General features: G+C 47.2%; 61 protein-coding genes, 1 riboswitch and 1 other annotated feature (1 of these 63 running past the window's edge). Of the genes, 29 read left to right on the top strand and 32 right to left on the bottom strand.

Annotated features, from left to right (window positions below; translation table 11 throughout):
- The 7 genes from ldtA to pduF form a co-directional block, all read right to left on the bottom strand.
- Nucleotides 1–375, bottom strand: the 5' end (the start) of a protein-coding gene (ldtA, locus tag A9587_RS17400; RefSeq protein ID WP_000986354.1) for a L,D-transpeptidase. Its footprint begins 561 nt before the window's first position; only the first 375 of its 936 coding nucleotides appear in the window; its start codon is at nucleotides 373–375; its stop codon lies beyond the left edge, outside the window.
- A 61-nt stretch (nucleotides 376–436) separates the two neighbouring features.
- A complete protein-coding gene (cobT, locus tag A9587_RS17395) occupies nucleotides 437–1,516 on the bottom strand; it encodes a nicotinate-nucleotide--dimethylbenzimidazole phosphoribosyltransferase (RefSeq protein WP_001194240.1) in 1,080 nt (359 codons plus the stop codon).
- A 24-nt stretch (nucleotides 1,517–1,540) separates the two neighbouring features.
- Nucleotides 1,541–2,284, bottom strand: coding sequence for an adenosylcobinamide-GDP ribazoletransferase (gene cobS, locus A9587_RS17390; protein WP_001516588.1), 744 nt, complete (start codon nucleotides 2,282–2,284; stop codon nucleotides 1,541–1,543).
- Entirely contained in the window at nucleotides 2,281–2,826 is a 546-nt protein-coding gene (gene cobU / locus A9587_RS17385) for a bifunctional adenosylcobinamide kinase/adenosylcobinamide-phosphate guanylyltransferase (protein ID WP_000973182.1), read from the bottom strand. The genes cobS and cobU overlap by 4 nt, the downstream gene beginning before the upstream one ends.
- A gap of 133 nt (nucleotides 2,827–2,959) precedes the next feature.
- A complete protein-coding gene (locus A9587_RS17380; protein WP_001516590.1) occupies nucleotides 2,960–3,394 on the bottom strand; it encodes a hypothetical protein in 435 nt (144 codons plus the stop codon).
- Nucleotides 3,395–3,612: 218 nt separating this feature from the next.
- Nucleotides 3,613–3,787, bottom strand: a riboswitch (cobalamin riboswitch).
- 88 nt (nucleotides 3,788–3,875) lie between these two features.
- Nucleotides 3,876–4,790, bottom strand: coding sequence for a transcriptional regulator PocR (gene pocR, locus A9587_RS17375; RefSeq protein WP_000622053.1), 915 nt, complete (start codon nucleotides 4,788–4,790; stop codon nucleotides 3,876–3,878).
- Nucleotides 4,791–4,992: 202 nt separating this feature from the next.
- Nucleotides 4,993–5,802, bottom strand: coding sequence for a propanediol diffusion facilitator PduF (pduF, locus tag A9587_RS17370; RefSeq protein WP_105263686.1), 810 nt, complete (start codon nucleotides 5,800–5,802; stop codon nucleotides 4,993–4,995).
- 512 nt (nucleotides 5,803–6,314) lie between these two features.
- Here pduF and pduA point away from each other — a divergent pair.
- From pduA to A9587_RS17275, 19 genes are read left to right on the top strand one after another with little or no spacing between them, the layout of a single operon-like run.
- Nucleotides 6,315–6,599 carry a propanediol utilization microcompartment protein PduA gene (pduA, locus tag A9587_RS17365; RefSeq protein WP_001183614.1) on the top strand — a complete coding sequence of 95 codons (285 nt, stop codon included), beginning with the start codon at nucleotides 6,315–6,317 and terminating at the stop codon, nucleotides 6,597–6,599.
- On the top strand, nucleotides 6,596–7,408 hold the full coding sequence (gene pduB / locus A9587_RS17360) for a propanediol utilization microcompartment protein PduB (RefSeq protein WP_000097486.1): 813 nt from the start codon (nucleotides 6,596–6,598) through the stop codon (nucleotides 7,406–7,408). Before pduA ends, pduB begins: the two co-directional genes overlap by 4 nt.
- Nucleotides 7,409–7,426: 18 nt before the next feature.
- The gene (gene pduC / locus A9587_RS17355) at nucleotides 7,427–9,091 is read left to right on the top strand and encodes a propanediol dehydratase large subunit PduC (RefSeq protein WP_001256922.1); all 1,665 of its coding nucleotides are present in this window, start codon (nucleotides 7,427–7,429) and stop codon (nucleotides 9,089–9,091) included.
- Nucleotides 9,092–9,100: 9 nt separating this feature from the next.
- Nucleotides 9,101–9,769, top strand: a complete 669-nt coding sequence (locus A9587_RS17350) for a propanediol/glycerol family dehydratase medium subunit (RefSeq protein WP_000405038.1) — start codon at nucleotides 9,101–9,103, stop codon at nucleotides 9,767–9,769.
- Nucleotides 9,770–9,783: 14 nt separating this feature from the next.
- Nucleotides 9,784–10,302, top strand: coding sequence for a propanediol dehydratase small subunit PduE (gene pduE / locus A9587_RS17345; protein ID WP_001090590.1), 519 nt, complete (start codon nucleotides 9,784–9,786; stop codon nucleotides 10,300–10,302).
- 9 nt (nucleotides 10,303–10,311) lie between these two features.
- The gene (locus A9587_RS17340) at nucleotides 10,312–12,144 is read left to right on the top strand and encodes a diol dehydratase reactivase subunit alpha (protein ID WP_016262092.1); all 1,833 of its coding nucleotides are present in this window, start codon (nucleotides 10,312–10,314) and stop codon (nucleotides 12,142–12,144) included.
- Nucleotides 12,134–12,484 carry a glycerol dehydratase reactivase beta/small subunit family protein gene (locus tag A9587_RS17335; protein ID WP_000444065.1) on the top strand — a complete coding sequence of 117 codons (351 nt, stop codon included), beginning with the start codon at nucleotides 12,134–12,136 and terminating at the stop codon, nucleotides 12,482–12,484. Before A9587_RS17340 ends, A9587_RS17335 begins: the two co-directional genes overlap by 11 nt.
- Before the next feature lie 19 nt (nucleotides 12,485–12,503).
- Nucleotides 12,504–12,779: a propanediol utilization microcompartment protein PduJ gene (gene pduJ / locus A9587_RS17330; RefSeq protein WP_001057752.1), complete on the top strand. Its 276-nt coding sequence runs from the start codon at nucleotides 12,504–12,506 to the stop codon at nucleotides 12,777–12,779.
- Between the two features lie 23 nt (nucleotides 12,780–12,802).
- On the top strand, nucleotides 12,803–13,225 hold the full coding sequence (locus A9587_RS17325) for a BMC domain-containing protein (RefSeq protein ID WP_001516595.1): 423 nt from the start codon (nucleotides 12,803–12,805) through the stop codon (nucleotides 13,223–13,225).
- 2 nt (nucleotides 13,226–13,227) lie between these two features.
- The gene (locus A9587_RS17320; RefSeq protein ID WP_000361033.1) at nucleotides 13,228–13,860 is read left to right on the top strand and encodes a phosphate propanoyltransferase; all 633 of its coding nucleotides are present in this window, start codon (nucleotides 13,228–13,230) and stop codon (nucleotides 13,858–13,860) included.
- On the top strand, nucleotides 13,857–14,348 hold the full coding sequence (gene pduM, locus A9587_RS17315; RefSeq protein WP_001067061.1) for a microcompartment protein PduM: 492 nt from the start codon (nucleotides 13,857–13,859) through the stop codon (nucleotides 14,346–14,348). The genes A9587_RS17320 and pduM overlap by 4 nt, the downstream gene beginning before the upstream one ends.
- Nucleotides 14,349–14,351: 3 nt before the next feature.
- Entirely contained in the window at nucleotides 14,352–14,627 is a 276-nt protein-coding gene (locus A9587_RS17310; protein ID WP_000549830.1) for a EutN/CcmL family microcompartment protein, read from the top strand.
- A gap of 11 nt (nucleotides 14,628–14,638) precedes the next feature.
- On the top strand, nucleotides 14,639–15,646 hold the full coding sequence (gene pduO, locus A9587_RS17305) for a two-domain cob(I)yrinic acid a,c-diamide adenosyltransferase PduO (RefSeq protein WP_001516597.1): 1,008 nt from the start codon (nucleotides 14,639–14,641) through the stop codon (nucleotides 15,644–15,646).
- Nucleotides 15,643–17,028, top strand: a complete 1,386-nt coding sequence (pduP, locus tag A9587_RS17300) for a CoA-acylating propionaldehyde dehydrogenase PduP (RefSeq protein ID WP_016248862.1) — start codon at nucleotides 15,643–15,645, stop codon at nucleotides 17,026–17,028. Before pduO ends, pduP begins: the two co-directional genes overlap by 4 nt.
- A 10-nt stretch (nucleotides 17,029–17,038) precedes the next feature.
- Nucleotides 17,039–18,151, top strand: coding sequence for a 1-propanol dehydrogenase PduQ (locus A9587_RS17295; RefSeq protein ID WP_105263685.1), 1,113 nt, complete (start codon nucleotides 17,039–17,041; stop codon nucleotides 18,149–18,151).
- Nucleotides 18,148–19,491 (top strand): 4Fe-4S dicluster domain-containing protein, encoded by a 1,344-nt coding sequence (locus tag A9587_RS17290; RefSeq protein WP_105263684.1) that lies wholly within the window; start codon nucleotides 18,148–18,150, stop codon nucleotides 19,489–19,491. The genes A9587_RS17295 and A9587_RS17290 overlap by 4 nt, the downstream gene beginning before the upstream one ends.
- A 2-nt stretch (nucleotides 19,492–19,493) precedes the next feature.
- Entirely contained in the window at nucleotides 19,494–20,048 is a 555-nt protein-coding gene (gene pduT, locus A9587_RS17285) for a propanediol utilization microcompartment protein PduT (RefSeq protein ID WP_105263683.1), read from the top strand.
- Nucleotides 20,048–20,398, top strand: a complete 351-nt coding sequence (gene pduU, locus A9587_RS17280; RefSeq protein WP_000107121.1) for a propanediol utilization microcompartment protein PduU — start codon at nucleotides 20,048–20,050, stop codon at nucleotides 20,396–20,398. The genes pduT and pduU overlap by 1 nt, the downstream gene beginning before the upstream one ends.
- A 4-nt stretch (nucleotides 20,399–20,402) precedes the next feature.
- Nucleotides 20,403–20,846 (top strand): EutP/PduV family microcompartment system protein, encoded by a 444-nt coding sequence (locus A9587_RS17275; protein ID WP_085449036.1) that lies wholly within the window; start codon nucleotides 20,403–20,405, stop codon nucleotides 20,844–20,846.
- 108 nt (nucleotides 20,847–20,954) lie between these two features.
- On the opposite strand, the gene A9587_RS17270 is transcribed toward A9587_RS17275, so the two are convergent.
- The 4 genes from A9587_RS17270 to dacD all read right to left on the bottom strand — a co-directional run bounded on the left by A9587_RS17270 (nucleotide 20,955) and on the right by dacD (nucleotide 24,478).
- Nucleotides 20,955–21,284: a DUF496 family protein gene (locus A9587_RS17270; RefSeq protein ID WP_000450409.1), complete on the bottom strand. Its 330-nt coding sequence runs from the start codon at nucleotides 21,282–21,284 to the stop codon at nucleotides 20,955–20,957.
- Nucleotides 21,285–21,452: 168 nt separating this feature from the next.
- Nucleotides 21,453–22,511, bottom strand: coding sequence for an FUSC family protein (locus A9587_RS17265; protein WP_001516604.1), 1,059 nt, complete (start codon nucleotides 22,509–22,511; stop codon nucleotides 21,453–21,455).
- A gap of 208 nt (nucleotides 22,512–22,719) precedes the next feature.
- Entirely contained in the window at nucleotides 22,720–23,193 is a 474-nt protein-coding gene (gene sbmC / locus A9587_RS17260) for a DNA gyrase inhibitor SbmC (RefSeq protein WP_001105399.1), read from the bottom strand.
- Between the two features lie 118 nt (nucleotides 23,194–23,311).
- Nucleotides 23,312–24,478 (bottom strand): serine-type D-Ala-D-Ala carboxypeptidase DacD, encoded by a 1,167-nt coding sequence (dacD, locus tag A9587_RS17255; protein WP_001516605.1) that lies wholly within the window; start codon nucleotides 24,476–24,478, stop codon nucleotides 23,312–23,314.
- A 208-nt stretch (nucleotides 24,479–24,686) separates the two neighbouring features.
- On the opposite strand from dacD, the gene sbcB reads away from it, so the two are divergent.
- Nucleotides 24,687–26,114: an exodeoxyribonuclease I gene (sbcB, locus tag A9587_RS17250; RefSeq protein ID WP_105263682.1), complete on the top strand. Its 1,428-nt coding sequence runs from the start codon at nucleotides 24,687–24,689 to the stop codon at nucleotides 26,112–26,114.
- Nucleotides 26,115–26,188: 74 nt separating this feature from the next.
- Here the strand turns inward: sbcB and plaP are convergent, their stop codons facing one another.
- The 4 genes from plaP to A9587_RS17230 form a co-directional block, all read right to left on the bottom strand.
- On the bottom strand, nucleotides 26,189–27,547 hold the full coding sequence (plaP, locus tag A9587_RS17245; RefSeq protein WP_000019194.1) for a putrescine/proton symporter PlaP: 1,359 nt from the start codon (nucleotides 27,545–27,547) through the stop codon (nucleotides 26,189–26,191).
- On the bottom strand, nucleotides 27,537–27,599 hold the full coding sequence (yoeI, locus tag A9587_RS17240; protein WP_097433929.1) for a membrane protein YoeI: 63 nt from the start codon (nucleotides 27,597–27,599) through the stop codon (nucleotides 27,537–27,539). Before yoeI ends, plaP begins: the two co-directional genes overlap by 11 nt.
- Nucleotides 27,600–27,813: 214 nt before the next feature.
- Nucleotides 27,814–28,743, bottom strand: coding sequence for a LysR substrate-binding domain-containing protein (locus tag A9587_RS17235; protein ID WP_000803328.1), 930 nt, complete (start codon nucleotides 28,741–28,743; stop codon nucleotides 27,814–27,816).
- A gap of 45 nt (nucleotides 28,744–28,788) precedes the next feature.
- Nucleotides 28,789–29,613 carry an SDR family oxidoreductase gene (locus tag A9587_RS17230; RefSeq protein ID WP_016248869.1) on the bottom strand — a complete coding sequence of 275 codons (825 nt, stop codon included), beginning with the start codon at nucleotides 29,611–29,613 and terminating at the stop codon, nucleotides 28,789–28,791.
- Between the two features lie 426 nt (nucleotides 29,614–30,039).
- Here A9587_RS17230 and hisL point away from each other — a divergent pair, with 426 nt between their 5' ends.
- The 9 genes from hisL to hisIE all read left to right on the top strand — a co-directional run bounded on the left by hisL (nucleotide 30,040) and on the right by hisIE (nucleotide 37,269).
- Entirely contained in the window at nucleotides 30,040–30,090 is a 51-nt protein-coding gene (gene hisL / locus A9587_RS17220) for a his operon leader peptide (protein WP_001364200.1), read from the top strand.
- Nucleotides 30,066–30,189, top strand: a sequence feature (His leader region). It overlaps the preceding gene by 25 nt.
- A gap of 46 nt (nucleotides 30,190–30,235) precedes the next feature.
- Nucleotides 30,236–31,135: an ATP phosphoribosyltransferase gene (gene hisG, locus A9587_RS17210; RefSeq protein WP_000131781.1), complete on the top strand. Its 900-nt coding sequence runs from the start codon at nucleotides 30,236–30,238 to the stop codon at nucleotides 31,133–31,135.
- Between the two features lie 5 nt (nucleotides 31,136–31,140).
- Nucleotides 31,141–32,445 carry a histidinol dehydrogenase gene (gene hisD, locus A9587_RS17205; RefSeq protein ID WP_105263681.1) on the top strand — a complete coding sequence of 435 codons (1,305 nt, stop codon included), beginning with the start codon at nucleotides 31,141–31,143 and terminating at the stop codon, nucleotides 32,443–32,445.
- On the top strand, nucleotides 32,442–33,512 hold the full coding sequence (gene hisC, locus A9587_RS17200) for a histidinol-phosphate transaminase (protein WP_000108967.1): 1,071 nt from the start codon (nucleotides 32,442–32,444) through the stop codon (nucleotides 33,510–33,512). The genes hisD and hisC overlap by 4 nt, the downstream gene beginning before the upstream one ends.
- Nucleotides 33,512–34,579, top strand: a complete 1,068-nt coding sequence (gene hisB, locus A9587_RS17195) for a bifunctional histidinol-phosphatase/imidazoleglycerol-phosphate dehydratase HisB (protein WP_001516610.1) — start codon at nucleotides 33,512–33,514, stop codon at nucleotides 34,577–34,579. The genes hisC and hisB overlap by 1 nt, the downstream gene beginning before the upstream one ends.
- The gene (hisH, locus tag A9587_RS17190) at nucleotides 34,579–35,169 is read left to right on the top strand and encodes an imidazole glycerol phosphate synthase subunit HisH (RefSeq protein ID WP_001103560.1); all 591 of its coding nucleotides are present in this window, start codon (nucleotides 34,579–34,581) and stop codon (nucleotides 35,167–35,169) included. Before hisB ends, hisH begins: the two co-directional genes overlap by 1 nt.
- Nucleotides 35,169–35,906, top strand: coding sequence for a 1-(5-phosphoribosyl)-5-[(5-phosphoribosylamino)methylideneamino]imidazole-4-carboxamide isomerase (gene hisA, locus A9587_RS17185; RefSeq protein ID WP_105263680.1), 738 nt, complete (start codon nucleotides 35,169–35,171; stop codon nucleotides 35,904–35,906). Before hisH ends, hisA begins: the two co-directional genes overlap by 1 nt.
- Nucleotides 35,888–36,664, top strand: a complete 777-nt coding sequence (gene hisF, locus A9587_RS17180) for an imidazole glycerol phosphate synthase subunit HisF (RefSeq protein ID WP_000880156.1) — start codon at nucleotides 35,888–35,890, stop codon at nucleotides 36,662–36,664. Before hisA ends, hisF begins: the two co-directional genes overlap by 19 nt.
- Entirely contained in the window at nucleotides 36,658–37,269 is a 612-nt protein-coding gene (gene hisIE, locus A9587_RS17175; RefSeq protein WP_000954922.1) for a bifunctional phosphoribosyl-AMP cyclohydrolase/phosphoribosyl-ATP diphosphatase HisIE, read from the top strand. Before hisF ends, hisIE begins: the two co-directional genes overlap by 7 nt.
- Before the next feature lie 96 nt (nucleotides 37,270–37,365).
- Here the strand turns inward: hisIE and wzzB are convergent, their stop codons facing one another.
- The 17 genes from wzzB to wcaK all read right to left on the bottom strand — a co-directional run bounded on the left by wzzB (nucleotide 37,366) and on the right by wcaK (nucleotide 57,169).
- Nucleotides 37,366–38,343, bottom strand: a complete 978-nt coding sequence (wzzB, locus tag A9587_RS17165) for an LPS O-antigen chain length determinant protein WzzB (RefSeq protein ID WP_105263678.1) — start codon at nucleotides 38,341–38,343, stop codon at nucleotides 37,366–37,368.
- 145 nt (nucleotides 38,344–38,488) lie between these two features.
- Entirely contained in the window at nucleotides 38,489–39,655 is a 1,167-nt protein-coding gene (ugd, locus tag A9587_RS17160; RefSeq protein ID WP_105263677.1) for a UDP-glucose 6-dehydrogenase, read from the bottom strand.
- A gap of 247 nt (nucleotides 39,656–39,902) precedes the next feature.
- Nucleotides 39,903–41,309, bottom strand: a complete 1,407-nt coding sequence (gene gndA, locus A9587_RS17155) for an NADP-dependent phosphogluconate dehydrogenase (RefSeq protein WP_001516615.1) — start codon at nucleotides 41,307–41,309, stop codon at nucleotides 39,903–39,905.
- Nucleotides 41,310–41,419: 110 nt separating this feature from the next.
- Nucleotides 41,420–41,827 carry a WbuC family cupin fold metalloprotein gene (locus A9587_RS17150; protein ID WP_001516616.1) on the bottom strand — a complete coding sequence of 136 codons (408 nt, stop codon included), beginning with the start codon at nucleotides 41,825–41,827 and terminating at the stop codon, nucleotides 41,420–41,422.
- Complete coding sequence (locus A9587_RS17145) at nucleotides 41,818–43,026, bottom strand: glycosyltransferase family 4 protein (protein WP_105263676.1); 1,209 nt, start codon at nucleotides 43,024–43,026, stop codon at nucleotides 41,818–41,820. The genes A9587_RS17150 and A9587_RS17145 overlap by 10 nt, the downstream gene beginning before the upstream one ends.
- Nucleotides 43,026–44,156, bottom strand: coding sequence for a non-hydrolyzing UDP-N-acetylglucosamine 2-epimerase (gene wecB, locus A9587_RS17140; protein ID WP_001516618.1), 1,131 nt, complete (start codon nucleotides 44,154–44,156; stop codon nucleotides 43,026–43,028). The genes A9587_RS17145 and wecB overlap by 1 nt, the downstream gene beginning before the upstream one ends.
- Nucleotides 44,153–45,259 carry a UDP-2-acetamido-2,6-beta-L-arabino-hexul-4-ose reductase gene (gene wbjC, locus A9587_RS17135; protein ID WP_001516619.1) on the bottom strand — a complete coding sequence of 369 codons (1,107 nt, stop codon included), beginning with the start codon at nucleotides 45,257–45,259 and terminating at the stop codon, nucleotides 44,153–44,155. The genes wecB and wbjC overlap by 4 nt, the downstream gene beginning before the upstream one ends.
- 1 nt (nucleotide 45,260) lies before the next feature.
- The gene (gene fnlA / locus A9587_RS17130) at nucleotides 45,261–46,295 is read right to left on the bottom strand and encodes a UDP-N-acetylglucosamine 4,6-dehydratase/5-epimerase (protein ID WP_001516620.1); all 1,035 of its coding nucleotides are present in this window, start codon (nucleotides 46,293–46,295) and stop codon (nucleotides 45,261–45,263) included.
- Entirely contained in the window at nucleotides 46,282–47,412 is a 1,131-nt protein-coding gene (locus tag A9587_RS17125) for a glycosyltransferase (protein WP_001516621.1), read from the bottom strand. The genes fnlA and A9587_RS17125 overlap by 14 nt, the downstream gene beginning before the upstream one ends.
- A complete protein-coding gene (locus tag A9587_RS17120; protein WP_105281936.1) occupies nucleotides 47,413–48,528 on the bottom strand; it encodes an EpsG family protein in 1,116 nt (371 codons plus the stop codon).
- Nucleotides 48,525–49,643 carry a glycosyltransferase gene (locus A9587_RS17115; protein ID WP_233432057.1) on the bottom strand — a complete coding sequence of 373 codons (1,119 nt, stop codon included), beginning with the start codon at nucleotides 49,641–49,643 and terminating at the stop codon, nucleotides 48,525–48,527. The genes A9587_RS17120 and A9587_RS17115 overlap by 4 nt, the downstream gene beginning before the upstream one ends.
- Nucleotides 49,619–50,638: a polysaccharide pyruvyl transferase family protein gene (locus A9587_RS17110; protein WP_001516624.1), complete on the bottom strand. Its 1,020-nt coding sequence runs from the start codon at nucleotides 50,636–50,638 to the stop codon at nucleotides 49,619–49,621. Before A9587_RS17110 ends, A9587_RS17115 begins: the two co-directional genes overlap by 25 nt.
- A complete protein-coding gene (locus A9587_RS17105) occupies nucleotides 50,625–51,875 on the bottom strand; it encodes an oligosaccharide flippase family protein (protein WP_228029476.1) in 1,251 nt (416 codons plus the stop codon). The genes A9587_RS17110 and A9587_RS17105 overlap by 14 nt, the downstream gene beginning before the upstream one ends.
- Before the next feature lie 323 nt (nucleotides 51,876–52,198).
- Nucleotides 52,199–53,092, bottom strand: coding sequence for a UTP--glucose-1-phosphate uridylyltransferase GalF (gene galF, locus A9587_RS17095; protein WP_016248888.1), 894 nt, complete (start codon nucleotides 53,090–53,092; stop codon nucleotides 52,199–52,201).
- A 174-nt stretch (nucleotides 53,093–53,266) separates the two neighbouring features.
- Nucleotides 53,267–54,661, bottom strand: coding sequence for a colanic acid biosynthesis protein WcaM (gene wcaM / locus A9587_RS17090; protein WP_105264044.1), 1,395 nt, complete (start codon nucleotides 54,659–54,661; stop codon nucleotides 53,267–53,269).
- 10 nt (nucleotides 54,662–54,671) lie between these two features.
- A complete protein-coding gene (wcaL, locus tag A9587_RS17085; protein WP_105264043.1) occupies nucleotides 54,672–55,892 on the bottom strand; it encodes a colanic acid biosynthesis glycosyltransferase WcaL in 1,221 nt (406 codons plus the stop codon).
- The gene (wcaK, locus tag A9587_RS17080) at nucleotides 55,889–57,169 is read right to left on the bottom strand and encodes a colanic acid biosynthesis pyruvyl transferase WcaK (RefSeq protein ID WP_016248891.1); all 1,281 of its coding nucleotides are present in this window, start codon (nucleotides 57,167–57,169) and stop codon (nucleotides 55,889–55,891) included. Before wcaK ends, wcaL begins: the two co-directional genes overlap by 4 nt.
- Nucleotides 57,170–57,671 lie beyond the last annotated feature (502 nt).

Raw genomic sequence — 57,671 nt, 5'->3', positions numbered from 1 at the left:
GATCCCGATAGGAAAAACTTCTACAGTATTACTGTCTGGCGGATAGTAATAAAGACGCATCTCAGCAACGTTAACGACTATCCCTTTACGTATAGTGTCGGGCAAAATCAGTTGCTGCGGAATGGTGAGTTGCGAGCCAGACTTCGGCAAGAAAACGTCAACGCCTGGATTCGCTTCCAACATATTACTCAGCCCTTGCCCGTACTGCGCAGCAAAAGTTTCAAGCGGCTGGATATTGCGATCGGGAACCGTAACCGTAAGAGACTGCCCCACTAAACGGCTACCCTCTGGAGGTAGTGGATAAGTTACCGCCAGACTATGATGGCTGGCAAAAAGCAGAACAAATGAACAAAGAATATTTACACGACGCATCATATCCCTTTCCTAAGTCGCGAAAGTTATCCAATAAGTATAGCTTTTGTCAGGCTTTCCGTTTTTAGCTGTTCAATCCAGAAGTTGTATTTCCGGGTAGAACAATATTACTGGCAGCAAGTTCGCCCATGCTGCTGTATATCGCACAAGCTGCTTCAACGATGGGCATCGCCAGTGCCGCGCCACTCCCCTCACCTAAGCGCATTTCCATATTGAGATAAGGCTCCATTCCCAAATGCGCCAGCGCAATACGCGCCCCTTTTTCTGCCGATAAGTGAGAAGGAATAAGATAAGGTTTAATAGCGGGTGACATCTGGCAGGCCGCAAGCGCGGCGGCATAAGATAGAAATCCATCCAGCAATACAGGTAAACCACAGGAGGCGGCACCTAACATCACGCCAGCCATTCCGACCAAATCAAACCCACCGACTTTTGCCAGTACATCAACACCATCCAGTGGATTCGGTTGATTCAACGTAATTGCCCGACGGACAACATTCACTTTATTAGCCAGTTTATCTGTTGGCAGGTTTGCACCAATACCCACCACAACTTCAGGATCATGTCCCGTCATAGCGCTAACTATCGCCGCTGCCGGAGTCGTGTTTGCCATCCCCAGTTCGCCCACACCAAACAGCGTTACGCCATTTTTCGCCAGTTCACGCGTATAACGGATGGTTTCCAGAAGCAACTCTTCAGCCTGGCAGCGGCTCATTGCCGGGCCTGAGGCGATGTTGCCACTACCTCGGGCGACACGCATGTTGATAAGTCCGGGGATTGGCTCTGCAGTATCTATCCCCACATCAATCACATGAACTTTAGCACCCGCTTGTGCTGCCAGCACACACACGCCTGTTGTTCCGCGTGTCATATTTTCAGCCTGAATGGCTGTCACCGCTTTCGGGGAAATAGCGACCCCCTCATCCCAGACGCCGTGATCGGCACACATGACCAGTACTGCTTTTTTGCCCACATGAGGTGTGCCATTCAGCCCCGGCATTCCCGCCAGTTGTATGGCAAGCGACTCCAGTCTTCCCAGACTACCGACGGGTTTTAGTAACCCGTCAATATACCGTTGTACGCGCGACATAGCGGCAGAATCGATAGCAGGGATTGTATTCAGTAAATCGACGAGTGTTTGCATGTCACTTCTCCTGGGTTATCTGTCTTACAGCAGCGCCAGCAGGAAAACCAGTTCACCAAGTTCAATGGCCGCTCCCAGCGTATCGCCGGTCTGCCCACCCAGAGTACGTTTGAGAAGCTGACCGAGGATGAAAATCACCACCATCGTCACCACCATAGCAGCAACACCGTGCATACCTGGCAATAATACGGCTGCAAAAATAACGGCTAAACCGAGGGTGACACAGGTTTGTCGTCCATCGATTTTACCAATAAACACATTGCCAAGCCCTTCTTCCCTGGCATAACGATGACGATACATTAATAACGCAGCGGCTCCGCGGCTGACCGCACACGCTGCTGCCAGAGATGCAAGGATCGGCTCACCACGTAATGCCAGCTCGCTTAACACCAGAATCTTTGCCAGCACAACAAAAATCAGTGCCAGACCGCCGTGGGTTCCTAAACGACTATCACGCATGATTTCCAACATGCGATCGCGGCTACGAGCAGAAAATACGCCATCACAGGTATCTGCAAGCCCATCCAGGTGGAATCCTCCGGTCATCAGCGCCAGAACCAGCACACTAAACAATGCCGCCAGCGGCACACCACACCATGCCTGCAACACCATGAAGACCAGTCCGCTAATAGCACCAAGTAATAAACCAATTAAAGGAAAAGTAATAATACCGCGAGAATAATGCTCAAAATCCAGCCCCTGGGACCAACGATGCGGTACAGGCAGACGCGTAATAAAAGAGAGCATCGCCCAAAATAATTTACTCATTTGATTTTTACTCCAATACCCGAAACCACCAGCCATACTTCATCTGCCGCAGCGGCCAGTTGCTGATTCACTCGCCCGGCAATATCACGAAAATGTCGCGCCAGGCGATTCTCCGGCACAATCCCCATTCCCACTTCATTGGTGACTACTACGACTTTTGCAGGGCAACATAGACAGGCGGCAATCAACGACTGAATCTCGTCATTAATCGCCAGCTCCAGCGCCATATAGTCCCATTCGTCAGGGTCTTTATCGCCGCCATATTCAAACAACAGATTAGTCACCATTGTCGTAATGCATTCCAGCAACACGGCGTGTTGCGGATTAATGTCCGCATTAATTAACTCATCAAGCTGTTGCCAGCGTTCCACTGTACGCCAGTGCACCGGGCGGCCTTGTCGATGATGCTCAATTCGTGCCGCCATCTCATCGTCAAGGATTTGCGAAGTGGCGATATACAGAACCTGTGGAGAATTCCCAATAAGCGCCTCAGCGTGCCGGCTTTTCCCGCTCCGTGCTCCACCCGTCACTAAAATCATCATACGGACTCCTGATTCAATTGTATGATGGTATTCATTGACCAGAACAATGGATACACCACCGTGCTGACCGTAATAACACTCCCTCGATTAATACTGCGCGTAATAAAAATAAAAATCCAGTATTCTCAATTCATTACGAATGAGGACGGCATTGTGAGATAGTCTGATTTCCCTGTGAAAACGCCCGACAAAATGCGTCATTAGCAACAGATTCTCTCCATCGACACGTCTCATTCAGATAATTGATTAATGCTACTGCTCCACCGGTCGGACCGGCCAACAAACGGGCATTGTGCTCTGCAATTAAGATTACCGTCGCACCATCAGGATGAGAAAAGCTTTCTGGTATGGATGCCCCGTTTTCAGCAATCAATAACAGCACTGAATAATCGCTATATGCATCTGACAACGATTGTACTGGCCCTCCGTTAAAAGGCAGAAAACCTTGCTGCCAGTCCTCACCAACAAAACAGGTCATTGGCAACATTTCAGCCAGATGTTTAGCCAATTCAATATCGCCAGTGGAGAGGCAAAAAAGTGCTATCGATTCGGGTTTCATCGTTTTCATACCCTCCGTCCTCCGCTTGGTTTCCTGCAATGACGGTCAGGTTGATATACCATAAAAAAAGATTGCTGCGCCTTGAGTGCAGCCCTGATGCCTGTCGGCACTACGATGAATAAACTAAATGATGCCGCCATCCCCTGATCCTTTCAGGGTGGTAGGGGTATAAAGACGCGTCAGTGCTCAAGCAGACGCTTCCGGGCAACCCACTTCCCACCGAAGTTGTTGGTATTGACTGGCAGGCTGGTCTTCTGGCTTAGCGTCATCCTCCCCCACCCTTCCCAATCTCGCGATCAGTGGTATTTTCGGGGTTGTCAGCATTACAGCAGCGGGGGCTGCGAGGGATTTACACCCACTTCCCAGGCACAAATGTGCCAAACCTGTCAGCGTATGTTATGAGCTGATTTCACTTTTCCCATAACACGTAAATAACGTTAATTATTACTGTCGGAATCTATTTAGTCATCCCTCATTTTTTACATTCAATTTATGCTGTTTCCGCTGCTGTATTTTCGCTAATTTGCTGACGATATACCTGCGGTGTTACCTGATACGTCTGACGAAAAACTTTGCAAAAATAACTGGTTTGCGAAAAGCCTAAATTACGCGCAATGCTGGCGATGCTCCAGTCACTATGGCACAGCAACTCGCGGGCGCTGGCCATCCGTTGTTGGTTTACCCACGCATTAAAACCAATCCCATGATATTTCTTGAACAATTTACTGAAGTAATAAGGGCTGAGATAAACATGGGAGGCAACATCTTCCAGGCGCAAATCGTCTGATAAATGCGCATCAATATAGCGTAATGCTTTTTTCATTTTGTTATCGTGGGGATTAGGCGTGCGAGTCTGACGTAGCGGATCCGAATAAGGTTTATTCTCTTTAATAACAACAAAATTGAGTTGTTTTTTGAGGCAGTTTTCCACAATTAACTTCAACAGATCAGCAGAAGCCATAACTCGCGAGTAATCCATCTCCGGGACTTTGCGAAATTCATTAAGTAACTCGGGATCTGCCTGCCAACAATCATCGACATTCAGAATATCGACTAAATCGACATCATCATTACGCAGGCGGACTTGTCCACACAATACAAAGCCGACTAAATGCCCGGCAATCACCAGAGGGATAGAAAAATCGGTTAATCCTGCATGGCAACGATAAATACAAGGTTGATCGGATTTAGAGGCTTCCAGCCCCCCACAACGATCGCTCATGCGGCAGCGTGTGCTAAGCTGAGGATGTCGCCGCATCATCTGACAAAATGAGGTGAAGTTAAACAGCTCGGAAATTTCATCACCGTGGATATTAACCACGACAACCGCAAGGCTGGTCGCCTGCGCAAAATCCTGCGCGATTTTATTAATGAGTTCTGAATTAAGTGTCGCCGCAGAAATCATGATAAAACCTCCCAGTTAATTTATTGTTATAGTAAAACAATTGTTTTACATTTAATCTTCACATCATCCCTAATGATTTACTGACGAGAAGCACAAAGGACAATAACAAAAGCCTCCGTGAGGCGGGAGACTTTTTAATAAGTTCTGAAAGCAGATCACAAACAGTAAAAAAATAAACGTTTATAACCGCTATGTTATTTCACTATTCGATGATGTCTTTAGGTATAACACTATTGACAGGTAGGTTTTTTGCAATGAGAAAGCGATAAATTGCTGCGCCAACACATGCCCCAATGATTGGAGCAATAATGGGGACGATGAAATAAGGAATATTACGCCCACCAGTCATCGCTATTTCCCCCCAACCAGCAAGCCAGGTGAAAATTTTTGGCCCGAAATCACGCGCTGGATTCATGGCAAAACCGGTTAATGGTCCAGTAGATGCACCAATAACAGCAACCAGAATGCCAATAAGTAAAGGAGCAAGAGGTCCTTTTGGTATGCCATTGCCGTCATCGGTTAACGCCATAATCAACCCCATCAACATGGACGTAATGACCACTTCAACCAACGCCGCCTGCCATACATTTAACGCGGCAACCGGATAAGTGCTAAAGATACTGGCGAGTTGCAAACTTTCAGCGCTACCACGAACTATATTGTGAGTGGATTCAAAATCGGTAAACAAGCTGTTGTATAAAAAATACGCCAGAACGGCTCCACCAAAGGCCCCCGCCAATTGTGCCACACAATATGGCAACACTTTACGGGCAGGAAAAGCAGCAAACAACCACAGAGCAATGGTAACCGCCGGGTTCAGATGGGCGCCAGAAATGCCTGCCGTAAGGTAAACAGCAAGTGAAATACCTAACCCCCAAATGATACAAATTTCCCACAGACCCAGACTTGCCCCGGCAAGTTTTAGGGCGCATAAACAACCAATGCCAAAAAAGAGGAACAGTCCGGTGCCCAAAAACTCGGCAACGCATTGCGCCTTGAGTGAATCATTCATAGTGACACCTTCTTTACGGAGTTTGTTTCTTTATCAGTTAATCGTGCACTGATTGTCGTGTATATCGAGCGCAACTATAAAAATTGCGCCGGGGAAAATATTGCCAACATGCATGACCGGCACGCTGAAAAATCGTGTTGATATAGCAAATTATTGTCATTCAAAAAGTATTCAACTTAGATACAATCGCTATTGAGCTCGCCAACTCTGCCAGATTTCCACAATAAAAAATTGCCATCCTTATATAATAAAACTTAAACAAATATCACAATTCACTTCCGCAAAGCCCAACCCGACAAAGCATTAGTGCAAATTAAATCTACCGACCAATGCAATTAATTCACATTAAAAAAACCAGAAAACGACCAGTAAATTAATAACATATAGATAATTAAGGCAATTTTATAATATTTACCCTCTATTAATTTTGCTCATCGGATGATTAAGTCAGCCATTCTTTTTTCTCGCTTTTTTTTATAGTCATATCGTCAAAAAATCCAGGCGAGGTCTTTATGCAACAAGAAGCGTTAGGAATGGTTGAAACCAAAGGCTTAACTGCCGCCATAGAGGCCGCAGATGCCATGGTTAAATCGGCAAATGTATTGCTGGTTGGCTACGAAAAAATAGGTTCCGGGCTGGTGACCGTCATCGTTCGTGGTGATGTCGGGGCGGTAAAAGCGGCAACAGACGCAGGTGCCGCCGCCGCACGTAACGTCGGTGAAGTGAAAGCCGTACACGTAATTCCCCGCCCACATACTGATGTCGAAAAAATCTTACCAAAGGGAATTAACCCATGAGCAGCAATGAACTGGTCGAACAGATCATGGCGCAGGTCATCGCTCGCGTAGCGACGCCAGAGCATGAGGTTCTCCCGAAAACCACTCATCAAACACGAGAGACGGCTATGGCAGAAAAAAGCTGCACGTTAACGGAATTTGTTGGCACCGCTATTGGCGACACTGTAGGTCTGGTCATTGCGAATGTTGATAGCGCCCTATTGGACGCGATGAAACTCGAAAAACGCTATCGCTCCATTGGCATTCTGGGCGCGCGTATTGGTGCGGGGCCACACATTATGGCCGCGGATGAAGCAGTAAAAGCCACGAACACTGAAGTTATTAGCATTGAACTTCCTCGCGATACCAAAGGTGGTGCAGGACACGGCTCATTAATCCTCTTAGGTGGCAACGATGTTTCCGACGTGAAACGCGGTATTGAAGTTGCACTGAAAGAACTCGACCGAACCTTTGGCGACGTCTACGCCAATGAAGCCGGACATCTTGAACTGCAATATACCGCTCGCGCCAGCTATGCACTGGAAAAAGCGTTTGGCGCACCACTGGGCCGCGCTTGTGGCGTCATTGTCGGCGCTCCGGCTGCTGTTGGTGTTCTGATGGCCGATACTGCGCTGAAATCCGCCAATGTGGATGTCGTGGCATACAGCTCCCCAGCTCATGGCACCAGCTTCAGTAATGAAGTCATTCTGATTATCTCGGGTGACTCCGGCGCTGTCCGACAGGCGGTCATCTCCGCTCGCGAAATCGGTAAAACCGTGCTTTCGACTCTCGGTGATACACCGAAAAACGATCGCCCTTCCTACATCTGAATTCCATGAGGCAGATTCATGAGATCGAAAAGATTTGAAGCACTGGAAAAACGCCCGGTTAACCAGGATGGTTTCGTTAAAGAGTGGATTGAAGAAGGCTTCATTGCGATGGAAAGCCCGAACGACCCGAAACCATCAATAAAAATTGTTAACGGCATCGTCACCGAGCTGGATGGAAAACCCGCCAGCCAGTTTGACTTGATCGACCACTTTATCGCCCGCTACGGTATCAATCTCGCGCGTGCCGAAGAAGTCATCGCGATGAGCTCGGTCAAACTTGCCAATATGTTGTGCGATCCAAATGTCAAACGTAGCGATATTGTTCCCCTGACCACAGCAATGACGCCCGCCAAAATCGTCGAAGTTGTTTCACAAATGAACGTGGTAGAAATGATGATGGCGATGCAGAAAATGCGCGCCCGTCGCACACCATCGCAACAGGCTCACGTCACCAACGTCAAAGATAACCCGGTGCAAATTGCTGCCGACGCGGCCGAGGGAGCATGGCGCGGGTTTGACGAACAGGAAACCACCGTTGCCGTTGCTCGTTATGCACCTTTCAATGCTATCGCCCTGTTGGTAGGTTCGCAGGTGGGACGCCCTGGCGTCTTAACCCAGTGTTCACTGGAAGAAGCAACTGAACTGAAACTCGGTATGTTAGGCCACACCTGCTACGCCGAAACGATTTCTGTCTACGGTACGGAACCCGTTTTCACCGACGGCGACGATACACCGTGGTCAAAAGGGTTTCTCGCATCATCTTATGCTTCTCGCGGCTTAAAAATGCGTTTTACTTCCGGCTCCGGTTCTGAAGTGCAGATGGGCTATGCGGAAGGAAAATCAATGCTTTATCTTGAGGCACGTTGTATTTACATCACCAAAGCCGCGGGTGTTCAGGGTCTGCAAAACGGTTCCGTAAGCTGCATCGGCGTGCCATCGGCTGTGCCGTCAGGCATCCGTGCAGTACTGGCGGAAAACTTAATTTGCTCATCGCTGGATCTGGAATGCGCCTCCAGTAATGACCAGACCTTTACCCACTCAGATATGCGCCGTACCGCACGTTTCCTGATGCAGTTTCTGCCGGGCACCGACTTTATCTCTTCCGGTTTTTCCGCAGTACCGAACTACGACAACATGTTTGCCGGCTCAAACGAAGATGCCGAAGACTTCGATGATTATAACGTCCTTCAACGTGACCTGAAGGTTGATGGCGGCCTGCGACCGGTGCGCGAAGAAGATGTTATCGCCATCCGCAATAAAGCCGCACGCGCTTTACAGGCTGTCTTTGCAGGTATGGGATTACCGCCCATTACCGATGAAGAAGTCGAAGCAGCGACCTATGCCCACGGTTCGAAAGATATGCCAGAGCGCAACATCGTAGAAGACATAAAGTTTGCCCAGGAAATTATCAATAAAAACCGTAACAGTCTGGAAGTGGTGAAAGCCCTGGCGCAAGGCGGTTTTACCGATGTCGCGCAGGACATGCTCAACATGCAAAAAGCGAAACTGACCGGCGATTATCTCCATACCTCAGCCATTATCGTCGATGACGGACAAGTACTCTCTGCGGTCAATGACGTCAATGATTACGCCGGACCGGCTACGGGTTATCGCCTGCAAGGGGAACGCTGGGAAGAGATCAAAAATATTCCCGGTGCACTTGATCCCAACGAAATTGACTAAGGGTGAGAAATGGAAATTAACGAGAAATTACTTCGTCAGATCATCGAAGACGTGCTGGCAGAAATGCAAACCAGCGACAAGTCCGTTTCATTTCGCGCACCTGTCGCCGCAACTGCCACTTCCGCGCCGGATGGCGGAAAATTTTTGACCGAAATTGGTGAAGCCCAACAAGGTGTTCAGCAAGATGAAGTCATTATTGCTGTAGGCCCGGCTTTTGGCCTGGCGCAGACCGTCAATATTATCGGCATTCCGCATAAAAACATTTTGCGCGAAGTGATTGCCGGTATCGAAGAAGAAGGCATTAAAGCCCGAGTGATTCGCTGCTTTAAATCGTCTGATGTCGCATTCGTAGCGGTCGAAGGCGATCGTCTTAGTGGTTCAGGCATTGCTATTGGTATCCAGTCGAAAGGCACCACAGTTATCCACCAGCAAGGGCTTCCTCCCCTGTCTAACCTGGAGCTGTTCCCACAAGCGCCATTGTTGACGCTGGAAACCTATCGCCAGATTGGCAAAAACGCCGCGCGTTATGCGAAGCGTGAGTCTCCACAACCCGTTCCGACCCTCAACGATCAGATGGCGCGGCCGAAATACCAGGCCAAATCTGCCATTTTGCATATCAAAGAGACCAGGTACGTGGTCACTGGCAAAAAGCCGCAAGAACTGCGCGTGACGTTTTAACAAAGGAAACCTTCATGAATACCGATGCAATTGAGTCGATGGTCAGGGACGTGTTGAACCGTATGAATAGTCTACAGGATACAACTCCTGTTTCTGCGGCCCCCCACTCATCAACACTGAGCGCCAAAGTGACTGATTACCCGCTGGCAAATAAACACCCAGAATGGGTCAAAACGGCAACCAATAAAACGCTCGACGATTTCACTCTGGAAAATGTACTCAGCGATAAAGTTACCGCCCAGGATATGCGCATAACCCCTGAAACATTGCGTATTCAGGCCGAGATTGCCAGAGATGCTGGTCGTGATCGCCTGGCGGTGAATTTTGAACGTGCTGCCGAACTTACCTCAGTGCCGGATGATCGCATCCTTGAAATCTACAATGCGTTGCGCCCTTATCGTTCGACTAAGCAAGAACTCATTGCCATTGCCGACGATCTTGAACAGCGTTATCAAGCCCAAATTTGCGCTGCATTTGTCCGTGAAGCCGCAGAACTCTATGTCGAGCGTAAAAAACTGAAAGGCGACGATTAAGGACGAACTATGCGCTATATAGCAGGCATTGATATCGGCAATTCATCGACAGAGGTTGCGCTGGCAACGCTCAGTGCGTCTGGAGAATTGTCGTTCGTGAGCAGCGCTCTGGCAGAAACCACCGGAATCAAAGGTACGTTGCGTAACGTACATGGTATTCAGGAGGCGCTCGCACAGGCAACGAAAAAAGTCGGTATCACTGTCAGCGATATTTCGCTTATTCGTATCAACGAAGCAACTCCGGTCATTGGTGATGTAGCGATGGAAACCATTACGGAAACCATCATCACCGAATCAACCATGATCGGCCACAATCCGAAAACGCCAGGCGGAGTAGGTCTGGGAGTGGGACTCACCATCACTCCGCAAGAGTTGTTAACACGCCCGGCGGAAGCACCATACATCCTGGTCGTGTCATCGGCATTTGATTTTGCCGATATCGCGACCATGATAAACGCCTCCGTGCGTGCCGGATATCAACTGACTGGCGTAATTCTGCAACGCGATGATGGTGTGCTGGTCAGTAACCGACTGGAAATCCCTTTACCCATTGTTGATGAAGTCCTCTATATCGAGCGTATTCCACTCGGTATGCTGGCCGCGATTGAAGTTGCCGTTCCCGGGAAAGTTATCGAAACCCTGTCTAACCCGTATGGGATTGCCACTGTTTTTGCCCTCAATGCTGAAGAGACTCAAAACATTGTTCCTGTGGCACGAGCGCTTATCGGCAACCGTTCAGCAGTAGTAGTGAAAACACCGTCTGGTGACGTTAAAGCTCGTTCGATACCCGCCGGAAACATTGAGCTGCTTTCTGCCGGGCGCACAATGCGGGTCGATGTTGCCGCAGGTGCCGACGCCATTATGAAAGCGGTCGGTGAGTGCCCAAAACTGGAGAACGTGACGGGCGAACCGGGTACCAACATCGGCGGAATGCTGGAACATGTTCGCCAGACCATGGCGGTGCTGACCAATAAACCCAGCCACGAAATTTTTATTCAGGATTTGCTGGCGATAGATACGTCTGTTCCGGTCAGCGTAACCGGTGGTCTGGCTGGAGAATTTTCACTGGAACAGGCAGTGGGTATCGCCTCAATGGTGAAATCAGACCGCCTGCAAATGGCGATGATCGCCAGTGAAATTAAGCAAAAACTGCATATTGATGTTCAGGTCGGAGGCGCAGAAGCAGAAGCCGCAATTCAGGGAGCATTAACTACCCCGGGGACAACGCGCCCTCTGGCAATTCTGGACTTAGGCGCCGGTTCTACCGATGCCTCCATCATCAATCAGAAAGGGGAAATGATTGCCACTCACCTTGCAGGAGCAGGCGACATGGTGACGATGATTATCGCCCGAGAACTGGGCTTAAATGATCGTTATCTGGCTGAAGAAATCAAAAAGCACCCGTTGGCAAAAGTAGAAAGCCTGTTCCATTTACGCCATGAAGACGGCAGCGTTCAGTTCTTCCCTACTCCGCTATCCCCTCATGTCTTTGCCCGCGTTTGTGTGGTGAAACCCGACGAGCTGGTGCCGATTCCCGGCGATTTAACACTGGAAAAAGTGCGTGCCGTTCGTCGCAGTGCGAAAGAGCGCGTCTTCGTAACAAACGCTCTGCGTGCGTTACGTCAGGTAAGCCCAGGTGGAAATATTCGCAACATTCCATTCGTCGTGCTGGTGGGCGGCTCTTCGCTGGATTTTGAAGTACCACAGTTAGTCACCGATGCGTTGGCGCATTATCGACTGGTCGCCGGGCGGGGGAATATCCGTGGCAACGAAGGACCGCGCAATGCGGTAGCTACCGGGCTACTTATCGCCTGGCGCAAGGAGTCGGCTTATGGAAAGTAAAGGACGAGCCCCCGCCATTGTCGTCATGGTAATCGGTGCTTACACCAACGCATGGGATGAGGTGCTTTTCGGTATTGAAGAAGAGGGGATCCCCTTTAGCATTCAACAAATCCCGTCAGGTGAGGTGATCGATAGCGCCTGGCAGGCCGCTCGTCAGTCCCCCCTGTTGGTTGGCATAGCCTGCGACCGGGAAAAACTAATTGTACATTACAAAAATTTACCGGCATCAGCACCGTTGTTTACGCTGATGTATCAACAAGATAACTATGCCCGGCGTAGTATCGGCAATAACGCCGCCCGCCTGGTCAAAGGCATTCCCTTCAGGGAATACCACCCATAATCCACAGGAGAAATGCTGTATGAATAACGCACTAGGACTGGTTGAAACAAAAGGGTTAGTTGGCGCAATTGAAGCCGCGGATGCCATGGTTAAATCCGCCAACGTGCAACTGGTTGGCTATGAAAAGATTGGTTCGGGTCTGATTACGGTGATGGTCCGCGGCGATGTCGGCGCAGTAAAAGCCGCCGTTGATGCGGGGAGCGCAGCAGCAAGCGCCGTTGGTGAAGTGAAATCCTGCCATGTCATTCCACGACCGCACAGCGATGTTGAGGCCATTTTACCTAAATCTGCATAACCCCATTCGCTAAGGAGCACAGCGTGAAGCAATCACTGGGATTACTTGAAGTCAGTGGTCTGGCACTCGCCATCAGTTGCGCGGACGCTATGGCTAAGGCCGCGTCCATCACGCTGGTTGGCCTTGAGAAGACCAATGGTTCGGGCTGGACGCTCATCAAAATTATCGGTGACGTCGCCTCGATTAATGCAGCGATCGCAACAGGCGTCAGTTTCGCCAGACAGCGAAATGGTCTTGTCGCGCACAAAGTGATTGCCCGACCAGGAGAAGGAATACTGCCCCGCACAACAGAAGCATTGGATGCGACAGTCGAAGCAAGCGAAACACCTGCAACAACAGTCGCCGCAGAAATTATCAGTTGTAATTTGTGTCTTGACCCGGCGTGCCAACGGCAAAAAGGTGAACCCCGTTCACTTTGCCTGCATTCCGATAAGCGAGGGGGGTAGTAATGGATAAACAAACCTTGCAGGAGGCTGTTAGCCTGGTCCTGGATGAGATGCGCGAGCGCCCTATCCCTCTGGGCGTCTCCAGTCGTCACATTCATCTTTCAACGGCGGATTATGTGCGCCTTTTTCCTGAACAACCGATCAGCGAGAAAAAGTCGTTATTACAACCTGGTCAGTTCGCTGCTGAACAGGTTGTTACGCTGGTGGGACCAAAAGGCAAATTGCACAACGTTCGCTTGTTGGGGCCATTACGTAACTCAAGTCAGGTGGAGATTTCCCGGACTGACGCCAGAACGTTAGGGATCGCCGCTCCGCTACGCATGTCTGGCGATCTCAGCGACACACCGGGAATTCGTCTGATAAGCCCTTTTGCAGAGCTGGAAATCGCTTCTGGCGTTATTGTCGCGCAACGGCATATTCATATGTCTCCGCTTGATGCCCTGATTTATGGCGTTACACATGGTGATAAGGTGGCGGTCGCCATTGAAGGGGATGAGCGACGACTGATATTCGATAACGTTGCCGTTCGCGTCTCACCGGATATGCGTCTTGAAATGCATATTGATACCGACGAAGCCAACGCCGCAGGCGCTGATAATCCTGACGTTTTTGCCACGCTGGTGTCGGTGCCATGAATAACGTGCTGATGCAACACATTGTTGACGAAGTGATTTTTCGCCTGAAACAGCGTGCGGGAAAAACACTCGCGCTAACTGTTTCGCAACTGCGAGAAGCCAGCGTTCACGAGATAGTTCATCAGTATGCATCGTTACAAATTCAATACGTCGATCTGCCGTTGTTGCGACAACTCGCGGAAAACGAAACGTCAGATCGTGCAGCAATCCACATTCACGAGGCGTTAGCCTGGGGAATGCACATTCAATTGTCGTTGCAGCATCATTTTCTGAACGCCATCAAATTAAAGTCACTCGCCCGTCTACCGTTAACCTGGTGCGACGAACAAGGGCAACCGGTCTACCTTCATCGTGGTCGACTTTTAAGTTATGTCGACATAGCGCAGTTATGCACGGGAATACTGGTGCTGCAACGGAAATGTTGTGTGACCGCCCTTGCGCGTGAAGCGGCAATTACCCGAAACATTCAGTTAATCAGGCAGGAGTAACCCATGCATCTGGCTCGAGTCACTGGCGCGGTGGTATCCACGCAAAAATCACCTTCTCTGGTCGGGAAAAAACTGTTGTTGGTTCGCCGGGTCAGCGCTGACGGTGAACTGCCTCTCACGCCATTAACCGGTGACGAAGTTGCCGTTGATTCAGTCGGTGCTGGCGTCGGTGAGTTGGTACTCCTCAGCAGCGGTTCCAGCGCCAGACATGTGTTTTCCGGACCTAACGAAGCCATCGACCTGGCAGTGGTTGGCATTGTCGATACGCTTTCGCGCTAAGGAGTTGAAAGATGGCGATTTATACCAGAACAGGCGATTCAGGAAATACGTCCCTATTTACCGGGCAACGTGTCAGCAAAACTCATCTACGTGTCGAAGCCTATGGCACGCTGGATGAACTGAACGCGACACTCAGTCTGTGTTATTGCGCCACCACCATCGAAAGTCATCGCATCTTACTGGAAGCCATTCAGCAACAGATATTCTGGTTTAGTGCCGAGCTCGCCAGTGAAAGCGAACAGCCATCAGCGCAGCAACGTTACATCAGTACGGAAGAAATCGCCGCGCTGGAAAAAGCGATCGACAGTGCAATGAACGCGGTTCCTCCAGTTCGCAGCTTCATTCTACCTGGTCGTTGTGAAGCCGCAAGCCGCATGCATTTCGCCCGCACAGTGGCTCGCAGGGCCGAAAGACGTCTGGTTGAACTGACAACGGAAGCCACCGTTCGCCATGTTTTACTGCACTACATCAACCGGCTTTCCGATTGCCTGTATGCCCTCGCCCGCGTGGAAGACAATGTTGCTCATCAGAACCTGATGATTCAGGAAATAACAAAACGTTATCACGAAGCTAACCACACTCCAGCATTGAAGGAACGCACGATGCCGCTCACTTTTCAGGATCTTCATCAGCTCATTCGTAGCGCGGCAATGCGCGCAGATGAACTGCATATTCCCGTAGTCATTAGCATCGTTGATGCCAACGGTACGGAAAGCGTTACCTGGCGGATGCCTGATGCGCTGCTGGTTAGCAGTGAACTGGCACCGAAAAAAGCCTGGACCGCCGTGGCGATGAAAACGGCAACACACAAGCTTGCTGACGCCGTGCAACCCGGAGCGCCGCTTTACGGACTCGAAAGCCATATGCAAGGCAAAGTTGTCACTTTTGGTGGCGGTTTCCCCCTCTGGCGTGACGGAATATTGCTTGGAGGGCTTGGTATCAGCGGCGGTAGCGTTGAACAAGACATGGATATTGCACAAACCGCAATGGCAGCAATTAACGCAGGAGCAAACCTATGAATACCACTGAATTAGAAACGATTATCCGCAATATCCTGCGCGAACAAATGATGCCCACTGCGTCACAAACGCAAAGAAATGGTATTTTCCAGACTGTCGATGACGCCGTCTGCGCTGCACACCAGGCCTTTTTGCGCTTTCAACAGTGCCCACTTAAAACCCGCAGTGCCATTATCAACGCCATTCGCGAAGAATTATCCCCCCGCCTTACCGAACTGGCAGAAGAGAGCGCTATCGAAACGGGGATGGGAAATAAAGAAGATAAGTATCTAAAAAACAAAGCGGCTCTCGATAACACACCTGGAATTGAAGACTTAACCACCACTGCGCTAACCGGTGATGGTGGCATGGTTTTATTTGAATACTCTCCGTTTGGGGTTATTGGCTCAGTCACGCCAAGTACCAATCCAACGGAAACCATCATTAACAACAGCATCAGCATGTTGGCTGCAGGCAATAGTGTCTATTTCAGTCCTCACCCGGGAGCCAAAAACGTATCGCTGAAACTGATCGCCATAATCGAAGACATCGCGTTTCGCTGTAGTGGCATTCATAACCTTATCGTTACCGTGTCTGAACCAACCTTTGCCGCTACCGAACAGATGATGACGCACCCTAAAATCGTCGTTCTGGCAATTACTGGCGGTCCAGGTATCGTCGCGATGGGGATGAAAAGTGGCAAGAAAGTGATTGGTGCCGGTGCGGGTAACCCGCCCTGCATCGTCGATGAAACGGCGGATATTGTGAAAGCCGCCGAAGACATCATCAACGGCGCTTCATTCGATTACAACCTGCCGTGTATCGCTGAAAAAAGCCTGATAGTCGTTGAATCAGTAGCAGATTACCTAATCCAACAGATGCAAAGTTTTGGCGCTTTTCTTCTTAACCGGGAACAAACTGACCAATTGCGTGCTATTTGCCTTCCTGGCAATGTTGCCAACAAAAAGCTGGTGGGTAAAAGTCCTTCAGCCATGCTGGAAGCAGCGGGAATTCCTTTACCGCAGAAAGCCCCTCGATTACTAATTGCTATTGTCGACGCCGATGATAGCTGGGTTACCTGCGAACAACTGATGCCAATGTTGCCCATTGTAAAAGTTAATGATTTTGATAGCGCCCTCACCCTGGCGCTGAAAGTGGAAGACAGCTTGCACCACACGGCAATTATGCACTCGCAGAATGTCTCTCGGCTCAACCTTGCCGCGCGCGTTATGCAAACCTCCATCTTTGTCAAAAACGGCCCCTCCTGGGCAGGCATTGGCGTCGGCGGTGAAGGCTTTACGACCTTCACCATTGCTACACCGACCGGAGAGGGGACAACGTCAGCACGGACTTTTGCCCGCTCACGACGCTGCGTGTTGACCACTGGTTTTTCCATTCGCTAGAGAAACGGAAATGAATACTTTTTCACTGCAGACGCGTTTATACAGCGGACCAGGAAGTCTTAAAGTGCTTAGCCGTTTCACCAATAAGCACATCTGGATTATTTGCGACGCCTTTCTGGCACGCTCACCACTGATTGACACGTTGCGCCAGGCGCTGCCTGACAGCAACCGCCTCAGTATTTTTAGCGAAATAACACCCGACCCAACTATCCAGACCGTGGTAAAAGGCATTGCACAAATGCAGACTTTACGCCCGGATGTGGTTATCGGTTTTGGCGGCGGCTCTGCGCTGGACGCCGCAAAAGCGATTGTCTGGTTTAGTCGCCAGTGTGCTATTGAGATTGACACCTGCGTAGCCATTCCCACCACCAGCGGCACCGGCTCAGAAGTGACCAGCGCCTGTGTCATCAGCGATCCAGAGAAAGGGATTAAATATCCCCTTTTCGATAATGCACTTTATCCGGATATTGCAGTCCTCGATCCCTCGCTGGTCGTCAGCGTGCCTCCCGCGATAACTGCCAATACCGGAATGGATGTTTTAACCCATGCGCTAGAAGCCTATGTTTCTCCACGCGCCAGTGATTTCTCGGATGCTCTGGTCGAAAAAGCCGTGCAAATTGTTTTTCACTACCTGCCTACAGCAGTGAATAAAGGCGATTGTCTTGCTACTCGCGGCAAAATGCATAATGCCTCGACGCTTGCCGGAATGGCCTTTAGCCAGGCTGGGCTTGGGTTAAATCATGCAATTGCCCATCAACTCGGCGGGCAGTTTCATCTGCCACACGGCCTGGCGAATGCTCTCCTGCTCACGGCGGTTATCCGCTTTAATGCTGGCGATCCGCGCGCCGCCAAACGCTACGTCCGGCTGGCAAAAACGTGTCATTTATGCCCTGATAACGCCAATGACACCGCCAGCCTGAATGCACTCATTCAACATATTGAACAGCTTAAAAAAACCTGTGCAATACCGACTCTCGCTAATGCACTGAAAGAAAAAAAAGCAGAATGGTCAGCACGTCTTCCAGATATGGTTCAGGCCGCGCTGGCGGATGCAACATTGCGTACCAACCCACGAGCGGCTGATGCCTCCGCTATTGAGGAACTGCTTGAGGAGTTGTTATGAACGTCGAGTTAACGTCCTGTGACAGTCAGACGATCCGTGAGCGAGTTCAGGCAGCCGGGGTTGTGGGTGCTGGCGGCGCAGGCTTTCCAACACATATCAAGCTGCAGGCGTGTGTTGACACTTTCCTGGTAAATGCCGCGGAATGCGAACCAATGTTGAAAGTGGACCAGCAGTTAATGGCACAACAAGCCAGCCGCCTGCTGCGCGGTGTTCACTATGCGATGAAAGCCACCGGGGCTGCTAGCGGAATCATCGCGCTGAAAGAGAAGTATCAACCCGCAATAAAAGCACTTACACCATTACTTCCAACGGATATCCGCCTGCATATTTTGCCCGACGTTTATCCCGCTGGGGATGAGGTGCTGACCATCTGGATGGCAACAGGTCGTCGCGTTCCACCCGCCGCGTTACCCGTTAGCGTCGGCGTGGTGGTGAATAACGTCCAGACCGTGCTGAATATTGCCAGAGCCGTTGAGCAACAGTATCCGGTAACGCGCCGCACGTTAACCGTTAATGGTGCAGTTGCTAAACCAGTAACAGTGACCGTTCCCATCGGAATGTCTTTACGCGAGGTACTGGCGCTGGCGGGAGGCGCTACGGTAGATAATCCCAGTTTTATCAATGGCGGGCCGATGATGGGGAGTTTGCTCCCATCGCTCGATACGCCAGTCAGCAAAACCACCGGCGGCTTGCTGGTCTTACCCAACTCTCATTCACTGATCCAACGTCGAATGCAGGATGATCGCAACGTACTTGCCGTCGCGAAAACCGTTTGTGAACAATGCCGCTTATGTACCGATCTCTGTCCACGTCATTTAATCGGTCACGAACTGTCACCACATTTGTTAGTACGTGCGGTTAACTACCAACAGCTCGCTACACCGCAACTGTTACTGACAGCACTCACCTGTTCGGAGTGCAACGTCTGTGCCAGCGTCGCCTGCCCGGTAGGTATTTCACCAATGCGCATAAATCGCCTGCTTAAGCAGGAATTACGCGCTAAAAATCTCCGCTACGAAGGCACCTTAAACCCTGCGGATGTCATGGCAAATTATCGACTGATTCCCGTAAAACGGCTGGTAACCAGACTGGGCTTAGCACCGTGGTATCAGGATGCGCCATGGTCTGAACACGTGCCACAGCCCGAAAAAGTGACGCTATTGTTACGCCAGCACATCGGAGCCAGCGCAATTGCGTGTGTCCAAAAAGGCGATCGTGTCGTTCGTGGGCAATGTGTAGGCCAAATTCCACACGGCACATTAGGTGCCCCCATTCATGCCAGTATTGATGGCAAGATCAGTGATGTGACAGAAAACGCGATTACGGTTGTGAGAGGTTAACCATGTCAAAAGCGGTAGGTATTGTAGAACTTAGCAGTATCGCGAAAGGGATGGAAACCGGCGATGCCATGCTGAAAAGCGCCAACGTTGAGTTACTGGTCAGCAAAACGCTATGCCCCGGTAAATTTCTGCTGATGCTCGGTGGCGATGTCGGTGCGGTGCAACAGGCCATCGATAATGGCACGTCCCTTGCTGGTGAAATGCTGGTCGACAGTCTGGTTCTTCCTAATATTCATCCCACTATCCTGTCTGCAATCAGCGGTCTGAACCATGTTGACCAGCGACGGGCTGTCGGTGTAGTAGAAACCTGGAGTGTAGCAGCCTGCATTGACGCTGCCGATTGTGCAGTGAAAGCGGCAAACGTCACGCTCGTGCGGGTGCATATGGCCTTCGGTATTGGCGGTAAATGCTACATGGTAGTGGCAGGCGATATTTCTGATGTTAATAACGCGGTCTCTGTCGCCAGCGAGCGCGCAGGGGAAAAAGGTTTGTTGGTCTATCGTTCGGTGATTGCCCGTCCGCATGAAGCCATGTGGCATCAGATGGTGGAGGGATAATGTCAACTCAACACACGACTGAACGGATGATTCAGGAATATGTTCCCGGTAAACAGGTCACACTGGCGCATGTGATTGCGAATCCCGGAAAGGATCTGTTTAAGAAATTAGGTTTACCAGACACCGTTTCTGCCATTGGCATTCTGACGATTACCCCCAGTGAAGCATCTATCATCGCGTGTGATATCGCCACAAAATCAGGCGCTGTAGAGATTGGTTTTCTTGATCGTTTTACCGGCGCGGTAGTTCTGACTGGCGATGTTTCTGCTATCGAATATGCACTTAGCCAGGTTACACGCACGCTGGGCGAAATGATGCACTTTACCGCCTGTTCCATTACACGGACCTGACACTATGCAACGGATGATGCTCATCGGCCCCAGTCAGTGCGGAAAAACGTCTCTCACACAATGCCTGCGCGGAGAGAATATTCAGTATCAGAAGACGCAGGCAATCGTCTGGTCACCGGCCACCATTGACACACCCGGGGAATACCTCGAAAACCGCAGCCTTTACAGCGCACTGCTGGTCTGTGCCTGCGAAGCGGACATTATCGCACTGGTACTTAATGCGAACGCACCGTGGTCCCCTTTTTCGCCAGGCTTTACCACATCGATGAATCGCCCGGTCATTGGGGTAGTAACCAAAGCGGATTTAGCCAGCGTAGAACAAATATCTTTGGTGAAATGCTGGTTACGGGAAGCCGGGGCACGCAACGTATTAGTAACCAGCGCGATAAATAACATCGGGGTTGCAGAACTTTTTACCTTATTACATACAGAAGAAGGTTGTCGTTAATTTCGACATTTCAATATGTTATCAGATGGGAATGATGACTTGTGACACCGAGAAAGGAATCATGAACAATGAGGGTTGCCGGGCAACCCTCATTGAATAAAGCAGAAATTACTTCGCTTCGCCGTTTTTCATTTCACCCATAGCTTTCAGCTTTTTGGAGATATCGCGGCGTTCTTTGGAAAGCTCAGCATTTTTGATGATGTAATCATCAACGCGATCTTCATAGTCGCCTTTCATGCTGGCGATGATGCCCTGAATTGCTTCGACGCTCATACCCGGTTTGATGTAATCGCTCAGGTTGTCCAGCAGCAGAACGCGTTTCTGGTTGTCACGGATCTTTTTCTCAACGTCCTGGATTTCACGTTGCAGTTTGTTCTTACGACGGAACAGGCGAACAAATTCCAGTACGTCCTGGAATGAAGGCTTGGTAGTTTCCATTTTTATACCCCTGATAATGTGAGAGTCGGATTCGTTTAAGCAGCCGCTATTCGTTAGGGCCAACATTACTCATAGCTGCCGCAGATGACAATGCTTTTATCCCTTTTCACTATCATACCCTTTATCTTTGCTGAATCGAAGCAGCAAGATGATTCTGAAGATCGGGAATTATTTGCGCAAGGCCCGGCAAATCAGATTTGACAACAACTCCAGTTGATGCGCCGTTTCCATGTTAAGCCACACATAGCCATAAATCGGGGTCTCAACGACCTTGAGATCATGGTGGTTATCGAGCAACTGACGCAGCTCTTCCACAGCATCGTTCAATTTTTCCGTATTAGCAAAAACCGGCTGCGGATTACCTTCGTACAGGGCATGAACAAGGCTCAACACGATTTGCTGCATCATGTGCTGTGTATCGCGCAGTTTTTGCGCGTTCAATAACACGAAATGGCTGGGGCGCGTGGCCCAGTAAGCATTGATTTGCAGTTCCAGCATACAAACCAGATTACGGTTAATTGTCTGGATCCCTTCATATATCGATTTTGGGATACGGGTTTCTTTGCTGGCGGGCGCAATCAACCCACGCATTTTCACGGCATCGGTCAGGAGTTTTTGCAGATGTTTTTCCAGACGTGGACGTTCGAGTAAGTTCGGTGAGAACGCTGACTGATAGACGCGATTATATTCAGTGAGACTTTTCGCCAGTTGAATGCGCCAGTGGATAAAAGCACGTTGCGGCCAGATGCCGGTAAACAACATTGCCAGTAAAGAGCCGAGGATCACATCGCCGCTTCGCCATAATGCAGTATCAATTTCACCGGTTGGCGAGCCAACAACAATTGCCAGCGTCACACCAATCAATAAACCTTGATATGGCTTCTTACCCAGCGCCAGCCAACCGCAAAGGAACATGGCTGCAGCACACCAGACTAACATCAACGGTAAAGAGATTAACTCCAGTTGCAGAGCGATAAGACCTAATATCGAACCCAACACAGTACCGCCAATACGTTCAAAGGCGCGAGGGACAACGTTGCCCCAGAACGAAATTGGCCCCATGATCACCACCATAGTGACCAGCGGCCAGGTGCTTTCCGGGATGGTAAACAAGCGAATGATGAGAAAGGTGAGCAAGAACGCCAGCGCAACTCGCGTACCATGCACAATGCGGTAATGGCGGTACACTCGAATTTCAAACGGGCTTAAGGACTTATCGGCACGCACGCGGGCACTCCGTGGAATAAGAGAAAAAACGGTCATAATGCAATCTGGCAGTCCGGGAACGATAACGCTATGTAACAAATCTGTCCGGCAAACCGGGAATAGCAGACGTTCCCGGTTTGGTTGTCAGAAAACTGCAGACGAATCTTACTCTTTTACATAACGAAAAACAGCGTAGCAATCGGGTTATCCTCTGATCCAGTGCCACTTATCAGCGCTGTTTAGGCTGCACCGCAACATACATTTCGATATCCCAATACCCCTCTTCCGCACCATTGTTCAGATAAACCTCAAAGCAGGGCTTTGGCAACATTTCGTAAGCGCTGTCCTGCAAGAGAGTATTAAAGAACTGATACCAGGGTTTAGCAAAGTCATCACCCACTACGCGTGCAACCGCCACCGCATACTGACCTCCAGAAATTTCCGTCAGGATGACGCCCTCACTGTTTTCGGGGAGAGTGAAGTCATCTGCCACCGAGACGACGGTGTCACAACGTAACTTTTCGGCGGGTGTTTCGTCTGGATTATCGTAATAGACCGCTACCCACTCCTTTGGCACGATATTTTTGTCGTCTACCCACATCATCAACTGCTCAAAACCTTGCTTTACCGTCTGTTCCCACGGGCCAACGAGATGGAAACCTGCAACGGTACGTTTATCTTCCTGTTTAATCTCGTAGTTCATGATGCCTCCATTAATACTGGTTTTATGCACAGTACATTTGCAATATAAAAACCACAAGGAATGAGTGTTGATTATGCGAGCAGACTCGCACTCCTGCCAGTCTGCTGCAAAAGAAAGGTCAGGCCTTATGGTGGAAATAATCGCTCAACCGGGAAAACATGCCGCCTTCACTGACGGATTCCAGGGTGACCAGCGGCCAGTGCGCCACCTGTTTATCCCGATCGTAAAGTTCAATTTCCCCAACCTGCTGATGGGCATTAATTGGCGCGGTCAGTTCTTTATCATTAAGGGTGTATTTTGCTTTGATATTCGGAATCTCCGCTTTTGGCAGCACCATCCAGAACTCTTGTTCGGTTCCAAGCGCAATCTTTTCTTTATCGCCATACCAGATGCGTTCTGTGCCAATCTTTTTCCCACGATGTAAAATTTGCACCGTAGTAAAGTTCTGTTGTCCCCAACGCAGTAGCTTTCTCGCCTCTTCTTCACGACCTTTTGCGCTTTCAGCCCCCATCACCACCGCAATGAGTCGACGCTGACCATCCACAGCCGAAGCAATGAGATTAAACCCGGCCCCGGAAGTATGTCCGGTTTTCAGGCCATCGACATTCATGGTTTTATCCCATAATAAGCCGTTACGGTTTTGCTGGGTGATGCCGTTCCAGGTGAGGCTTTTCTCACTGTACATATGATAAAACTCAGGTTCACCATGAATGATGGCGCGCGAAAGTACGGCTAAATCGTAGGCTGAACTATGCTGACCCGGCGCATCCAGACCATGTACCGTTTCAAAATGCGTATCCTTTAGATGCAACTTCTCGGCGTAATTGTTCATCATTTCAACAAACTGCCGTTGCCCACCAGCAATATAATCAGCCAGCGCAACACAAGCATCATTGCCGGAGTCGACAATTAATCCACGGCTTAAATCACGTACCGATACGCGATCCCCCTCTTTCAAAAACATCAGTGAAGAACCGACAAATACCGGGTTATCTTTTGCCCACGCATCACGCCCCACAGTGACAATATCGTCTGGTGTAATGCGATGACTATCGATAGCACGATCAACGACATAGCCAGTCATCAGCTTAGTCAGGCTGGCAGGATTACGTTGTTGATGCTCATTACCCGCCGTGAGGATCTGTCCGGTTGTGTAATCCATCAATACCCATGACCCCGCATGAATTTCTGGAGGCTGGGGTGAAAAAGGAATATTTTCTGCTGCAAAAGCAGACGATAAATTAAAAACGAACAAAGAAGCAGCAATAACAAGACGGCGTTTCAACAGCAAATCCTCAGGAGTTTCAAATAGCTGTTCTTTTTACGGAAATCCTGATGAACTGGCTGGAATAAAGTGCAAGAAAATGTGACATTTATCTCATTTTAATCTGACATTATCTGTTTCCACACGCTGCCAAATTGTCGCTCTAAAGCTGATTAGCGTTGTGATATTTGGTACTCTGGCATACAGCAGAAATAACGGATTTAACCTAATGATGAATGACGGTAAGCAACAATCTACCTTTTTGTTTCACGATTACGAAACCTTTGGCACGCACCCCGCGTTAGATCGCCCTGCGCAGTTTGCCGCCATTCGCACCGATAGCGAATTCAATATCATTGGCGAACCAGAAGTCTTTTACTGCAAACCTGCTGATGATTATTTACCTCAACCAGGGGCGGTGTTAATCACCGGCATCACACCGCAGGAAGCACGGGCGAAAGGAGAAAACGAAGCCGCCTTTGCCGCCCGCATCCACTCGCTTTTTACCGTACCGAAAACCTGCATTCTTGGTTACAACAATGTGCGTTTCGACGACGAAGTCACGCGCAATGTTTTTTATCGTAATTTCTACGATCCCTATGCCTGGAGCTGGCAGCATGATAACTCTCGCTGGGATCTGCTGGACGTCATGCGTGCCTGTTATGCCCTACGTCCGGAGGGGATCAACTGGCCTGAAAATGATGACGGTCTGCCGAGTTTTCGTCTTGAACATTTAACCAAAGCGAATGGTATAGAGCATAGCAACGCCCACGATGCGATGGCCGATGTATACGCCACTATCGCAATGGCGAAGCTGGTGAAAACGCGTCAGCCACGCCTGTTTGATTATCTCTTTACCCATCGTAATAAGCACAAACTGATGGCATTGATTGATGTGCCACAGATGAAACCACTGGTGCACGTTTCCGGCATGTTTGGTGCGTGGCGCGGCAATACCAGTTGGGTTGCGCCGCTGGCGTGGCATCCTGAAAATCGCAATGCCGTGATTATGGTGGATTTAGCTGGAGATATTTCGCCATTACTGGAACTGGATAGCGACATGCTGCGCGAGCGTCTGTATACCGCAAAAGCCGATCTGGGCAATAACGCCGTAGTCCCGGTTAAGCTGGTGCATATTAATAAATGTCCGGTGCTGGCACAGGCGAATACACTTCGCCCGGAGGATGCCGACCGTCTGGGAATTAATCGTCAGCATTGCCTTGATAACCTGAAAATTTTGCGTGAAAACCCGCAAGTGCGCGAAAAAGTGGTGGCAATATTTGCTGAAGCCGAACCGTTTATGCCTTCAGATAACGTGGATGCCCAGCTTTATAATGGCTTTTTCAGTGACGCCGATCGCGCGGCAATGAAAATTGTGCTGGAAACCGAGCCACGTAACTTACCGGCACTGGATATCACCTTTGTCGATAAACGCATAGAGAAGCTGTTGTTCAATTATCGGGCGCGTAACTTCCCCGGCACGTTAGATTACGCCGAACAGCAACGCTGGCTGGAGCATCGCCGTCAGGTCTTCACTCCAGAGTTTTTGCAAGGCTATGCTGATGAACTGCAGATGCTGGCGCAGCAATATGCCGATGATAAAGAGAAAGTGGCACTGTTAAAGGCGCTTTGGCAGTACGCGGAAGAGATCGTCTGATACAAAAAAGCCGGAGCGTTAAACTCCGGCTTTTTGAGACTTAACGGATGATGACACCATCCGGTTTTATAAAATTATGCAACGTCTTCGTACTGCGGAACCGGGTTGCGGAAGCTCTTAGTTACGCAAGCCAGGTAAATCAGACCGATAGCCGCCCAGATCAGCCCCAGAACCATCGAGCTTTCTTCCAGGTTAACCCACAGCGCACCAACGGTCAGCGCACCACACATCGGCAGGAACAGATACTGGAAGTGATCTTTCAGCGTCTTGTTACGCTTCTCACGGATCCAGAACTGCGAGATAACCGACAGGTTAACGAAGGTGAACGCCACCAGCGCACCAAAGTTAATCAGCGCCGTTGCCATTACCAGGTCAAAGTTGATTGCCAGCAGAGCAATCGCACCAACCAGGATGATGTTCATCGCCGGAGTACGCCATTTCGGGTGTACATAACCGAAGAAACTTTTCGGGAACACGCCGTCACGCCCCATCACGTACATCAGACGCGCTACGCCTGCGTGCGCCGCCATACCAGACGCCAGTACGGTAATGGTGGAGAAGATCAGCGCGCCAACCTGGAATGCTTTACCCGCAACATACAGCATGATTTCAGGCTGTGACGCATCCGGATCTTTAAAGCGAGAGATATCCGGGAAGTACAGTTGCAGGAAGTAAGTCGCAAAGATGAAGATCATACCGCCGATCAGCGCGGTCAGGAAAATCGCACGCGGGATCACGCGCTCTGCATCTTTGGTTTCTTCCGACAGGTTGCTGATGCCGTCAAAACCGGTAAAGGAGAAGCACAGGATCGTCGCACCGGTAATCATCGGGATGACATGCGCATCGCCAGACCAGAACGGACGGGTGCTCGCCAGCGTACCAGCGCCTTCACCTTCAAATACGCCGTAGACCACCATGCCCAGAATCACCGCGATCAGCACAATCTGCAACACCACAATGACGGTGTTGAAGTTCGCTACGGATTTCAGGCTACGCAGGTTAAAGGCTGTCATAAAGGCCACCAGCGCCACCACAAACATCCACGATGGGATGGAAGGCACCAGAGCTTCAAAATAGATTTTCGCCAACAGGATGTTGATCATCGGCGCGAACAGATAGTCGAGCAGAGAAGACCAACCCACCATAAAGCCAACGGTCGGGCTAATAGATTTCTGGGCGTAAGTGTACGCAGAGCCAGCAGAAGGATAGCGGCGAACCAACTTCCCGTAGCTCAGAGCCGTGAACAGGATCGCAATCAATGCGAACGCATAGGCTGTCGGCACATGACCATCCGTGAGGCCTGAAACGATACCAAAAGTATCAAACAGCGTCATCGGCTGCATATAGGCAAGACCCATCATTACAACCGGAACTAACGTAAGCGTTTTACGCAATTCCACGCGAGAGGTGTTTGGAGTAACGTTATGCGACATGGTTATTCTCCTTTACGGTGATAACCGTCGCGTAAGCAAAAAATTGCCCCATTTTTTTGGATTCCTCAGCGACAACAACTGTCGATTTTTAGTAAATATCTATCCGGTACGAAGCCCGGCCTCTTGGTATGAATGATTGGTTTGAAGCAAAAAATAACCGACGCGGATAAAACGTCGGTTTTTAGTCATTTTTTGACAGCGGCGCATTGTGCCTAAATGGGGGGTAAATGACAAGAGAATGAGGGGCTTGACAGATGATTTTTTATTTAAATGGCTGATTTTCCGTCACCAGATTTTGCATAAACACCGGCGATAGCACTATTTGCTAAAATCTCGTCTCGCCACCACGCACTGGCAAGCCCTGCGGTTTGTTCGTTCCAGCCAATCCAGACAGGTTCAAAGAGGGTTTGCGCGACCACTTTCTTCTCGATTAACGCACCACTATCAAGAAAGCGTTGCGCCAGATAACGGGGTAAATAACCACAACCAAGACCACTGATTTGCAGCTCCAGCTTGGTTTTAAAATCAAATACGGTAATAGCTTCTTGTTCATCAAGTATTTGTGAAGCTGTAGACGCGGCTGCCTGCGCAGTGTCACCGACGACTATCGCCCGATATCGTTTAATGATTCGTCGATTTAACGGTTCTTCTTCCAGCGCTAACGGATGATGGGGTGCCACAACGAACACTTGCTCCAGATCACCCAGACGAGAAAAACCAAATTCGCTGGAAGATGGCGGCTCGTGCATAGCGCCGACAATAATATCTGCCCGGCCCTGGGTCAGCGCCTCCCAGGAACCACCGAGCACGCCATTGATAAATTTCAACCGCGTTACACTGTGATGTTGATAAAAGAGTTCAATAAGTGGCGCAAGCAGAGAAAAAGGAAAGGTGTCATCAACCCCGATAATCAGCTCGTTCTCCCAGCCTTCGTGAAGTTTTATTGCCTGTTTTTCCAGCTCATGAACAGTGTGAAGAATTTCCCGCCCTTTCTCTAATAACATTTTTCCGGTGCGGGTGAATTTAGCGCGGTGACCGCTGCGATCAAGCAATTGAATATTAAGATCACTTTCCAGCTTATGAACGGTGTAACTCAGCGCAGACGGCGTCTTGTACAGTTTGGCTGACGCCGCCGCAAAACTGCCCTCTTTTTCTAAGGCATCGAGGATCATCAACACATCCAGCAGTGGTTTCATACACGCCCCCTTGCGGTGTATGCGGCATTCTGCTGGCGTGATGCTTTACTCCAGCGGCATTACCAGTGGATCGGGATACTGGTATTCAAATCCCAATTCATTACAGATCCGGCTGCCATCAATAATTTTACCTTTGCCGCTGTCCAGGCTGTTTCTGAACTGCGGAGGTTCCAGCCCCAGTAAACGGGCCATCTGCGGATAGAAAACATTACGCGCAGGGTGAGCTGGCGCACATATATTATAGATGTGTCCGCCTTTAGGTGCCTGTAACAACAGAGTGATAGCGCCAATAACATCTTCCAGGTGAACTAAATTGACACCATGTTCACCGTCTGGCGCAGTTTTTCCGGCAAAGAAGCGCCCTGGATGACGCCCCGGCCCCACCAGGCCAGCAAGACGCAAAATATCGACCGAAGTACCAGGTAAATTGTGCAGCCAGTCTTCGAGTTCTTTTAACACTCGTCCACTGTTGGTCACGGGATTGCGTGGTGTGGTTTCTTTTACTATGCCTTGCGCATCGCCATAGACAGAGGTTGAACTGGTGAAAATAATGCGGGGAATATGGTGAGCCAGCGCGCTGTCTACCAGCTCTTGCACTGCCTGCAAATAGAACTCGTCGCCAGGACCGCTGCGTCGCGCCGGAAGCGTAATGACCAACGCATCAGCATCCATCAGGGCATCCAGATCGTCAGAATCGCAAACTAACTCGGGATCCATGCGAAGCGTATAGCTATCAATCCCACTCATTCGGGCCGCTTCGACGCCATCTTGTGTGGTTTTACTCCCGGTGACTTGCCAGCCCCGCGCTGAAAGTGACATCGCCAGCGGCATACCTAACCACCCTAACCCGACAATTGCGACCTTTTTCATCCGTTTTCTCCTGATACACCTTAGATCTATAAGGCTACGCCAGCGTATCAAAACTGACAATTCATTCTATGAATGAATCGAAGCTGTTAGCAAATGTACAATTGCCTGATGCGCTCCGCTTATCAGGCCTACAAAAACACCAATATATTGAATTTAGGCAACATTTGTAGGCCAGATAAGGCGTTCACGCCGCATCCGGCATGAACAAAGGCCACTTTAGTTACAGAACACAATGTTCTTGAGGGCTTTAAAGACATATTTTCACGATTACTTTTTTTAACGTAGTCACTCTTAGCGCCCTTCTTTCCCTGCTCATTCATTAAACAAATCTATCGCCGCAAAATATATAAAAAAGCCCTTGCTTTCTATCGTGAAAGTGGTTTAGGTTAAAAGGCATCAGTTGAATAAACATTCACAGAGATTTTTATGACACGCGTTCAATTTAAACACCACCATCATCACCATCATCCTGACTAGTCTTTCAGGCGATGTGTGCTGGAAGACATTCAGATCTTCCAGTGGTGCATGAACGCATGAGAAAGCCCCCGGAAGATCACCTTCCGGGGGCTTTTTTATTGCGCGGTTGATAACGATTCAGACAGGTTAAAAGAGGAATAAGAAAATGACAGACAACACTCGTTTACGCATAGCTATGCAAAAATCCGGCCGTTTAAGTGATGATTCACGCGAATTGCTGGCGCGCTGCGGCATTAAAATTAATCTTCACACCCAGCGCCTGATCGCGATGGCAGAAAACATGCCGATTGATATTCTGCGCGTGCGTGACGACGACATTCCCGGTCTGGTAATGGATGGCGTGGTAGACCTCGGGATTATCGGTGAGAACGTACTGGAAGAAGAGTTGCTCAACCGCCGCGCCCAGGGTGAAGATCCGCGCTACTTTACCCTGCGCCGTCTTGATTTCGGTGGCTGTCGCCTTTCACTGGCAACGCCCGTTGATGAAGCCTGGGACGGCCCGCTCTCCTTAAACGGTAAACGTATCGCCACCTCTTATCCTCACTTGCTCAAGCGCTATCTCGACCAGAAAGGTATCTCTTTCAAATCCTGCTTATTGAACGGTTCTGTCGAAGTTGCCCCGCGCGCCGGACTGGCGGATGCGATTTGCGATCTGGTTTCCACCGGTGCCACCCTGGAAGCCAACGGCCTGCGCGAAGTGGAAGTTATCTACCGCTCGAAAGCCTGCCTGATCCAGCGCGATGGTGAAATGGAAGAATCCAAACAGCAACTAATCGACAAGCTACTGACCCGTATTCAGGGCGTAATTCAGGCGCGTGAATCGAAATACATCATGATGCATGCACCAACCGAGCGTCTGGATGATGTCATCGCCCTGCTGCCAGGTGCCGAACGACCAACCATTCTGCCGCTGGCGGGTGATCAACAGCGCGTCGCCATGCACATGGTGAGTAGCGAAACCCTGTTCTGGGAAACGATGGAAAAACTGAAGGAACTGGGCGCGAGTTCGATTCTGGTCCTGCCAATTGAGAAGATGATGGAGTAATAGCCATGAGCTTTAACACAATCATTGACTGGAATAACTGTACTGCGGAGCAACAACGCCAACTGTTAATGCGCCCGGCGATCTCCGCCTCTGAAAGCATCACCCGTATCGTCCGTGAAATTTTAGATAACGTGAAAGCACGCGGCGATGACGCCTTACGGGAATACAGCGCGAAGTTTGATAAAACCAAGGTTACCGCGCTGAAAGTGTCTGCTGAAGAAATCGCCGCAGCCTGCGAACGCCTGAGCGACGACCTGAAACAGGCGATGGCGGTAGCAGTAAAGAACATTGAAACCTTCCACAATGCGCAAAAACTGCCGACGGTAGATGTCGAAACCCAGCCAGGCGTACGTTGCCAGCAAGTCACGCGCCCGGTAGCTTCAGTGGGTTTGTATATTCCTGGCGGCTCTGCCCCACTCTTCTCAACCGTATTAATGCTGGCGACTCCAGCGCGTATTGCAGGTTGTAATAAAGTGGAGCTGTGCTCACCGCCGCCGATTGCCGATGAGATCCTCTACGCGGCGCAACTGTGCGGCGTGCAGGATGTATTTAACGTCGGCGGCGCACAAGCCATTGCCGCACTGGCCTTTGGTACTGAATCCGTACCAAAAGTGGACAAAATTTTCGGACCGGGTAACACCTTTGTGACTGAAGCGAAACGTCAGGTGAGCCAGCGTCTGGACGGTGCAGCAATCGATATGCCCGCAGGCCCGTCGGAAGTGCTGGTGATTGCCGATAGCGGCGCAACGCCGGACTTCGTGGCTTCAGATTTGCTCTCTCAGGCTGAGCACGGCCCGGATTCACAGGTGATCTTACTGACGCCCGACGCCGATATGGCACGCCGCGTTGCCGAAGCTGTAGAACGTCAACTTGCAGAGTTACCGCGTGCTGAAACTGCACGCCAGGCACTGCTCACCAGCCGCCTGATTGTGACCAACGATTTAGCGCAGTGCGTGACAATCTCCAATCAGTACGGCCCGGAACACCTGATTATTCAAACCCGCAACGCCCGCGAACTGGTCGATAGCATCACCAGCGCCGGTTCGGTATTTCTTGGTGACTGGTCACCGGAATCGGCAGGTGACTACGCCTCCGGCACCAACCACGTTCTACCGACTTACGGTTACACCGCCACCTGTTCCAGCCTCGGACTGGCGGATTTCCAGAAGCGCATGACCGTGCAGGAATTGTCGAAAGAGGGTTTCTCTGCGTTGGCTTCGACCATTGAAACGCTGGCTACCGCCGAACGCCTGACAGCCCACAAAAATGCCGTGACTTTACGTGTCAACGCCCTTAAGGAGCAAGCATGAGCACCGTGACTATTACCGATTTAGCGCGTGAAAACGTCCGCAACCTGACGCCATATCAGTCAGCGCGTCGACTGGGCGGTAACGGCGATGTCTGGCTGAACGCCAACGAATATCCTACAGCCGTGGAGTTTCAGCTCACTCAGCAAACGCTCAACCGCTATCCGGAATGTCAGCCAAAAGCGGTTATTGAAAATTACGCGCAATATGCTGGCGTAAAACCGGAACAAGTGCTGGTCAGCCGCGGCGCAGACGAAGGCATTGAACTACTGATTCGCGCCTTTTGTGAACCGGGTAAAGATGCCATCCTCTATTGCCCGCCAACGTACGGCATGTACAGCGTCAGCGCCGAAACCATTGGCGTCGAGTGTCGCACGGTGCCGACGCTGGAAAACTGGCAACTGGACTTGCAGGGGATTTCCGACAAGCTGGACGGCGTGAAAGTGGTTTATGTTTGCAGCCCTAACAACCCGACCGGGCAACTGATCAATCCGCAAGATTTTCGCACTCTGCTGGAGTTAACCCGCGGAAAAGCCATTGTGGTTGCCGATGAAGCCTATATTGAGTTTTGCCCGCAGGCATCGCTGGCGGGCTGGCTGGCGGAATATCCGCACCTGGCTATTTTGCGCACCCTTTCGAAAGCTTTTGCTCTGGCGGGTCTCCGTTGTGGGTTTACGCTGGCAAACGAAGAAGTCATCAACCTGCTGATGAAAGTGATCGCCCCCTACCCACTCTCAACGCCGGTTGCCGACATTGCGGCACAGGCGTTAAGCCCGCAGGGGATCGTCGCCATGCGCGAACGAGTGGCGCAAATTATTGCAGAACGCGAATACCTGATTGCCGCACTGAAAGAGATCCCCTGCGTGGAGCAGGTTTTCGACTCCGAAACCAACTACATTCTGGCACGCTTTAAAGCCTCCAGCGCAGTGTTTAAATCTTTGTGGGATCAGGGCATTATCTTACGTGATCAGAATAAACAACCCTCTTTAAGCGGCTGCCTGCGAATTACCGTCGGAACCCGTGAAGAAAGCCAGCGCGTCATTGACGCCTTACGTGCGGAGCAAGTTTGATGAGTCAGAAGTATCTTTTTATCGATCGCGATGGAACCCTGATTAGCGAGCCGCCGAGTGATTTTCAGGTGGACCGTTTTGACAAACTCGCCTTTGAACCGGGCGTGATCCCGGAACTGCTGAAGCTGCAAAAAGCAGGCTATAAGCTGGTGATGATCACCAACCAGGATGGTCTTGGAACACAGCGTTTCCCGCAGGCGGATTTCGATGGCCCGCACAATCTGATGATGCAGATCTTTACCTCGCAAGGCGTGCAGTTTGATGAAGTGCTGATTTGCCCGCACCTGCCCGACGATGAATGTGACTGCCGCAAGCCGAAGGTAAAACTGGTGGAGCGTTATCTCGCTGAGCAGGCGATGGATCGCGCCAGCAGTTACGTGATTGGCGATCGTGCGACCGATATTCAACTTGCTGAAAACATGGGTATTAATGGTTTACGCTACAACCGCGAAACCCTGAACTGGCCGATGATTGGTGAGCAACTCACTAAACGCGATCGTTATGCCCACGTAGTGCGCAACACCAAAGAGACGCAGATTGACGTTCAGGTGTGGCTGGATCGCGAAGGTGGCAGCAAGATTAACACTGGTGTTGGTTTCTTTGATCATATGTTGGATCAGATTGCCACCCACGGTGGTTTCCGTATGGAAATCAATGTCAAAGGCGATCTCTATATTGACGATCACCACACCGTCGAAGATACCGGGCTGGCGCTGGGCGAAGCGTTAAAAATTGCCCTTGGCGACAAACGCGGCATCTGCCGGTTTGGTTTTGTCTTGCCGATGGATGAATGCCTCGCACGCTGCGCGCTGGATATCTCTGGTCGCCCGCACCTGGAATATAAAGCTGAGTTTACCTACCAGCGCGTGGGCGATCTCAGCACCGAAATGATCGAACACTTCTTCCGTTCGCTCTCATACACCATGGGCGTGACCCTGCACCTGAAAACCAAAGGTAAAAACGATCACCACCGTGTAGAGAGCCTGTTCAAAGCCTTTGGTCGCACCCTGCGCCAGGCCATCCGCGTGGAAGGTGACACCCTGCCCTCGTCGAAAGGAGTGCTGTAATGAACGTGGTGATCCTTGATACCGGCTGCGCCAACCTGAACTCGGTGAAGTCTGCCATTGCGCGTCACGGCTATGAACCAAAGGTCAGCCGTGACCCGGACGTCGTGTTGCTGGCCGATAAACTGTTTTTACCTGGCGTCGGCACTGCACAAGCGGCGATGGATCAGGTGCGTGAGCGCGAGCTGTTTGATCTCATCAAAGCCTGTACTCAACCGGTGCTGGGCATCTGTTTAGGAATGCAACTGCTGGGGCGACGCAGCGAAGAGAGCAACGGCGTCGATTTGCTGGGCATCATCGACGAGGATGTACCGAAAATGACCGACTTTGGTCTGCCATTGCCGCATATGGGCTGGAACCGCGTTTACCCACAGGCTGGCAACCGCCTGTTTCAGGGGATTGAAGACGGCGCGTACTTTTACTTTGTTCACAGCTACGCCATGCCGGTCAATCCGTGGACCATCGCCCAGTGCAACTACGGCGAACCGTTCACCGCGGCGGTACAAAAAGATAACTTCTATGGCGTGCAGTTCCACCCGGAACGCTCCGGTGCCGCTGGCGCTAAGTTGCTGAAAAACTTCCTGGAGATGTGATGATTATTCCGGCATTAGATTTAATCGACGGCACCGTGGTGCGTCTCCATCAGGGCGATTACGGCAAGCAGCGTGATTATGGCAACGACCCGCTGCCGCGCTTACAGGATTACGCCGCCCAAGGTGCTGAAGTGCTGCACCTGGTGGATCTGACCGGGGCAAAAAATCCGGCTAAACGTCAAATCCCGCTGATTAAAACCCTGGTCGCGGGCGTTAACGTTCCGGTGCAGGTTGGCGGCGGCGTGCGTAGCGAAGAAGACGTGGCGGCGTTACTGGAAGCAGGCGTTGCGCGCGTGGTGGTTGGCTCCACCGCGGTGAAGTCACCAGAAATGGTGAAAGGCTGGTTTGAACGTTTTGGTGCCGATGCGTTAGTGCTGGCGCTGGATGTCCGTATTGACGAGCAAGGCAACAAACAGGTGGCGGTCAGCGGCTGGCAAGAGAACTCGGGCGTTTCGCTGGAACAACTGGTGGAAACCTATCTGCCCGTCGGCCTGAAACATGTGCTGTGTACCGATATCTCGCGCGACGGCACGCTGGCAGGTTCTAACGTCTCTTTATATGAAGAAGTGTGCGCCAGATATCCGCAGGTGGCGTTTCAGTCCTCCGGCGGTATTGGCAACATTCAAGATGTCGCTGCCCTGCGTGGCACTGGCGTGCGCGGCGTAATAGTTGGCCGGGCATTACTGGAAGGTAAATTCACCGTGAAGGAGGCCATCGCATGCTGGCAAAACGCATAATTCCGTGTCTTGACGTTCGTGATGGTCAGGTGGTGAAAGGCGTACAGTTTCGCAACCATGAAATCATTGGCGATATTGTGCCGCTGGCAAAACGCTACGCCGAAGAAGGTGCAGACGAACTGGTGTTCTACGATATCACCGCTTCCAGCGATGGCCGCGTGGTAGATAAAAGCTGGGTATCTCGCGTGGCGGAAGTGATCGACATTCCGTTCTGCGTGGCGGGTGGGATTAAGTCGCTGGATGACGCCGCGAAAATTCTTTCCTTTGGTGCGGATAAAATCTCCATCAACTCCCCTGCACTGGCCGATCCGACATTGATCACCCGTCTGGCAGATCGTTTTGGCGTGCAGTGTATTGTGGTCGGTATTGATACCTGGTACGACGCCGAAACCGGCAAATATCACGTTAATCAATATACCGGCGATGAAAGCCGTACCCGCGTTACGCAGTGGGAAACGCTCGACTGGGTACAGGAAGTGCAAAAACGCGGAGCCGGAGAAATCGTCCTCAACATGATGAATCAGGACGGCGTGCGTAACGGTTACGACCTCGAACAACTGAAAAAAGTGCGTGAAGTTTGCCACGTCCCGCTGATTGCCTCCGGTGGCGCAGGCACTATGGAACACTTCCTTGAAGCCTTCCGCGATGCCGACGTTGACGGCGCGCTGGCAGCTTCCGTATTCCACAAACAAATAATCAATATTGGTGAATTAAAAGCGTACCTGGCAACACAGGGCGTGGAGATCAGGATATGTTAACAGAACAACAACGCCGCGAACTGGACTGGGAAAAAACCGACGGACTGATGCCAGTGATTGTGCAACACGCGGTATCTGGCGAAGTGTTAATGCTGGGCTACATGAACCCGCAAGCGCTGGATAAAACCATCGAAAGCGGCAAAGTCACTTTTTTCTCACGCACCAAACAGCGACTGTGGACTAAAGGTGAAACGTCGGGGAACTTCCTCAACGTAGTCAGCATTGCACCGGACTGCGACAACGACACCCTGCTGGTGCTGGCGAATCCCATCGGCCCAACCTGCCACAAAGGCACCAGCAGTTGTTTTGGCGATACCGCTCACCAGTGGTTGTTTCTCTACCAGCTTGAACAACTGCTCGCTGAACGCAAATCTGCCGATCCGGAAACCTCCTACACCGCCAAACTGTATGCCAGTGGCACCAAACGCATCGCACAGAAAGTAGGAGAAGAAGGCGTGGAAACCGCACTGGCCGCGACAGTACATGACCGCTTTGAGCTGACTAACGAGGCGTCTGACTTGATGTATCACCTGCTGGTGTTGTTGCAGGATCAGGATCTGGATTTAACGACGGTGATTGAAAACCTGCGCAAACGGCATCAGTGAGTTACGGGGTAAGCGGATGCGATATTGTTGTCGCATCCAGCAAAAAAAACGGGCAAGGTGTCACCACCCTGCCCATTTTGTTTAAAACCGAAAAGATTACTTCGCGTTGTAATTACGCAGCGCATTACGCCCCAGCACAATCCCCGCGCCAACCATACCGCCCAGCAGCACAGCCAGAATCAAGGTAATAGCCTTTTTCGGGCTATCGCGACGCACTGGCAGTGTGGGTTTCATAACATAGCGATAAGCATGAATATCAAGATCATCAGCCTTCAGACTTTCAATATCCAGCAGGTTTTGACGAGTCTGATAGTAACCAGGCGAGAAAACCAGCGGACGGGTCGCCTCGTGCTTAATCATCGACTCCAGCGCTTCGCTCCCCAACAGGAACATCGTATCTTGCGTCACGTCCTGCGTCTGTTGAATCTGCGGCTTTGCGACCTGCGCCTGATTCGCATACTGCAACGCTTCCTGAATCTGACGGATACGCAGATCTTTCTGCTCCTGTGCCACCACTTCCTGCGTCTTCAAAGAATCCTGCAAGTTTTTCACACGCAGTGCGATGTTGTCTTTCAGGTCTTTTTCCAGCTCTTCATTCACCTGTTCATCAACTTGCTGAATATATTGAGCTAGCTGTTTCTGCGCACCTTCAGGTGTTTGCCCGACATAAGAAACAACTAGGGGTAATGGCTGGTTTTTAACAGAAGGTTCGATAGTCAGTTTTTCGGGTTGTTCCTGATTATCCAGCGTTTCTGCTAATGCAGAAAATGTCGTACTGAAACGACCAACTAACGTCGCCTGGATATCAGACACTTTCGGCGCAGCCGTACCATAAATCACATTCATGGCATTGTTATAACCCGCGATTTGTCCCACATCAGGTTGAGTAACGATAGCTGTGGAAGTCCATTTTTCTTTGGCAACGGCCAGATACCCTATTGCCAGGGCAATCGCTACAATGACAGAGATGATGATAGTCATCTTGCCACGCCACAACTGCACCAGTAAATCAATCAAATCAATCTGTTCCGGGTCATGGTTTTGCCCAGGAATATTATTATTTTCAACTCTCATCATTACCCTAACTGACGGAAAATTTCAGGTTCGCATAGTGTAGCGATAATCTTCATGAATGCTATAGGATAAGTGATAAAAATAATGAATTATTACGTGGGTAACAAAAGACAATCAGGGCGAAAATCGCCCTGATTACAGAAGGTTAGTCGCTGCCAAACAAATCGCGGGTGTAGACCTTGTCTGCCACATCCTTAAGCTCTTCTGCCATTCGGTTGGAAATAATAACGTCGGCTTGTTGTTTGAAGGTGGCGAGATCACGTTCCAGGCGAGAATTGAAGAATGAGTCTTCTTTCATCACCGGCTCATAAATGATCACTTCCACACCTTTCGCCTTGATACGCTTCATAATCCCCTGAATGGAAGACGCGCGGAAGTTATCTGAACCGCTCTTCATAATCAGACGATATATTCCTACTACTTTAGGTTTACGCGACAAGATAGCATCCGCAATAAAGTCCTTACGCGTGCGGTTAGCATCGACAATTGCCGAGATCAGGTTATTCGGCACAGACTGGTAATTCGCCAATAACTGTTTTGTATCTTTCGGCAGACAATAACCACCATAGCCAAACGACGGATTGTTATAGTGATTACCTATGCGCGGGTCGAGACAAACGCCTTCGATAATCTGACGCGTATTCAGACCTAAACTTTCTGTATAGCTATCCAGCTCGTTAAAGTACGCCACACGCATTGCCAGGTAGGTATTAGCGAAAAGTTTAATCGCTTCTGCTTCAGTGGAGTCGGTAAACAGAGTCGGGATATTTTGCTTAATGGCTCCTTCCTGTAATAACTCAGCAAAACGTTCTGCACGTTCTGAACGCTCACCGATAACAATACGTGACGGATGAAGATTATCGTAAAGGGCTTTACCTTCCCGGAGGAATTCTGGGGAGAAAATAATATTTTCAGTACTATATTTCTTATGCATCGCTGCGGTAAAACCAACGGGAACCGTTGATTTGATGACCATAACCGCATAAGGATTTATCTCAACTACGTCTTTAATTACTGATTCTACACTGGATGTATTGAAATAATTAGTTTTAGGATCATAGTCGGTTGGAGTGGCAATGATGACATAATCAGCATCCCGGTAGGCTTCATTTTTATCTAATGTGGCATTAAAGTGTATTTTATCTGATTGCAAAAACTGCTGAATTTCCTTATCAACAATAGGAGATATCCGATCATTCAGCATAGCAACGCGTGACGGTAAAATATCTAATGCCACAACCTCATGATTTTGTGCGATTAGAAGCCCGTTTGACAAGCCTACATAGCCAGTACCGGAAATGGTGATTTTCATTTCATGCTCTCAGAATTAACTTAACTGTGAATCATGATGTTTTTAGCATCCTGATAAGAGTTAAAAGTTTTAACGCTACGATGATGACTGGTCAACGCAACGAAAAACAATTCAGATTTTCTTTATGAGAGTAGCTGATATTTATTAGGTTAATATTAAGCAGTAAAATTTAGTCTATAAGATAATTGGTAAAAAAAAGCCCGGCGCAATATACGCCGGGCCTCAATTTATTGTTGGTTAGATCAGATTAATCCAGCCATTCGGTATGGAACACACCTTCTTTATCGATGCGCTTATAAGTATGTGCACCGAAATAATCACGCTGTGCCTGGATCAGGTTCGCAGGCAGAACAGCGGCACGGTAGCTGTCATAATAGGCAACCGCAGCGGCGAAGGTTGGAACCGGGATACCGTTCTGTACTGCATAAGCAACGACATCACGCAGCGCCTGCTGGTAGTCATCGGCAATTTGCTTGAAGTACGGAGCCAGCAGCAGGTTAGCGATCTGCGGATTTTCGGCATATGCATCGGTGATTTTCTGCAGGAACTGCGCACGGATGATGCAGCCAGCACGGAAAATCTTCGCGATTTCGCCGTAGTTCAGATCCCAGTTGTACTCTTCAGACGCGGCACGCAGTTGAGAGAAGCCCTGAGCGTAAGAAACAATTTTGCCCAGATACAGCGCACGGCGAACTTTCTCGATGAATTCAGCTTTGTTACCTGCTGGCTGTGCTTGTGGGCCAGACAGTACTTTAGACGCGGCAACGCGCTGATCTTTCAGAGAAGAGATATAACGTGCAAACACTGATTCAGTGATCAGCGACAGAGGCTCACCGAGATCCAGTGCACTCTGGCTGGTCCACTTACCAGTACCTTTGTTTGCTGCTTCATCCAGGATCACATCAACCAGGTAGTTACCGTCTTCATCTTTTTTGGTGAAGATATCTTTAGTGATGTCGATCAGGTAGCTGCTCAGTTCACCGTTATTCCACTCGGTAAAGGTCTGTGCCAGTTCTTCGTTGGAGAGGTTCAGGCCACCTTTCAGCAGAGAATAGGCTTCCGCAATCAGTTGCATATCACCGTATTCAATACCGTTGTGAACCATCTTCACATAGTGACCTGCGCCATCGGCACCAATATAGGTAACGCACGGTTCACCATCTTCAGCCACGGCGGCGATTTTGGTAAGGATTGGCGCAACCAGTTCATAGGCTTCCTTCTGCCCACCCGGCATAATGGAAGGACCTTTCAGCGCACCCTCTTCACCACCGGAAACACCCGTACCGATGAAGTTAAACCCTTCTGCGGAAAGCTCACGGTTGCGACGAATAGTGTCCTGGAAGAAGGTGTTACCACCATCAATAATGATGTCACCTTTATCGAGATATGGCTTGAGGGAATCAATAGCAGCATCCGTGCCTGCACCTGCTTTCACCATTAACAGGATGCGACGAGGCGTTTCAAGAGATTCAACGAACTCTTTCACCGTATAGTAAGGAACCAGTTTCTTGCCTGGATTTTCGGCAATAACTTCTTCCGTCTTTTCACGGGAACGGTTGAAAATAGAGACGGTATAACCACGGCTTTCGATGTTGAGCGCAAGGTTGCGTCCCATCACTGCCATACCGACGACGCCGATCTGTTGCTTTGACATTGTTTACTCCTGTCAGGGGTGGTCACCGCGGGGTGTGCGGCTTGAAGAAACTAAGATGGTAACCCAGCATGTATAGAATAAGATAGAAGAATAAACGGTGGTGTATCGCCCTATAACCACTTAGAAAAAGCCTTAGCTTTCAGTGGGTCAAATGGACCCTCCTTTATCTCCAACATAAGGGCTTTCGGTGACAGGCATTTGACACTATGTATATCACCTGGGGAAAATTCCACGACGCTTATTCCCGTACCGTCTCCAACAACAAACTGTTTTTGGATCTCACCATTTTTTCCATATAAACACACTTCTAATTGCCCTTGCACGACGACAAACATTTCCCACTGATGCGGTAACTCATGCCAATGGGGTTCAACATAACTGTCGCGTACAAATGCAATAAGTAAACGTTGAACCTTCTCCTGATGAGATGCGTGCAATAAATAATGAGCGCGCAAACGTTCAGAATTTGCTGCAGTGCGAAAAAGTTCATCCAAAATATTGTCATCAACTAAACGCATTCTCCTGCCTCCAGTCGGACTTCGATAGTATGTGCCGCCGATTCAACCGAAAATTGAGATTTTAACAACACATTAGCGTTCTGACCTAACTGCTTTCTTAAAGCCAAATCCGTAAGAAGCAATTGTGCAGATTCAAACAGTTTATCATCTTCACCATTAACATGAATGAACCCAGCCCCGTGCTTATTAATTACATCCATTAGATCATTACCGCCATTCACACTCCCAAGGATCGGGATTGATTGAACCATATACCCTAGTAATTTCCCGGGGAAATTATGTGAAGAATGGCGAGACGAAAGGGAGAACAGGCCAACATCAACTTCAGATAAAATTAATTTAAACTCTTCCTGGTTCACTGAAGGTAGATGAGTGAAATTAGTTAAATTCCACTCTGCAGCAAGAGAATTAATCAGGTCAACTTCATCACCCTGCCCTATAAACAGGAAATGAGCATCATGATGACGCATCATATTACGCGCAAGGCGCATTAAGTTTGCCATATCCTGAGCATGCCCAATATTACCGCCATAGAAAAAAATGACTTTATCTTTTAGATCGTATTTTTGACGAAGTGAATGATAATCATCGCCGGCAGACACAGGAGTCATTGAGGCCCAATTACGTAAAACTTCACACGGATAACCTTTATTGGCCTGACGAAATATCTCAAGATTCTTATCAGACATTAACCCAATCCAGTCAGCCTGTTGATATGATTTTTTTTCAAAATACCTGAAATATTTTTCAATTGGCGAACCGGCTTTCAACATACCAGCATCAATGATCCACTGTGGAAACATATCCCTTAGGACCAGATAGCTTGGGCACTGGCATCGCTGTTTAATTTTTTTAACCAAGCCTCCCCAAAAAATAGATGGAGAATAATAAACGATACCATCAAATGTATCATGTTGGATGAGGTGCTTTAATGCGTGCCATGCACGAAAAGATAAAAGTGTTTCATTTATGGCACGCTTAGCCTTACCTATATCCTTTAATGGTCCACTTTTGAAACGCCATACCTTTACACCGTCAATCATGCTAACAGAATAGATTGTTTGTATTGTGATGTCAGGCGTAATTACCGTTACATCATGTCCCCTTCGCAGCAATTCCTGACCTAACTCATGAAACATTTTAGCCCCAACACGCGTGCTATAGGGCAAATAATCATCAATGATTAATGCAAGTTTCATTAGTATTGTTTCCAGACAACCCGTTTAACGTAATCAGTATATGAATGAATAATACGCACAACTTTATCTGAAACGTTTGGCATACTGTAGTCACTGACCTGACGAAGTAAACGTGTTTCTCCTCGAGGCTGTGTTACAATAATTTCTAATGCTTGCAAAACTCGTTCAGTCTCGAGACCAACCATCATTACAGCCCCCTCTTCGAAGCCTTCCGGGCGTTCGTGCGCTTCTCGTATATTAAGTGCGGGGAAATTCATAATGGAGGATTCTTCGGTAATAGTTCCACTATCCGATAAAACTGCGCGTGCATTTTTTTGCAGATTGTTGTAATCGTGAAATCCTAATGGCTTAAGGAGTAAGATATTTTTATGGAATTGAATACCGTTTTCATTGATGCGGTTACGAGTACGTGGATGAGTAGAAACAACTACCGGGATGTCATGTTTTTCAGCCACAGTATTAAGTATATTCGCTAGTTTCGCAAGTTGTTTAGGAGTATCAACATTTTCTTCTCTGTGAGCACTTACCACAAAGAAATTTCCAGATATTAAATTCAGACGAGAAAGCACATCGGAACCATCAATTTGCGGCATATAATGAGTAAGCACCTCAAACATTGGGCTACCGGTTTTAATAATCCTATCGGCTGGTACACCTTCAGCTAAAAGATATTCACGAGCGATATCACTATACGTCATATTGATATCAGCAGTATGATCAACTATTTTTCTGTTAGTTTCCTCCGGTACGCGTTGGTCAAAACAACGATTCCCAGCCTCCATATGGAAGATTGGAATTCTTCGACGCTTTGCTGGTATAGCTGAGATACAGGAGTTAGTATCGCCAAGAACTAACATTGCTTCTGGTTTTTCCTGTTCAAGGACCTCATCAACTTTAATGATAACCTGCCCAATAGTCTCTGCTGCATTTTTACCTGCGGCATTAAGAAAATAATCAGGCTTGCGAACACCCAAATCTTTGAAAAAGACTTCATTCAATTCATAATCATAATTTTGCCCAGTATGAACAATAAGGTGGTCACAATATTCATCTAATTTTGCAAGAACGCGCGAGAGTCGAATAATTTCTGGACGAGTCCCAACAACCGACATGACTTTCAATTTTTTCACGATAAAACACTCGCTATAGTATCAGGTTGATCACGATTAAATACTTCATTCGCCCACAATATTACGATTAATTCATCATGACCCGTATTAGTAATATCATGGGACCAGCCTGGCACAGTTTCTACAATTTTATATTCATCTGACGCAACATTAATCTCATATCGTTCTCCTGTTAAAACATTTTTAAACCTAAAACATGCTTTACCACGAATAACGATAAATTTTTCATTCTTTGTATGATGATAGTGCCCTCCACGTGTTACTCCTGGAAGCGCGGTAAAAAATGAAAATTGTCCAGCGGAATGGGTTTTTAAAACCTCGCAGAACACTCCTCTTTCATCACTATAGGAAGGCACTGCATACACGAACTGCTCTGGTTGCAAGTAACTAAGCCAAGTTGAATATAACGCTCGCGTAAACCCCTTACCAACATTTTCCGTAATAAGAGTATGTCTACTTTCTTTAAATTTATAAATTTGATTTGCTACCTCACCCACTGTTACTAAATACGTGGGCTTTATATTTTTAAAACCTGGCGCGTACTTGTTATTTAATAAGTTGATAGCATCTGTACAAAAATCATCAATATAAACAAGCTCGACCTCTGCTGTCGGATCATGAATGGTGATATCTTGATCGTTAGCTATCCTATAACAAAAAGTTGCAACAAAAGAGTTGTAATTTGGTCGACACCACTTACCGAACACATTTGGTAATCGGTAGATATAATATTCTGCGCCACTAATATGACCATAATGTTGAATAATTTTTTCCGCCGATGCCTTGCTTTTTCCATACGCGTTATCACATTCAGCCTGAATGGAGGAACTAAACATAATAGGAGTCTTTTTTGCATTACTAAGCAGAAAGTCAACAATTAATTTTGTAAGGTCTGTATTTCCTTCTTGATACTCATACTCCTCCTTTGGTCTATTTACACCAGCAAGATGATAAATAAAATCAGCAACTTTAATTCCTTGTTCTAACTCTTGCAAAGATGATTTGCGGTCGATAGTTATCAGATCTTTAAAGCCGGCCTCCAGCAAACGATAAATTAAATTACGAGCAATAAACCCTTTAGAACCAGTAATTAATATTTTCATCTCATAAATCCAATTCAAAGGCCTCACCAGCCCTCAAAGCTCGAATAAAAGGCAATTTGAGTAATAATTCTTTCATTCCATTGACATCTAATCTTTCTGTATTATGTGAGTTATAGTCTTCAATTTCTGAAATTCTACAATCGCCATGCTCAACATATTTACCATAGTTGAGGTCACGTAGATCTGGTGGGACACGGTAATAATCTCCCATATCCACTGCAGCGATCATTTCCTCACGACTCAATAGCGCCTCGTATAACTTTTCACCGTGCCTAGTGCCGATAATAGCAACAGGGTGCTCATTAACATCCAATAAATCCTTCAGAGCAATTGCTAACGTTTCAATAGTCGCTGCTGGTGCCTTCTGTACAAAAATATCACCATTATTACCATGTTCAAATGCATAAAGAACCAAGTCTACAGCATCTTCAAGAGTCATCATAAACCGGGTCATATTAGGATCGGTAACGGTTAGTGGTTTTCCAGCTTTTATTAAATCAACAAAAAGAGGAATAACAGAACCACGAGATGCCATAACATTACCGTAGCGAGTTCCGCAAATGATGGTTTTAGAGCTATCTAAATTACGTGACTTGGCCACCATTACTTTTTCCATCATCGCTTTTGAGATTCCCATTGCATTGATGGGATATACTGCTTTGTCAGTGCTTAAACAAACGACTCGTTTAACTTCATTAGCTATCGCAGCTTCCAGTACATTCTCAGTTCCTAACACATTTGTTTTTACTGCCTCCATAGGGTGAAATTCACATGAGGGAACTTGTTTTAATGCTGCTGCGTGATAAATATAATCGACTCCACGAGATGCATTTAGAATACTCCTATAATCACGAACATCGCCAATGTAGAATTTAATTTTTTGATTATTATATTTTTTCCGCATATCATCTTGTTTTTTTTCATCGCGAGAAAAAATCCTAATTTCAGAAATATCAGTGTCTAAGAAGCGATTGAGGACAGCATTTCCAAATGATCCAGTACCGCCAGTGATGAGTAATTTTTTATTTTTGAACATAATTCATCCCATTAATAATTGATATGTAACTTTCTACTCTTGAAATATGGTCAGGGAATTGTTTTATTATTTCATCCCCTGCTCGTAATAATTTATCTTTCAAATAATCATCATTGATCACTTTATTTAATTTGTGTGCAATATCTTTCGCATCTAATGGATTGAAATAAACAGCCGCATTTCCACAAAGCGTTCTAGCAAAATCTAAATCACTTGTACAAATTGGGAGTTGCATTTTCATTGACTCAAGATAACTTGCAGTAAAGCATTCCAACAATGTTGGTAAGAATAAAATATCACAATATTTATATATAGCTGGACAATCATTTATACTAACCGGTCCTAAATTTAACGTAGCCGATTTAAAAATATCTGATTGTTTTTCATAATCATTTTCGTTAATGGTGATTATAAATTTGCAGTTTACGCCTAACTTTTGAAGTTCAGTGTAGACCTCTGGGATAACTGATAAATTTTTATGTGGGTAATTATGGGTTATCGTGACAAACTTTATGCATTTAAGAGATCGTAGATTAAATTTATCATTAATCTCTTCAGCATGAAGATCATTAAAAACATAATTTAAACAATTGGGAACAACTTTTATTTTATCATTGCCACAGTTGAATTTTTTTATGAATAACTTCCTTATTGCTTCGGTTTCTGTAACATAATAACTAAACGGATCCCATAATAAGTAACTTTGTATCCCTACCTTTATTTTCGTAAGCGTTCTTCTAATTACATTTAATTTTTTATAAGCAATACTATGCTGAGAAACAATCCAAGGATTAGCAAAACCTATTAAGTGTCTTGCTCCACAAGTTCCCCAATATGTTGGCCCAAAAATGGTAAATATTACATCATAACTCTCAGACAATTCTTTAATTCTTTTCCTGCCTTTATTCCATGGAATTATAGTTTTTATATCTGTAGTAATGATTTCAAAATTATCTTTTTTTAAAAATTGTTTTGCATGCTTATACACATTTTCACTTACGACATAATAAATGTCCAAGTCTTGATATTTGTCACTAGAGAGTTGCTTAATAACACTCAGACTTACTTGTATTGCTCCTCCAACCTTCAAGTTAGAAGCATCAATTAATATTCTCATTTAGTATGCCCAACCATCTGCAAATTCATATGGTTTCAGTTCTGATAATCCAGTAACCAGACGTATAATCATATATATGAATAGTATTAAAAATATCGCAAAATTTATTGACCGATCATTCTTTTGAATCAGAAAAAATACCCAACCAAACTCAAATAATAGCGCAATTCTATATAACATACCAAACTGCCATGCTAAAGCCCATGTACTCAACATTGCCAGCAGTATCATAATCAATACTTTAGATTGATTTGTTTGGATGATTTTATCAAATGAGTAGTTATTCGTCACAAATAATAATAGTAGCATAGCAACCGCTAGTGCTTCTCGTACAATAAATGATAGAACACTTCCTAGTTCCTTTTGATCACTGCTGGATGCCAAGTAGTTTACATATCTATCACTTATTAAAGAAGTATATTGCAATAGAGAATCAATAGGGATAATAATGAAAACACATGGTAATAAAAATGCGATGAACAAATGTCTCACCACATATTTCCAAATAAACCTTAACAATACTAATGGAACGATAAATATTATTACTTTATGAAATAAAAATCCAACAAAAAAATACATCAAAGATCTTAATGTTACCTTATTTTTTTTGTATACATTCATTAAACAAATTAAACCACACAATACACCTACTAGATATCTTACCTGAATAAATAAAGGTTGGATATAGAAACAATATATCACCAAACCCACAATACATTCATAACCTTTGAAATAACTTGATAATTTAGCTATTAAAAAGATAAAAAGTAATGAATTAAAAATGTAATAGTATTGAAATCCCAATCCTAAACTTTTCAGGATTGCCATACCATATATGACTGACAGTTCAACATCCGAGGTTAACAATTTAATTCTAGATAGATTCGCACTATCTAAATATCTTAACTCTGGAATCAGATCAAAATAAAATTTATAGTTGACATAATCTGGATCAATATATCCTTTAAATCCAGTTAAAATCATCACGAATAATAAGAATACACAAAGAAATAATCGTTCACTTTTAAATAAATAATAATTGCTGATAAAAACATCTTTATTGTTATATAACAAACCAAAAATTAATGGACAAAGAGGAATATAATAAAATATCATGATTTATTGTTCTCATATATTTGACTATATTTTTCTGCGCAAATAGAGATTGAAAACTCATTCTTAAATCTATTACGAATATTATATTCCATATGTCTTTTTTTACATTCACTAAATGACATAAACTTCTTTATTGCTATATCAAGTTGTGCTTCAGAAAAATCATTAGCTAATACTCCACACTCATCATCTAATATATCAGCAATCCCTCCAGCTGGAGTTGATATACATATTTTCCCCACAGACATACCTTCTATTAAAGATATAGGCAAACCTTCATACACTGAGCTAAAAATAATCCCATCTGAAGACTTTATAAAATCAGACACATTATCCACAACGCCTATATATTCAAAATTTGATATTTTTTTGGAATAATCCATTATATGTTTAGCATACTTTATATTATCTTGTGTAATTGCCCCCATGGAAATAACGTAACATTCTTTATTTTTTTTTAAAACATCTATTAATAAGCGATGATTTTTCTGTGGATCCATTCTAGCTATATGACAAAAAACATTAGTATATTGTTTTCTGAGTTCCTTTACTCTCCTTTTAACCCCCTCATATTTAACAGTTTCACTTATAGTCTCTGTTCCATTTTTTATAATCTCTGTATATCGAAGATTATAATAATTTTTAACTGATTCAGATACTATATCTGAAATTGAAACCGGTATCGCTTTACATATCTTGAAGTATGCTTTGTTAATGTATTTAGCCAATTTTCTCGGTGCATCATATCTCGCTATATTATGAATAGTATGTATCACTCTATATTTATCTTTGCAAAAAAATGCAAATGGCAATATATAAAAAGGAATACTCAAATGAGTATGTATTACATCGTGCTTAGTTTTCAAGAGCACTGCATTCAACTTAAATAAAATCGATATTTTATTATTAATTTCACCATTCAATTCAATAAGAGTTACTTTATCTGATAACCTTTTTCTAATTATATTATCTTTTATTTTAAAAAGGGTGATTAAAGTCACATCATTTTTTTTACTTAATTCATTAGATAAGGATATTACAAATTGCTCAGCTCCTCCTGTTGAAAGAGTTGGTATAACTTGTGTAATTCTCATTTTTGGAATTGCCTCTTCCACTTGTGAATATTTTCCTCGTTAATTTTGATATCAATTATATAATTATTGTCTATCATGGTTGATAAGTTTTCTGCTAAAGAATTTCGATTTATAATAGGCAAATTAAAGTCTTTGGCTTTTTCTATAGCTCTGTTATCAAAAGCCACAATTAGAGCTCGGTTTTTATACTGCAGCGCTCTAATTCCACCATGTAATCGAGTACCGATAAAATCTATATCATTATTTGATAATAAAGCATCATACTCATCAAGCCTAGGTGGAACTACTTCAATATTATTGATTTTCATTTCACGAAAATAATTAAGATCCCCTGATCCTTGCGGCCAAAAATATACTTTATCATATTTCCTTTTTAGAATTTCAATTAATAACCTGTCATTTTTATAATCTTTGTCATAATCTGTTAAAGTAAAAACAACTTTATCTGCTTTTACTTTTCTAATAGCTGCGCAATGCTCACCAGTGAGCATCCACATGGTCGGACAACCAGTGTTAATAACATTATTAACCCCTATTTCATTTAATTTTTTCCTTGTGTAATCATCCCGAACTGAATGTATTCTTTCAGAATCTGAAAGAAGCTTCCTGTAATATTTAGCGGTAAACCGAGATGTACGAGATCCATATTTATTCCAACCGACTCCCATAAGTACTACTTTTTTCATTTTTAATATATCGAGGGGGCTTAACTCCCAATTTGCACTTCTGAACATCGTGTCACATAAAAGATTTGAACCACAAACAATTCTTTCTTTACATAAATTTGCATGATGGATTCCTATTGATTTTGAACCAACATGTGTAGATATATGATAGACTTGCTCTGTAGCAAATATGGTTTTAATCTGTTCTAAACCCGATGCATTTATAATTTCATCACCGACATTCAATGATGATATACTTGTATTATATAAACAAATAACATTTTCATAATCCGTAAAAGTGCCAAAATATTTATTCAAACCAAACCGCATTATTAAATTATTTATTTTCATTTTCTATAAACGCTCTTAATAAAACCTTACGAGATTTTCTACCACAAAGAACAACAATCAACGCACTGATAGCGTAGCTTGATACAATTGCAACCACTCCCCCCCAAGCTCCACCATATTTGATCAGAAAATACCCCCCCATAATATTATACAATAGCGCAATTAAATTTCTTTGAAATACAATTTTACCCAGCCCCTCATTTACAAAATAGCGGCCAGTCGAGTTTAATATAAAACAAAATGGAATGACAAGGCTTAGACCAATGATATAACTCTCTGCCAAGTTATATTTTTCCCCATACATTAATTCTATCAAAAAAGGTGTAGTCAATGCACAAATACAACCAAATGCAACACCAAAAAACAATGAACCTAATAACATAGCACGTACATTTTTAGCGTATTCTTTATTGTTTTTATTTAACTTTGGCACAAAACTCAATGTAAAAATTGAACTAGGTACTATATACAGCATTAAAAATTTAAGAGCTATTGCATAATTAGCCAATACTGTATAAGACATAAACTTCGCAATATATAGTTGGTCTGTCTTTGTGTAAATTACAACCATTGCCCCAGACAGTATTAAATAAAATCCTTCGTAATAAAAAATTTTAATATATTTTTTTACAAGTTTATTTGTAAAACTTATTTTATCACATCCATATATGTAATATAATAAAATTAAGAACAAATTTTCTGTAACAGTGACAATTGCTATGTAAAAAAGAGAAGGTGCGTAATATAATACAAACATCTTAATAAAGAAAAATAAGACATATGTACATATTCCTATTAGAGTGAAATTTAAATATTTATCTTTTGCAATAAAAGAAGAGGAAAAAACTGTTAATGACCGCGCGATAATTAATCCACTAAATATTAATATGCATGCACTGAGCCGTGAATCATCTATCCACATAGACCATATCCAAGCAATTATAAGTCCTAAGATAATTCCTGGAATTTTAAATAACAGAGCAGCTCCTATTATGTTTGGTTCGTCTTTTCGCTCATTAACAATTTCCCTTTGAACTAATTGCTCCAACCCCTGAAAAGAAAAGATCGAAACAATTGCTATTATTGCATCAGCATTACTAATAACACCGAAATCTTCAGTAGATATAATTTTTGCCATTAAAAATGTGAATAATGCCAGAAAAACGACATTCGTATATTTTTCAAGCATATAAAAAAAACTGGCAGGAACTTTTCTCTTAAAAAATAATCTCTGCATATCATCGCTTAATTATTTGATTACCCACGCTACCGCCCCTGGCTTTACAGCTACCAGAGCACTGCATACATGCCTACGATGTGACGAGCGTTACCCACTCGCGCTAAACCCGAAAAATTCAAACGCTAATTGTCTTACCAATCCGCTCTGGAAACAAGGAAAATCCTGGAAAAGTTTGACTAAAATCCTATTGCTAAGTCGTTGTTATTCTGAAAGTTTATAAAGCAACAACGGCAGGAAGATTCGCAACAAATTACTTTCGCCACAAATCTTCACTGCCGTTATGATTTTCTTATTAACCGTTACATCCGGTCAGATTTTCATTATTCGCTTAACAGCTTCTCAATACCTTTGCGGAACTTCGCCCCTTCTTTCAGGTTACGCAGCCCATACTTCACAAACGCCTGCATATAGCCCATTTTTTTACCGCAGTCGTAGCTGTCACCGGTCATTAACATGGCATCAACGGCTTGTTTTTTAGCCAGTTCAGCAATGGCATCTGTCAACTGTATACGTCCCCATGCACCTGGCTGAGTGCGTTCCAGTTCAGGCCAAATATCGGCAGAAAGGACATAACGACCAACAGCCATTATGTCTGAGTCCAGCGTCTGCGGCTGATCCGGTTTTTCAATAAATTCAACAATACGGCTAACTTTGCCTTCACGGTCCAGCGGCTCTTTGGTCTGGATGACGGAGTATTCAGAGAGGTCGCCCGGCATACGTTTTGCCAGTACCTGGCTGCGGCCCGTTTCGTTAAAGCGCGCAATCATGGCAGCAAGGTTGTAACGCAGCGGATCGGCGCTGGCGTCGTCAATAACAACGTCTGGCAACACCACGACAAACGGATTGTCGCCAATGGCAGGTCGCGCGCACAAAATGGAGTGGCCTAAACCTAAAGGTTCACCCTGACGCACGTTCATAATGGTCACGCCCGGCGGACAGATGGACTGCACTTCCGCCAGCAGTTGACGCTTCACGCGCAGCTCAAGGAGAGATTCTAATTCATATGAGGTGTCGAAGTGGTTTTCGACCGCGTTCTTGGACGCATGAGTTACCAGGAGGATTTCTTTGATCCCTGCAGCCACAATCTCGTCAACAATGTACTGAATCATTGGCTTGTCGACGATCGGTAGCATCTCTTTAGGAATCGCCTTAGTGGCAGGCAACATATGCATCCCAAGACCCGCTACAGGAATAACTGCTTTTAAATTCGTCATTATTTCATCCACCTGTAAAATGGTTGCTGAATTATAGCTTGTTCGATTTTTTTCGCCAGCATCAATTACCCTGAACTGATGACTGATTTACTTCCGATGTTACGCCGCTTCGCTCAGGATTGCAGTAGCGTTATTCTTAAGTATGGCTCCATTTTTCCAGGAATGGTCGCAATTCTACTTCCCCCGTTCCGGCAATCGAAAGTTAATCTTTTCCACATTAACAATGTGGTAATTAATCCTGTCGATATCGACTGAACTTTGTCCTTTTTCATTCACCGAATGAACATTTGCCAGTGACAGTAAGGTCTCGTTCTTTGCCATAAATGTGCCACGAACGTCTTTACGCAAGTCGAAGTTCATGGTCAATGCTGGCCCCACAGAGGATTCCTGCATCACTTTGATATTTCGCATAAAAAGATGTTGCGGTTTGTTGTGCAGTTCCAGCGACGCACGCTTCATTTCAATGTTGGTCAGCGCCACAAAAGAAGTTGCATTGCCTGCCGAAATTTGTATTCCGCGCAATTTCCAGGCAAGGTGAGTATTATCAAGGTGAATATTATTCAGTTTGAAATTTTGCGGTATGGAGAGATACCTGCCTTTAATGACACCGTAGCCGATTAACATTCCGGCACTATTAACCATTTCTATCTGGTCAATAACAAAGTTATCACATCCATATATCGCAACTGTGGCATTATCAATACCCGCTTTCTTACTGAAATCCGGCGTAATATTACGCGCTTTAATATTACGGATAATGAAATGCTTGCCATTTTCAACATGAATTAGTTGCCGACAATCAGAGCCAGTGATATTCGCTACGACAAAGTTTTTCACTGCCTGGTCTTCCGGATAGTTGTTATCGTAAGTACTTCCCGCAAGGCCTATGCCAATACCCCAGTTGATTTTGCCATTAGTACAGTTGATGCGTTCTATTACGTGGTCGGAAATTAAAATATCGCGGTCGTTAATCGCCACATTCCATTCGATGGCGTCGCCCTGTAAATCGCTGAACTTACAATGGGTGATGTTGGCACCGATAATCTGGTTATGAAATCCCTGGCGTAAGATGGCGTAGTTGGCGTGGCTGACCGTGAGGTTGTCAATGACCAGATTGCGCATGACCCGCTTGTTTTTGCCGCCAATATAGATCTGCGTCACCGGGCCAAAACCGCTCATCGCCAGGTCTTTAATGACGCAATCAGAACCGCGCACATCCAGGGTGATGTTATGCATACTACCGCCCTTCCCCCCTGTCACCTGGCTGCCGTCCTGTAAGACAAATCGCCCTCTGCCGTTGCCGCGCAGGCTTCCAAGGATGCGTAACGTTTTACCGGGAGGGATGAAGATGCCGGTGTTGATGTTGTCGCAAACAAATCCGCCAGGCACAACGACCGTTTGCCCTTCGCTGAAAGCCTGTTTAAACAAGGCTATCCAGTCTTTGGAATTGTAGTCATTGATGTTAACGCTTTGTCGGGCAGGAATTGCACGGGCAAAAGGAGTATGGAGGAAAGCAAGCGCGGAGCCTGCCGTCAGGAAGGTACGTCGGGAGAGTTTTTTAAATGGCATACGTTCTCCTCTATAAAGCCTGCAACAAGCTGGCGAGTTCTCGGTTAATCACCTGCTGGTTAAAATCATGTTCGACTTTTTCGCGCGCACGTTTGATAACCGGAGCCAGTTTGTCGGCATCCAGTTGGCTAAACGCCGCCAGTCGTTGCGCCAGTGCGCGAGCATCGTTCTCAGGCACCAGCCAGCCGGATTTATCGGCCTCCACCAGTTCCGGTATTCCGCTATGCAGAGTAGAAACCACCGGAATGCCAACCGCCATCGCTTCCATTAGCGCCACCGGAATACCTTCCATATCGCCGTCCGCGCCCGTAACCGATGGCAGCAGGAAGACATCCGCGTCGTCGAGCATCGCCTTCACTTCGTGGCTCGGTTTAAACCCCGGCATCTCCACCATATCTTCCAATTGATACTGTTCGATGAGCGTGCGTAAACGCCGCTCCCACGGGCCGATGCCGAGGATGCGATAGCGAAACGCCACACCCTGCTCTTTCAACTGACGGCAGGCTTCGATCGCCACATGCAGGCCTTTTTTCTCGGTTAAGCGTGCGACGGAAATGATTTCCAGCGGCGTTGCGGGTGCTTTCACCGGACGCGGGCTAAAGCGCGTCATGTCCACGCCCATACGCGATACGGCGATTTTTTCTCTGGGGCAGCCCATTTTTTGCAGCCTTCCGGCCCACAGTTCGCTTATTGGTAACATCAGCTCGCCACGGCGAAACAGTTGTTGATATTCGGGGGTGTAGTGGTTGAGCACTTCCCGGCTGGAAATATCAATGCCGTGGAAGATAGTGGCGATTTTGCCGCGAATCACCCCCAGTTCACGCAATTTGGCTGCGGTTACCCCCGCAGGGCCAAAATGAGCGATGAACACATCGGCGCGAAACGGTGTTGCGACCTGACCACAAATGGCAGACAAAATCAGGTTTCGTGACTCAGCGCCATAGCGTTTGAGGTTGAGCGCCTGCCAGGTGTTTTTACGATGAATGCCGCGTAAGGTCTGGCTGGCACGATGGCGTAGTTTCGCTACTTTGCCCTGAGGTTCGTCCTGTAACCAGCGAGTTTTAGCGGCAAGGTTGTATTGCGTCCATGCCGCATGGGTGTTTTGCGTATCGCCTTTTTGCAGCGCGACAATCTCCACCTCAAAGCCCATATCAATAAACGCAGTAATTTGGTTGAGGACGAAGGTTTCCGACGACAGCGGGAATTTCAGTAAAAAGAAGCCAACCTTCATTTCGCCTCCCCGATGCGTTCCAGTACAGACTGCACCATCTGCATTCCTGCCTGGCGTTCGCGACTGACGGCTTCGCTAAGTCGCGCGTTCAGCGCCGGAAGCTGGCCTAAGGTATCCGCAACCATCGCTTGCAGGCTGCCGTCTAATAAATGACGAATATCCATCGCCATCTCCGGCAGCCCCAGTTGTTGCATAATCCCGGCGGATTTATGCTCGTAGTTGATAGCAATTGCCGGAGTGGCAAAGTTCATAGAGATAATGGCGGAGTGCAGGCGCGTACCGACAGTGAGTTCACAGGCAGCGAGAATTTTGCCCATTTCCAGATCGTTAAGTTCATCCATCACCACGTGGTAACGGGAAGGATCGCTGATGTGCTGGCGCAGGTTGAGCGCCACCATGCGGTCATCTTTGTTGTAGCTGTCGATGCCCGTACAGGTGGAAAGCGCAATGACCTGATACCCTTCGTCGAGAATGCGATTGACCACCCCGGCAAAGGCTTGTTCATACGCTTGTTGAGTGGTGCCGAGGCGTTTATCGAACGGTGCCAGTTCGCGCAGAGTAATTGCCACGGTTTTCTGTTGGGATGCGACGCCCAGCCAGTGTTGGACAGCGTAGCTGGCGGTGTAATCTTCAGTGTGATGATCGACCAGCCAGGCGGTATCGACGCCGTGTTCGACTTTTGCGGTAGTGATATTGCTGCGTTTCATCAGCTCAAGGCTGACCGATTCGCGCAGGATCAATGCATCGCAGTGACCAAAAACGTAGTTAGCCAGTTGGTTAAATTGCTCATCCTGGAACGGGCCGACGCTGTGACCAATCATAAACAGCGGCTTTTTCGCCATAAAGGTGCACAGGGCGTGTTCAAACTGCGGTACGCCGTAGAGATCGACAAAAAACGAACCGCCGACCTGAATAATGGCGTCGTAACCTGAAAGCAAGCGCACGAAGTCGGTAAATCCCTGGGCGATGGCAATATTACGCAGCTTGCCGGTGTCGGTGACGCGAGAGAGCAATACCTGGTGTTGGTAGCGGCGACGGAGGACTTTTTTTACGCGCCCGACAACGCCCGCCGCGCTGTTGTGTTGTTTCATTTGCAGGAACAGCGGATCGCCCATTACCGGGCGGTTAAGCAGCCAGGAAGAACTGACCGGATAGCGGCTCATCACGTCCACTTCGGCGTGTGGATTGAGGATGTTGATGGCATCAAGTAAGCCACGCAAAATGGCGCTGTCGCCGCGGTTGCCGCAAGTGTGGTTGCCCAGAATAAGTAATTTCATTTTTTCCTCATAAATTTGATGCCAGGTGAGGTTGTGTTCGTTGTGTTCGTTGCCGCTTTTTGCCTGATGCGACGCTGACGCGTCTTATCAGGCCTACAAGATCCGAGCACTGAACCGTAGGCCGGATAAGGCGTTTTACGCCGCACCCGGCATTCAGCGCCTGATGCGACGCTGACGCGTCTTATCAGGCCTACAAAATCCGAGCACTGAACCGTAGGCCGGATAAGGCGTTTTACGCCGCATCCGGCATTCAACGCCTGATGCGAAGCTGACGCGTCTTATCAGGCCTACAAAATCCGAGCACTGAACCGTAGGCCGGATAAGGCGTTTTACGCCGCATCCGGCATTCAACGCCTGATGCGACGCTGACGCGTATTATCAGGCCTACAAGATCCGGGCACTGAACCGTAGGCCGGATAAGGCGTTTTACGCCGCATCCGGCATTCAACGCCTGATGCGACGCTGACGCGTATTATCAGGCCTACAAGATCCGGGCACTGAA

This window comes from Escherichia sp. MOD1-EC6162, assembly GCF_002965125.1.
Classification (GTDB): domain Bacteria; phylum Pseudomonadota; class Gammaproteobacteria; order Enterobacterales; family Enterobacteriaceae; genus Escherichia; species Escherichia marmotae.
Note: the sequence above shows the minus strand (reverse complement) of the source record. Positions and strands in the feature narration are given on the sequence as shown.

Coding starts and splice junctions, on each gene's coding strand:
- cobT (WP_001194240.1), bottom strand. CDS start 1,516: ATGCAAACACTCGTCGATTTACTGAATACAATCCCTGCTATCGATTCT.
- cobS (WP_001516588.1), bottom strand. CDS start 2,284: ATGAGTAAATTATTTTGGGCGATGCTCTCTTTTATTACGCGTCTGCCT.
- cobU (WP_000973182.1), bottom strand. CDS start 2,826: ATGATGATTTTAGTGACGGGTGGAGCACGGAGCGGGAAAAGCCGGCAC.
- A9587_RS17380 (WP_001516590.1), bottom strand. CDS start 3,394: ATGAAAACGATGAAACCCGAATCGATAGCACTTTTTTGCCTCTCCACT.
- pocR (WP_000622053.1), bottom strand. CDS start 4,790: ATGATTTCTGCGGCGACACTTAATTCAGAACTCATTAATAAAATCGCG.
- pduF (WP_105263686.1), bottom strand. CDS start 5,802: ATGAATGATTCACTCAAGGCGCAATGCGTTGCCGAGTTTTTGGGCACC.
- pduA (WP_001183614.1), top strand. CDS start 6,315: ATGCAACAAGAAGCGTTAGGAATGGTTGAAACCAAAGGCTTAACTGCC.
- pduB (WP_000097486.1), top strand. CDS start 6,596: ATGAGCAGCAATGAACTGGTCGAACAGATCATGGCGCAGGTCATCGCT.
- pduC (WP_001256922.1), top strand. CDS start 7,427: ATGAGATCGAAAAGATTTGAAGCACTGGAAAAACGCCCGGTTAACCAG.
- A9587_RS17350 (WP_000405038.1), top strand. CDS start 9,101: ATGGAAATTAACGAGAAATTACTTCGTCAGATCATCGAAGACGTGCTG.
- pduE (WP_001090590.1), top strand. CDS start 9,784: ATGAATACCGATGCAATTGAGTCGATGGTCAGGGACGTGTTGAACCGT.
- A9587_RS17340 (WP_016262092.1), top strand. CDS start 10,312: ATGCGCTATATAGCAGGCATTGATATCGGCAATTCATCGACAGAGGTT.
- A9587_RS17335 (WP_000444065.1), top strand. CDS start 12,134: ATGGAAAGTAAAGGACGAGCCCCCGCCATTGTCGTCATGGTAATCGGT.
- pduJ (WP_001057752.1), top strand. CDS start 12,504: ATGAATAACGCACTAGGACTGGTTGAAACAAAAGGGTTAGTTGGCGCA.
- A9587_RS17320 (WP_000361033.1), top strand. CDS start 13,228: ATGGATAAACAAACCTTGCAGGAGGCTGTTAGCCTGGTCCTGGATGAG.
- pduM (WP_001067061.1), top strand. CDS start 13,857: ATGAATAACGTGCTGATGCAACACATTGTTGACGAAGTGATTTTTCGC.
- A9587_RS17310 (WP_000549830.1), top strand. CDS start 14,352: ATGCATCTGGCTCGAGTCACTGGCGCGGTGGTATCCACGCAAAAATCA.
- pduO (WP_001516597.1), top strand. CDS start 14,639: ATGGCGATTTATACCAGAACAGGCGATTCAGGAAATACGTCCCTATTT.
- pduP (WP_016248862.1), top strand. CDS start 15,643: ATGAATACCACTGAATTAGAAACGATTATCCGCAATATCCTGCGCGAA.
- A9587_RS17295 (WP_105263685.1), top strand. CDS start 17,039: ATGAATACTTTTTCACTGCAGACGCGTTTATACAGCGGACCAGGAAGT.
- A9587_RS17290 (WP_105263684.1), top strand. CDS start 18,148: ATGAACGTCGAGTTAACGTCCTGTGACAGTCAGACGATCCGTGAGCGA.
- pduT (WP_105263683.1), top strand. CDS start 19,494: ATGTCAAAAGCGGTAGGTATTGTAGAACTTAGCAGTATCGCGAAAGGG.
- pduU (WP_000107121.1), top strand. CDS start 20,048: ATGTCAACTCAACACACGACTGAACGGATGATTCAGGAATATGTTCCC.
- A9587_RS17275 (WP_085449036.1), top strand. CDS start 20,403: ATGCAACGGATGATGCTCATCGGCCCCAGTCAGTGCGGAAAAACGTCT.
- A9587_RS17270 (WP_000450409.1), bottom strand. CDS start 21,284: ATGGAAACTACCAAGCCTTCATTCCAGGACGTACTGGAATTTGTTCGC.
- sbmC (WP_001105399.1), bottom strand. CDS start 23,193: ATGAACTACGAGATTAAACAGGAAGATAAACGTACCGTTGCAGGTTTC.
- sbcB (WP_105263682.1), top strand. CDS start 24,687: ATGATGAATGACGGTAAGCAACAATCTACCTTTTTGTTTCACGATTAC.
- plaP (WP_000019194.1), bottom strand. CDS start 27,547: ATGTCGCATAACGTTACTCCAAACACCTCTCGCGTGGAATTGCGTAAA.
- A9587_RS17235 (WP_000803328.1), bottom strand. CDS start 28,743: ATGAAACCACTGCTGGATGTGTTGATGATCCTCGATGCCTTAGAAAAA.
- A9587_RS17230 (WP_016248869.1), bottom strand. CDS start 29,613: ATGAAAAAGGTCGCAATTGTCGGGTTAGGGTGGTTAGGTATGCCGCTG.
- hisG (WP_000131781.1), top strand. CDS start 30,236: ATGACAGACAACACTCGTTTACGCATAGCTATGCAAAAATCCGGCCGT.
- hisD (WP_105263681.1), top strand. CDS start 31,141: ATGAGCTTTAACACAATCATTGACTGGAATAACTGTACTGCGGAGCAA.
- hisC (WP_000108967.1), top strand. CDS start 32,442: ATGAGCACCGTGACTATTACCGATTTAGCGCGTGAAAACGTCCGCAAC.
- hisB (WP_001516610.1), top strand. CDS start 33,512: ATGAGTCAGAAGTATCTTTTTATCGATCGCGATGGAACCCTGATTAGC.
- hisH (WP_001103560.1), top strand. CDS start 34,579: ATGAACGTGGTGATCCTTGATACCGGCTGCGCCAACCTGAACTCGGTG.
- hisA (WP_105263680.1), top strand. CDS start 35,169: ATGATTATTCCGGCATTAGATTTAATCGACGGCACCGTGGTGCGTCTC.
- hisF (WP_000880156.1), top strand. CDS start 35,888: ATGCTGGCAAAACGCATAATTCCGTGTCTTGACGTTCGTGATGGTCAG.
- hisIE (WP_000954922.1), top strand. CDS start 36,658: ATGTTAACAGAACAACAACGCCGCGAACTGGACTGGGAAAAAACCGAC.
- wzzB (WP_105263678.1), bottom strand. CDS start 38,343: ATGAGAGTTGAAAATAATAATATTCCTGGGCAAAACCATGACCCGGAA.
- ugd (WP_105263677.1), bottom strand. CDS start 39,655: ATGAAAATCACCATTTCCGGTACTGGCTATGTAGGCTTGTCAAACGGG.
- gndA (WP_001516615.1), bottom strand. CDS start 41,309: ATGTCAAAGCAACAGATCGGCGTCGTCGGTATGGCAGTGATGGGACGC.
- A9587_RS17150 (WP_001516616.1), bottom strand. CDS start 41,827: ATGCGTTTAGTTGATGACAATATTTTGGATGAACTTTTTCGCACTGCA.
- A9587_RS17145 (WP_105263676.1), bottom strand. CDS start 43,026: ATGAAACTTGCATTAATCATTGATGATTATTTGCCCTATAGCACGCGT.
- wbjC (WP_001516619.1), bottom strand. CDS start 45,259: ATGAAAATATTAATTACTGGTTCTAAAGGGTTTATTGCTCGTAATTTA.
- fnlA (WP_001516620.1), bottom strand. CDS start 46,295: ATGTTCAAAAATAAAAAATTACTCATCACTGGCGGTACTGGATCATTT.
- A9587_RS17125 (WP_001516621.1), bottom strand. CDS start 47,412: ATGAGAATATTAATTGATGCTTCTAACTTGAAGGTTGGAGGAGCAATA.
- A9587_RS17120 (WP_105281936.1), bottom strand. CDS start 48,528: ATGATATTTTATTATATTCCTCTTTGTCCATTAATTTTTGGTTTGTTA.
- A9587_RS17110 (WP_001516624.1), bottom strand. CDS start 50,638: ATGAAAATAAATAATTTAATAATGCGGTTTGGTTTGAATAAATATTTT.
- A9587_RS17105 (WP_228029476.1), bottom strand. CDS start 51,875: ATGCAGAGATTATTTTTTAAGAGAAAAGTTCCTGCCAGTTTTTTTTAT.
- galF (WP_016248888.1), bottom strand. CDS start 53,092: ATGACGAATTTAAAAGCAGTTATTCCTGTAGCGGGTCTTGGGATGCAT.
- wcaM (WP_105264044.1), bottom strand. CDS start 54,661: ATGCCATTTAAAAAACTCTCCCGACGTACCTTCCTGACGGCAGGCTCC.
- wcaL (WP_105264043.1), bottom strand. CDS start 55,892: ATGAAGGTTGGCTTCTTTTTACTGAAATTCCCGCTGTCGTCGGAAACC.
- wcaK (WP_016248891.1), bottom strand. CDS start 57,169: ATGAAATTACTTATTCTGGGCAACCACACTTGCGGCAACCGCGGCGAC.